The 56,157-nt window shown below is 70.1% G+C and carries 45 protein-coding genes, 4 tRNA genes, 1 pseudogene and 1 riboswitch; of the genes and pseudogenes, 23 read left to right on the plus strand and 27 right to left on the minus strand.

Features of this window, described 5'->3' with window-relative positions:
- Window positions 1-89 precede the first annotated feature (89 nt).
- Window positions 90-641 (minus strand): MarR family winged helix-turn-helix transcriptional regulator, encoded by a 552-nt coding sequence (locus NQU54_RS39480; protein WP_257635203.1) that lies wholly within the window; start codon window positions 639-641, stop codon window positions 90-92.
- Window positions 642-801: 160 nt separating this feature from the next.
- On the opposite strand from NQU54_RS39480, the gene NQU54_RS39485 reads away from it, so the two are divergent.
- Complete coding sequence (locus NQU54_RS39485; RefSeq protein WP_257635233.1) at window positions 802-2,112, plus strand: MFS transporter; 1,311 nt, start codon at window positions 802-804, stop codon at window positions 2,110-2,112.
- A gap of 148 nt (window positions 2,113-2,260) precedes the next feature.
- Here NQU54_RS39485 and NQU54_RS39490 read toward each other — a convergent pair whose 3' ends face one another.
- The gene (locus tag NQU54_RS39490) at window positions 2,261-4,207 is read right to left on the minus strand and encodes an ATP-binding SpoIIE family protein phosphatase (RefSeq protein WP_257635204.1); all 1,947 of its coding nucleotides are present in this window, start codon (window positions 4,205-4,207) and stop codon (window positions 2,261-2,263) included.
- Window positions 4,208-4,442: 235 nt separating this feature from the next.
- Window positions 4,443-5,798 carry an NAD(P)/FAD-dependent oxidoreductase gene (locus NQU54_RS39495; RefSeq protein ID WP_257635205.1) on the minus strand — a complete coding sequence of 452 codons (1,356 nt, stop codon included), beginning with the start codon at window positions 5,796-5,798 and terminating at the stop codon, window positions 4,443-4,445.
- 321 nt (window positions 5,799-6,119) lie between these two features.
- On the opposite strand from NQU54_RS39495, the gene NQU54_RS39500 reads away from it, so the two are divergent.
- Window positions 6,120-6,845, plus strand: a complete 726-nt coding sequence (locus NQU54_RS39500) for a TetR/AcrR family transcriptional regulator (RefSeq protein WP_167502600.1) — start codon at window positions 6,120-6,122, stop codon at window positions 6,843-6,845.
- A 120-nt stretch (window positions 6,846-6,965) separates the two neighbouring features.
- Here NQU54_RS39500 and NQU54_RS39505 read toward each other — a convergent pair whose 3' ends face one another.
- Together NQU54_RS39505 and NQU54_RS39510 are read right to left on the minus strand one after the other, a co-directional pair.
- Window positions 6,966-11,081, minus strand: a complete 4,116-nt coding sequence (locus NQU54_RS39505; protein WP_257635234.1) for an AfsR/SARP family transcriptional regulator — start codon at window positions 11,079-11,081, stop codon at window positions 6,966-6,968.
- 250 nt (window positions 11,082-11,331) lie between these two features.
- A complete protein-coding gene (locus tag NQU54_RS39510; protein WP_100806621.1) occupies window positions 11,332-13,419 on the minus strand; it encodes an asparagine synthase-related protein in 2,088 nt (695 codons plus the stop codon).
- A 966-nt stretch (window positions 13,420-14,385) separates the two neighbouring features.
- Here NQU54_RS39510 and NQU54_RS39515 point away from each other — a divergent pair.
- The 10 genes from NQU54_RS39515 to NQU54_RS39560 all read left to right on the plus strand — a co-directional run bounded on the left by NQU54_RS39515 (window position 14,386) and on the right by NQU54_RS39560 (window position 27,993).
- A complete protein-coding gene (locus NQU54_RS39515) occupies window positions 14,386-15,846 on the plus strand; it encodes an NsdA family TPR-like regulatory protein (RefSeq protein WP_257635206.1) in 1,461 nt (486 codons plus the stop codon).
- A 295-nt stretch (window positions 15,847-16,141) separates the two neighbouring features.
- Window positions 16,142-17,374 carry an L-2-hydroxyglutarate dehydrogenase gene (gene lhgD, locus NQU54_RS39520; protein WP_100806622.1) on the plus strand — a complete coding sequence of 411 codons (1,233 nt, stop codon included), beginning with the start codon at window positions 16,142-16,144 and terminating at the stop codon, window positions 17,372-17,374.
- Window positions 17,375-17,772: 398 nt separating this feature from the next.
- Window positions 17,773-18,513, plus strand: coding sequence for a tRNA (guanosine(46)-N7)-methyltransferase TrmB (gene trmB / locus NQU54_RS39525; RefSeq protein WP_257635235.1), 741 nt, complete (start codon window positions 17,773-17,775; stop codon window positions 18,511-18,513).
- Between the two features lie 271 nt (window positions 18,514-18,784).
- Window positions 18,785-20,572: a PrsW family intramembrane metalloprotease gene (locus tag NQU54_RS39530; protein WP_372506269.1), complete on the plus strand. Its 1,788-nt coding sequence runs from the start codon at window positions 18,785-18,787 to the stop codon at window positions 20,570-20,572.
- A gap of 65 nt (window positions 20,573-20,637) precedes the next feature.
- Window positions 20,638-21,231, plus strand: coding sequence for a SigE family RNA polymerase sigma factor (locus NQU54_RS39535; protein WP_257635207.1), 594 nt, complete (start codon window positions 20,638-20,640; stop codon window positions 21,229-21,231).
- Window positions 21,224-22,084, plus strand: a complete 861-nt coding sequence (locus NQU54_RS39540; RefSeq protein ID WP_257635208.1) for a hypothetical protein — start codon at window positions 21,224-21,226, stop codon at window positions 22,082-22,084. Before NQU54_RS39535 ends, NQU54_RS39540 begins: the two co-directional genes overlap by 8 nt.
- A 50-nt stretch (window positions 22,085-22,134) precedes the next feature.
- A complete protein-coding gene (locus NQU54_RS39545) occupies window positions 22,135-23,325 on the plus strand; it encodes a L,D-transpeptidase (RefSeq protein WP_257635209.1) in 1,191 nt (396 codons plus the stop codon).
- Window positions 23,326-23,448: 123 nt separating this feature from the next.
- Window positions 23,449-24,336: an SRA domain-containing endonuclease gene (locus NQU54_RS39550; protein WP_257635210.1), complete on the plus strand. Its 888-nt coding sequence runs from the start codon at window positions 23,449-23,451 to the stop codon at window positions 24,334-24,336.
- Between the two features lie 109 nt (window positions 24,337-24,445).
- Entirely contained in the window at window positions 24,446-27,586 is a 3,141-nt protein-coding gene (locus NQU54_RS39555) for a DEAD/DEAH box helicase (RefSeq protein ID WP_257635211.1), read from the plus strand.
- Window positions 27,587-27,693: 107 nt separating this feature from the next.
- Window positions 27,694-27,993, plus strand: a complete 300-nt coding sequence (locus NQU54_RS39560; protein WP_206332960.1) for a hypothetical protein — start codon at window positions 27,694-27,696, stop codon at window positions 27,991-27,993.
- A 125-nt stretch (window positions 27,994-28,118) separates the two neighbouring features.
- Here the strand turns inward: NQU54_RS39560 and NQU54_RS39565 are convergent, their stop codons facing one another.
- The 4 genes from NQU54_RS39565 to NQU54_RS39580 all read right to left on the minus strand — a co-directional run bounded on the left by NQU54_RS39565 (window position 28,119) and on the right by NQU54_RS39580 (window position 33,405).
- Window positions 28,119-29,081: an aldo/keto reductase gene (locus tag NQU54_RS39565; protein WP_257635212.1), complete on the minus strand. Its 963-nt coding sequence runs from the start codon at window positions 29,079-29,081 to the stop codon at window positions 28,119-28,121.
- A 130-nt stretch (window positions 29,082-29,211) separates the two neighbouring features.
- Window positions 29,212-30,417 carry a M23 family metallopeptidase gene (locus NQU54_RS39570; RefSeq protein ID WP_257635213.1) on the minus strand — a complete coding sequence of 402 codons (1,206 nt, stop codon included), beginning with the start codon at window positions 30,415-30,417 and terminating at the stop codon, window positions 29,212-29,214.
- A gap of 11 nt (window positions 30,418-30,428) precedes the next feature.
- Window positions 30,429-30,566: riboswitch (cyclic di-AMP (ydaO/yuaA leader) on the minus strand.
- Window positions 30,567-30,847: 281 nt separating this feature from the next.
- Window positions 30,848-32,104 (minus strand): PP2C family protein-serine/threonine phosphatase, encoded by a 1,257-nt coding sequence (locus NQU54_RS39575; protein ID WP_306279540.1) that lies wholly within the window; start codon window positions 32,102-32,104, stop codon window positions 30,848-30,850.
- Window positions 32,105-32,634: 530 nt separating this feature from the next.
- A complete protein-coding gene (locus NQU54_RS39580) occupies window positions 32,635-33,405 on the minus strand; it encodes a DUF6227 family protein (protein ID WP_372506272.1) in 771 nt (256 codons plus the stop codon).
- Window positions 33,406-33,938: 533 nt separating this feature from the next.
- On the opposite strand from NQU54_RS39580, the gene NQU54_RS39585 reads away from it, so the two are divergent.
- The 3 genes from NQU54_RS39585 to NQU54_RS39595 all read left to right on the plus strand — a co-directional run bounded on the left by NQU54_RS39585 (window position 33,939) and on the right by NQU54_RS39595 (window position 35,853).
- Window positions 33,939-34,286: a hypothetical protein gene (locus tag NQU54_RS39585; RefSeq protein ID WP_257635216.1), complete on the plus strand. Its 348-nt coding sequence runs from the start codon at window positions 33,939-33,941 to the stop codon at window positions 34,284-34,286.
- A gap of 168 nt (window positions 34,287-34,454) precedes the next feature.
- Window positions 34,455-35,000 carry a hypothetical protein gene (locus tag NQU54_RS39590; RefSeq protein ID WP_257635217.1) on the plus strand — a complete coding sequence of 182 codons (546 nt, stop codon included), beginning with the start codon at window positions 34,455-34,457 and terminating at the stop codon, window positions 34,998-35,000.
- 304 nt (window positions 35,001-35,304) lie between these two features.
- Window positions 35,305-35,853 carry a hypothetical protein gene (locus tag NQU54_RS39595; protein ID WP_257635218.1) on the plus strand — a complete coding sequence of 183 codons (549 nt, stop codon included), beginning with the start codon at window positions 35,305-35,307 and terminating at the stop codon, window positions 35,851-35,853.
- 136 nt (window positions 35,854-35,989) lie between these two features.
- On the opposite strand, the gene NQU54_RS39600 is transcribed toward NQU54_RS39595, so the two are convergent.
- The 5 genes from NQU54_RS39600 to NQU54_RS39620 all read right to left on the minus strand — a co-directional run bounded on the left by NQU54_RS39600 (window position 35,990) and on the right by NQU54_RS39620 (window position 41,416).
- Window positions 35,990-37,084, minus strand: coding sequence for a right-handed parallel beta-helix repeat-containing protein (locus NQU54_RS39600; RefSeq protein WP_257635219.1), 1,095 nt, complete (start codon window positions 37,082-37,084; stop codon window positions 35,990-35,992).
- A gap of 224 nt (window positions 37,085-37,308) precedes the next feature.
- Window positions 37,309-37,381 (minus strand) — tRNA-Lys (locus NQU54_RS39605).
- 110 nt (window positions 37,382-37,491) lie between these two features.
- Window positions 37,492-39,882, minus strand: coding sequence for a DEAD/DEAH box helicase (locus NQU54_RS39610; RefSeq protein WP_257635220.1), 2,391 nt, complete (start codon window positions 39,880-39,882; stop codon window positions 37,492-37,494).
- Between the two features lie 304 nt (window positions 39,883-40,186).
- Window positions 40,187-40,702, minus strand: coding sequence for a hypothetical protein (locus NQU54_RS39615; protein WP_257635221.1), 516 nt, complete (start codon window positions 40,700-40,702; stop codon window positions 40,187-40,189).
- A gap of 363 nt (window positions 40,703-41,065) precedes the next feature.
- Entirely contained in the window at window positions 41,066-41,416 is a 351-nt protein-coding gene (locus NQU54_RS39620) for a metallopeptidase family protein (protein ID WP_180990685.1), read from the minus strand.
- A 184-nt stretch (window positions 41,417-41,600) separates the two neighbouring features.
- Between NQU54_RS39620 and NQU54_RS39625 the strand changes: the two genes are divergently transcribed.
- From NQU54_RS39625 to NQU54_RS39645, 5 genes are all read left to right on the plus strand, one after another.
- Window positions 41,601-43,202 (plus strand): metallophosphoesterase family protein, encoded by a 1,602-nt coding sequence (locus NQU54_RS39625; RefSeq protein ID WP_257635222.1) that lies wholly within the window; start codon window positions 41,601-41,603, stop codon window positions 43,200-43,202.
- An 81-nt stretch (window positions 43,203-43,283) separates the two neighbouring features.
- A tRNA-Glu gene (locus tag NQU54_RS39630) sits at window positions 43,284-43,359 on the plus strand.
- A gap of 144 nt (window positions 43,360-43,503) precedes the next feature.
- The gene (locus tag NQU54_RS39635) at window positions 43,504-44,325 is read left to right on the plus strand and encodes a DUF1684 domain-containing protein (protein WP_257635223.1); all 822 of its coding nucleotides are present in this window, start codon (window positions 43,504-43,506) and stop codon (window positions 44,323-44,325) included.
- Window positions 44,326-44,538: 213 nt separating this feature from the next.
- Window positions 44,539-44,613 (plus strand) — tRNA-Asp (locus NQU54_RS39640).
- A gap of 4 nt (window positions 44,614-44,617) precedes the next feature.
- Window positions 44,618-44,691, plus strand: a tRNA-Phe gene (locus tag NQU54_RS39645).
- 106 nt (window positions 44,692-44,797) lie between these two features.
- Here the strand turns inward: NQU54_RS39645 and NQU54_RS39650 are convergent.
- The 11 genes from NQU54_RS39650 to NQU54_RS39700 all read right to left on the minus strand — a co-directional run bounded on the left by NQU54_RS39650 (window position 44,798) and on the right by NQU54_RS39700 (window position 52,162).
- On the minus strand, window positions 44,798-46,012 hold the full coding sequence (locus NQU54_RS39650; protein WP_257635224.1) for a tyrosine-type recombinase/integrase: 1,215 nt from the start codon (window positions 46,010-46,012) through the stop codon (window positions 44,798-44,800).
- Window positions 46,012-46,191, minus strand: coding sequence for a helix-turn-helix domain-containing protein (locus tag NQU54_RS39655; RefSeq protein WP_257635225.1), 180 nt, complete (start codon window positions 46,189-46,191; stop codon window positions 46,012-46,014). Before NQU54_RS39655 ends, NQU54_RS39650 begins: the two co-directional genes overlap by 1 nt.
- Window positions 46,184-47,479: a replication initiator gene (locus NQU54_RS39660; protein ID WP_257635226.1), complete on the minus strand. Its 1,296-nt coding sequence runs from the start codon at window positions 47,477-47,479 to the stop codon at window positions 46,184-46,186. The genes NQU54_RS39655 and NQU54_RS39660 overlap by 8 nt, the downstream gene beginning before the upstream one ends.
- A 166-nt stretch (window positions 47,480-47,645) precedes the next feature.
- Complete coding sequence (locus NQU54_RS39665; protein WP_210565707.1) at window positions 47,646-47,942, minus strand: hypothetical protein; 297 nt, start codon at window positions 47,940-47,942, stop codon at window positions 47,646-47,648.
- Window positions 47,943-47,966: 24 nt separating this feature from the next.
- Window positions 47,967-48,161 carry a hypothetical protein gene (locus NQU54_RS39670; protein ID WP_020869652.1) on the minus strand — a complete coding sequence of 65 codons (195 nt, stop codon included), beginning with the start codon at window positions 48,159-48,161 and terminating at the stop codon, window positions 47,967-47,969.
- Window positions 48,162-48,174: 13 nt separating this feature from the next.
- The gene (locus tag NQU54_RS39675) at window positions 48,175-48,360 is read right to left on the minus strand and encodes a mobile element transfer protein (RefSeq protein WP_100806672.1); all 186 of its coding nucleotides are present in this window, start codon (window positions 48,358-48,360) and stop codon (window positions 48,175-48,177) included.
- 11 nt (window positions 48,361-48,371) lie between these two features.
- Entirely contained in the window at window positions 48,372-49,145 is a 774-nt protein-coding gene (locus NQU54_RS39680) for a DUF2637 domain-containing protein (RefSeq protein WP_257635227.1), read from the minus strand.
- Between the two features lie 24 nt (window positions 49,146-49,169).
- Window positions 49,170-49,379: a hypothetical protein gene (locus NQU54_RS39685; protein ID WP_210565704.1), complete on the minus strand. Its 210-nt coding sequence runs from the start codon at window positions 49,377-49,379 to the stop codon at window positions 49,170-49,172.
- A gap of 81 nt (window positions 49,380-49,460) precedes the next feature.
- Window positions 49,461-50,837 (minus strand): FtsK/SpoIIIE domain-containing protein, encoded by a 1,377-nt coding sequence (locus tag NQU54_RS39690; RefSeq protein ID WP_257635228.1) that lies wholly within the window; start codon window positions 50,835-50,837, stop codon window positions 49,461-49,463.
- Between the two features lie 5 nt (window positions 50,838-50,842).
- A complete protein-coding gene (locus NQU54_RS39695; protein WP_257635229.1) occupies window positions 50,843-51,193 on the minus strand; it encodes an SCO3933 family regulatory protein in 351 nt (116 codons plus the stop codon).
- A 183-nt stretch (window positions 51,194-51,376) separates the two neighbouring features.
- On the minus strand, window positions 51,377-52,162 hold the full coding sequence (locus tag NQU54_RS39700) for a GntR family transcriptional regulator (RefSeq protein ID WP_257635230.1): 786 nt from the start codon (window positions 52,160-52,162) through the stop codon (window positions 51,377-51,379).
- Between the two features lie 87 nt (window positions 52,163-52,249).
- Between NQU54_RS39700 and NQU54_RS39705 the strand changes: the two genes are divergently transcribed.
- The 3 genes from NQU54_RS39705 (at window position 52,250) to NQU54_RS39715 (ending at window position 53,562) form a co-directional block, all read left to right on the plus strand.
- Window positions 52,250-52,681 (plus strand): NUDIX hydrolase, encoded by a 432-nt coding sequence (locus tag NQU54_RS39705; RefSeq protein ID WP_257635231.1) that lies wholly within the window; start codon window positions 52,250-52,252, stop codon window positions 52,679-52,681.
- Between the two features lie 84 nt (window positions 52,682-52,765).
- Window positions 52,766-53,155 (plus strand): ATP-binding protein, encoded by a 390-nt coding sequence (locus tag NQU54_RS39710; protein WP_306279536.1) that lies wholly within the window; start codon window positions 52,766-52,768, stop codon window positions 53,153-53,155.
- Complete coding sequence (locus NQU54_RS39715; protein ID WP_210565698.1) at window positions 53,149-53,562, plus strand: hypothetical protein; 414 nt, start codon at window positions 53,149-53,151, stop codon at window positions 53,560-53,562. Before NQU54_RS39710 ends, NQU54_RS39715 begins: the two co-directional genes overlap by 7 nt.
- A gap of 920 nt (window positions 53,563-54,482) precedes the next feature.
- On the opposite strand, the gene NQU54_RS39720 is transcribed toward NQU54_RS39715, so the two are convergent.
- Window positions 54,483-55,604: a DUF8371 domain-containing protein gene (locus NQU54_RS39720; protein ID WP_210565696.1), complete on the minus strand. Its 1,122-nt coding sequence runs from the start codon at window positions 55,602-55,604 to the stop codon at window positions 54,483-54,485.
- A gap of 386 nt (window positions 55,605-55,990) precedes the next feature.
- A pseudogene (locus NQU54_RS39725) lies at window positions 55,991-56,089 on the minus strand (IS5/IS1182 family transposase); the annotation flags it as partial.
- Between the last annotated feature and the right edge of the window lie 68 nt (window positions 56,090-56,157).

A 56,157-nucleotide genomic window follows, 5' to 3' on the forward strand; every position in this document is an offset into this window, starting at 1 on the left:
CTGACCAGTGAACCGTTACAGCTCTGTGGCAGCTCGGAGTACGTTACGGATGGCCCAGGGCGGTGTCAACCTCGCTTCGGCCAAATGCCTCAACCGAGGTCGGTCAGCCGTCCCTCGGCGTCGGGCTGGTCTTCCTCCACCCGGCGCAATACACGGCTGAGCATCTCGCCGAGGGCTCCACGCTCCTCGCTGGAGAGGTCCTGGAGAAGGTCCGCCTCGAAGAACGTGGCTTGGCGCATCGCCTCCATCCACTTCTCCCGGCCGTCGGGGGTCAGCTCGACGATGACGCGGACCCGGTTGTCGGCATCACGCTCACGGGTGACCAGACCCTCATTGACCATTCGGTCGATGCGGTGGGTCATGGCGGCGGGGGTCAGACCCAGCCGCTTGGCCAGCTCTCCGGGGCCCAGTCGGTAGGGGGCCCCGGACAGCACGAGCGCCTTGAGGACCTCCCACTCGGCGTTGCTGATCCCCAGCGTGGCCGACTGGCGGCCGTAGGCGACGTTCATACGCCGGGTGAGTCGACTGAGCGCGCTGACCACCTGCTCCACCTGAGGGTCCAGGCCCTGGAACTCACGCTGATAGGCCGCGATCTGGTCTTCGAGGCTCAGCAGGTCGTCCGGCTCGGGGGTCTCCGCCATGTGGAGAGTATGGCACGAAACTCATTGGCACTTAAGTCCTTCTCTCTGTACTCTTAACCATTGAAGTTTAGCTTCGAAGTCTTCAGACATCGATCCTCCGGGCTGACACGCAGGTCAGACCTGCTGTCCCCATGACCCTCCTTGACCTAGGTAGGTGAGTGTGACCACCGCGATGGGCGCAGCGCTGCGCCGTATCCAGCTGGGCAACGCGCTGAGCGCGTTCGGCAACGGCTTCACGGTCCCGTTTCTCTTCGTCTATGTGGCGCGGGTGCGGGATCTCGGCGCGAATACCGCGGGCGTGGTGCTCGCGACGTTCGCCGTGGCCGCGCTTGCCGTGCTGCCCTTCATCGGTCGGCTGATCGACCGGCGAGGGCCGCTGTCCGTTGCCGTCGCGGGCGCGGTCGCCGCCGCCGTCGGATCGATGGGGCTCGGGCTGGCGGCGAGCGAGCCGCTGGCCATCGCCGCGGCCGGGGTGCTGGGCGCGGGTATAGCGGCCATACAGCCCGCGCTGGCCACGCTGATCGTCTGGTGCTCGACGCCGGTCACCCGGTCGCGGGCCTTCGCCACCCAGTTCTTCCTCGGCAATCTGGGCCTCGGTGTCGGTGGGCTGCTCGGCGGACTGCTGGTGGACACCTCCGCCGCGTCGAGCTTTGTGCGGCTCTTCGCGATCGACGCGGTGATGTTTCTGGCGCTCGCCGCGGCCGTGGCGACCGTAAGGCTGGAGCGGACGCCGGTGTTCGACGACCCGGTGCCGTCCGCCGATGGGCACCTCGGTGGTGCCGGTGGCTGGCGTGCCCTGCTCGGCAACCGCGCCATGGTGCAGCTGTGCGTGCTGGGCTTCACGATGTTCTTCGCCTGCTACGGCCAGTTCGAGTCCGGGCTGTCGGCGTTCGCGGTGGATGTCGCGCGGATATCGCCTTCGATGCTGGGCGTCGCCCTTGCCGCGAACACAGCGGCGATCGTGCTGGCGCAGTTCGTTGTGCTCAAGCTGGTCGAGCGGCGGCGGCGCAGCCGGGTGATCGCGCTGGTCGGGCTGGTCTGGACGGTCGCGTGGTTCGCCGCCGGGGCCGCCGGGCTGGTGCCCGGGGGCCAGGCCGTCGGCATCACCGCGATCATCTCGGCGTATGCGCTCTTCGGGCTCGGTGAGGCCATGCTGTCGCCGACCGTCGCCCCGCTGGTCGCAGATCTGGCGCCGGCGTCGGCCCTCGGTCAGTACAACTCGGCGTTTGCCCTGGTGAAGCAGCTGGCCCTGGCGGTGGGCCCGGCGGTCGGCGGGCTGATGGCGGGCGCCGGACTGTACGGGGCGTACATCGTGGCGCTGATCATCTGCTCGCTCGGCATCACCGCGCTCGCGCTGAGGCTCGGCAAGCGGCTCACGCCCCAGCAGGACAATCCCCTGCGGGCGATCGCCGGTGCCTCGGTGCCCGCGCCCCGGGCCGCCTCGTCCGACGAGGTGACCACCGCGGCCTGAGCCGGTCGGGCATTCCGCCATCCCGCTATTCCGCCATCGCCCTGGTGCGGTCAGGAGCCAGTCGGCCCCGCCGCGCCAGGGCGATGTGCTGGTCGGGGGCGTCCTGTCCCCCTCGGGCCCGTGCTCCTGGGCCCCTTCGTAGCGCTAGCTAGTCCGCCGGCAGGGCGAACTCGCACCACACCGCCTTACCGCCGCCCGGTGTGCGGCGTGAGCCCCAGGACGAGGCGATGGTCGCGACGATCGAGATGCCGCGTCCGGCCTCGTCCACCGGTTCGGCCCGGCGGCGGCGCGGCAGATGCTCATCGCCGTCCGTCACCTCGATGATCAGGCGGCGGTCGGTGCGGCGCAGCCGCAGCCGCATGGGCGGCGTGCCGTGCTGAAGGGAGTTGGCGACCAGCTCGCTGGCGGCGAGCACGCCCAGATCGCGCAGCTCCATGGGGAAACGCCAGCTGGCGAGGACCCCCGAGGCGAAGGCCCGGGCGCGCGGCGCGGCTTCCACCCCGCCGAGGAGCTCCAGCGCGGCGTTGTGGAAGAGCTCCGCGTCATGCCCCGTACGGGCGGGGTGCTGGAGGACGAGCACCGCCACATCGTCGTCGTGCTCCGCGGTGATGCCCAGGGCCCTGATGAGGCGGTCGCACATCACCTGGGGCGAGCCGGTCGCGCCCGCGAAGACGCGCTCGAGCGCGGCCACACCGTCGTAGATGTCCTTGTCCCGCCGCTCCACCAGGCCGTCGGTGTAGAGGACCGCGCTGGCGCCGGGGCCGAGCTGGACCGAGCCGGTGGTGTGCAGCCAGCCGCCGGTGCCGAGCGGAGGGCCGGTGGGCTCGGAGGCGCGGCGCACGGTGCCGTCCGGGTCGCGGACCAGGATCGGCAGATGGCCCGCGGAGGCGTAGACGAGGCGGTTCTCATTGGGGTCGTGGACGGCGTAGACGCAGGTGGCGATCTGGTGGGGATCGATCTCGGATGCCAGGCCGTCGAGGAGCTGGAGGACCTCGTGCGGCGGGAGATCGAGCCTGGCGTAGGCGCGGACGGCGGTGCGCAGTTGGCCCATGACGGCGGCGGCCCGCACCCCGCGGCCCATGACGTCGCCGATGACCAGGGCGGTGCGGCCGGCGCCCAGGGTGATGACGTCGTACCAGTCGCCGCCCACCGCCGCCTCCGTACCGCCGGGCTGATAGGTGGCGGCGACCCGCAGATCGTCGGGCTGCTCCAGCCCCTGGGGGAGCAGGCTGCGCTGGAGGGTGACGGCGGCCTCGCGCTGGAGGCGCTCGCTGGCGCGCAGCCGCTCCGCCGACTCGACCTGGTCGGTGACGTCGGCGCCGAAGACGAGCACGCCGCGGACCGGCTCGGCGGCGACCGTGCCGGTGGTGGTGCCGGGGGCAACGGCCTCCGTGGCGATGGTCTCCATGGCGACCGCCTCCGTTGTGACGGCCTTACGGAGGGCGGCTTCCCGGATCGCTCCGTCCACCGGCGAGCCGTCCACCGCCCGCTCCCCCGCCGGCTCAGCCGGGGCGACGGCCCTCGGCGCGGCCATCTCGATCGGGGAGCAGGTGAAGGTGTAGTAGCCGTGGCGGGACCGGCCGGGGCCGGGGGCCGCGCCCTCCCGCCGCGGCCCGGGCGGGATCGCGGGGCCGCCCGCGGGCACGCGCCGGGACTTGACCGTACGAGGCTTGCCGCTGCGCAGGACCTGGTCCATCAGCGGCAGCAGCCCCAGCTCTCTCAGCTCGGGCAGGGCCTGGCGGGCGGGTGTGCCGGGGACCCGGGAGCCGAAGAGCTCGACATAGGTGTCGTTGAGGTAGGCGATGCGGTGCTCGGGGCCGTAGACCACCGCGACCAGCGCCGGCACCTGGCTGAGGAGGTCATGGACGGACAACCCGTCAAGGGTCGGCACTGCGGCGGGCGGCGCGGCGTCGGAAGGGGCGGCGGCGGGCGGCTCGCCGCGCCCCGATGGGTCGGCGTGCTCGCCCCGGGCCGCCGGGACGGAGCCGCCGCCCGCGGCGGCCGGGGGCTTGGGGCGCCGCGCACCGCGGTCTGCCCGGGCGGCGGTGCGTCGCTGGGTTCGGGGGAGCCGGGCGCTCCAGCGCGTGAAGTTCACTGCGGATTACCTCGTCGGGTGGTGGCTGAGCGGCGCGCCGGAGCGGGATCGGGGAGATGGGTGCGGGTACGGGGGACGGCCCCCAGGGGAATGCAGCAAACTTCCGAATCCTCGCGATTGTCACTCTTTGCAGATACGAGCCCACCCATGGTCACACGACCAGTGTGGCCGACCGGACTGACATCCGTGAGACGCCGATCGTGGGAGGGGAGTTCCCGGCTCCGCCCCGATCGGGTCAACTGGCCTCGGGATGGCGGCCGGTGTCCGCGGCGAGTTTGAACTCGGCGCGCGGGTTCTCCAGCGACCCCAGCGAGACGATCTCCCGTTTGAACAGCCCGGACAGGGTCCACTCGGCCAGCACGCGCGCCTTACGGTTGAACGTCGGCACCCGGCTGAGGTGGTAGACGCGGTGCATCAGCCAGGCCGGGTAGCCCTTCAACTTGCGCCCGTAGATGTGTGCGACGCCTCTGTGGAGCCCCAGGGAGGCCACGGAGCCGGCGTACTTGTGCGCGTAGTCCGTGAGCGGCCGGCCGGCGAGCGAAGCGACCACGTTCTCGGCGAGGACCTTGGACTGGCGCACGGCGTGCTGTGCGTTGGGGGCGCACTCCGCACCGGGCCGGTCGGCCGTCAGATCGGGGACCGACGCGGCGTCCCCGGCCGACCAGGCGTGCTCCACGCCGTCCACCTGGAGCGCCGCGGTGCATTTGAGCCGGCCGCGCTCGTTCAGCGGCAGATCGGAGGAGGCGAGGATCGGGTGGGGTTTGACGCCCGCGGTCCACACGAGCGTGCGGGTGGGGAAGCGCGAGCCGTCACTCAGTGCGGCGACCCGGTCGGCGCAGGAGTCCAGCCGGGTCTCCAGCCGGACGTCGATATTACGGCCGCGCAACTCCCGGACGGCGTACTTGCCCATCTCCTCGCCGACCTCCGGAAGGATCCGGTTGGTGGCCTCGACGAGGATCCACTTCAGATCCTCGGGGGAGATGTTGTGGTAGTAGCGGACGGCGTACCTGGCCATGTCCTCCAGTTCGCCGAGCGCCTCGACGCCCGCGTATCCGCCGCCGACGAAGACGAAGGTCAGCGCCGCGTCGCGGACGTCGGGGTCCCGGGTCGAGGAGGCGATGTCGAGCTGTTCGAGGACGTGGTTGCGCAGGCCGATGGCCTCTTCGACGGTCTTGAAGCCGATGCCGAACTCGGCGAGGCCGGGGACCGGGAGGGCGCGCGACACGGAGCCGGGAGCCAGCACCAGCTCGTCGTAGTGGATGTCGACCGTGCCGGTGCCTTCCTCCTCCGTGGCGAGGGTTCTCACGGTGGCGGTGCGTTTGCCGTGGTGGATCGCGGTGGCCTCACCGATGACGACCGTGCAGTCGGGCAGGACCCGCCGCAACGGCACGACGACATGGCGCGGGGAGATCGATCCGGCCGCCGCCTCCGGCAGGAAGGGCTGGTAGGTCATATACGGCTCGGGGTCGACCACGATGACCTGCACGCCGCCTTGCCTCAGTTCTCGCTTCAGCTTCCGCTGGAGGCTCAGCGCGGCGTACATCCCGACGTAGCCACCACCGACAACGAGAATGCGCGCGGGTTCCTTCACCCTCCCATGAGGCACGTGCGACCGCGGTTTGTCCACAGGCCCGGCGAATTGTGTGACCGGACGTTTTGACCCGGCCCCCGGTACGGAATCGGTTACACGTACGAAATGTCCGCAGGTCAGCCCCGAGATGAGGGGTGACGGACGGGCGGAGAGTCCGATAAAGGCGGTCCTCTGCTCTGATCGGGGGGCGTTCTGTCCCGAGCTACCCTCTTCTTTCTTGACCTGGGCTCAACTATGTTCGTACTTCGTCGGGGTTGTGACTGCCTCGACAGTCTGGGCGGGGAGTCTCCGGGGGGAGACATCATTACCGGGGGATCACTTATGCACCTTCAGGGTTCGTCATGGTCCGCAGCCGTCGCGTCGTCGGACGGAAACGGCGGACGGAACACACCGCTGCGCGTGGACGCGCAGCGCAATCTGGAGCACGTCCTGCGGGCGGCGCGCGAGGTCTTCGGTGAGCTGGGATACGGGGCTCCGATGGAAGACGTGGCACGCCGGGCGCGGGTCGGGGTGGGCACCGTCTATCGGCGGTTCCCCAGCAAGGACGTGCTGGTGCGCCGCATAGCCGAGGAGGAGACGGCAAGGCTGACCGATCAGGCGCGGGCGGCGCTGGGTCAGGAGAACGAGCCATGGTCCGCGCTGGCCCGGTTCCTGCGCACCTCGGTGGCGTCCGGCGCGGGCCGGCTGCTGCCGCCGCAGGTGCTCCGGGTCGGGGTCGAGGTCGAGGCCGAGATCCGGCTGCCGCAGCAGCGGCAGGCGGCGTTAGCCGGACCGGCTCAGCCGGAGCTGCGGCTGGTCGAGCGGACGCCCGCACCTGAGGACGAGCCGGACGACGCGGGCGCCGCGGCGCTGCTTGAGGTCGTCGGGCAGCTGGTGGAGCGGGCACGGGCCGCGGGCGAGCTGCGCCCGGATGTGACGGTCGCCGATGTGCTGCTGGTGATCGCCACGGCGGCGCCCTCGCTGCCGGACGCGGCACAGCAGGCGGCGGCATCCGCCCGGCTGCTGGACATCCTGCTGGACGGGCTGCGGTCGCGCCCCTTGGGGTGATGCCGTCGGCCCTGGAGCGGGTCATGGGCTCCGCGGTTCGTGCATCGGTTTCCGGGGCCGCGTGTCGCCTCCTCCGTATGAGTGGTCGGCCGGGGCGTTGCGCCTCCGCTTATGTCCGCGTCAGCGGGCGGGCGGCGGTGTGGCACCCCGGTCGGTGGTTTCGGTCCGGTCGGCGGTTTCGGTCCGGTCGGCCGCCTGGGCCTGGCCGACCGTTTGGGTTCGGCCGACGGTTTCGGTTTTGTCGACCGTTTGAGCTTGGCCGGCGATTTCGGTTCGCGCTTCGGAGGCGTCCAAGGCGTCGGTGGTATCGGAGACGTCGGGGGCGTCCGGGGCACCGGTGGCGTCGAGAGGGGCGTCGAGCGAGGTCAGCGCCTCGTCGAGCAGGCGGATGGCCTGCTCGGGGGTGAGGGTCGAGTTCTCGGTACGCAGCTTCTCCACCGCGTCCCGGCCCAGCGCCTCGCTCGCGCGCGCCACGGTCGAATCGACGTCCCCGGCCACCAGCGGTGAGCGGGGCAGCCGACCGCGCCAGCCGTCCGCGGCGCCCAGCAGCCGCGCGGCGAGCCGCTCCTGTCCGCGTCCCGATCCGGCCAGGAGCTCCGCCGCCGACTCCGCCTGATGGGCCAGCAGCAGCTCCATGGAGTTCATCTCCAGGCCCTCGCGCAGAGTGTTCCGCAGCTTGCGCAGCCCGCCGACCAGATCGCCCTCCAGTCCGGTGATACGCGCGTCCAGGCCATTGGCCACCACCCAGAACTGCGGCGGTGCGGTGCCACGCGCACGGTGCCGGGCGGCGTCGCAGTACGTCCGCGCCCGCGCCAGATCACCGTGCAGCAGCTCGGCCTCGCTGCGCACGATGTGGTTGAAGGCCCGCACATCCTGGGTGCCGCAGCGCTCCGACTCCTCCTCGGAGCGCTCCACCAGCTCCAGCGCCCCCTCCATGTCCTTCTCATTGAGGGCGAGATCGGCCAGGCGGGTGAAGAGGAACGGCACCTCGGTGTGGGCGCCGAGCTCCTGCGCGAGCCGCCGTGCCTTCTCATAGGCGGCCCTCGCCTCCGCGTACCGGCCGCGAAAGGTGGCGACCTCGCCGCGCGCGCCCTCCGCCTGGGCGAGCATCCAGCGGTCGCCGACGCGGGCGGCCAGCTCGCACAGCTCGGCCAGGTCGTCGTCGATGGTTTCGACGCCGCCCGGCATGTCGATGGCGAGCTGGGTGCGGTACATCAGCGTGACGCCGAGCGCCCAGTCGTCGCCGTGCCTCCGGCAGCCGGCCACGGTCTGGTCCATGAGCGGCAGCAGCTCACCGGTGAAGCCCTCGATGACGAAGGCCGTGAACGGCCACAGCAGACCGGGGAAGCACGCGGTGCGGGCCCCTGGATGGCTCGCGTAGGCGTCGCGCATGCGTCTGGCGGCGTCCCGGATCTCGGGGTCGCGCAGATCCGGACCGGTGCCCTGCTCCGCGAGCAGGAAGAAGAGCAGCAGTCGCAGGTCCATGAACTGCCAGTACCGGGTGGCCTCCCGGTCGACGCCGTCCTCGCCGTCCGGAGCCCGGGCCGGGATGCGCGGGAACTGGTCGAGGGGATCGCTCCCGTCCGGCGCCCGGTCCGCCTCGCCGTCCGTACCGCGGTCGGGGCGGTCCTCGAGGGCCAGGGCACGGCCGACCCAGGCGGCGCCCTCGTCCCGGTAGTTGCGCAGCCACCAGAACCAGGCCAGGGCGCTGATGAGCGCGAAGACCGAGTCCTCGTCCGCAGTGGTCAGGGAGCGGTGCAGCGCTGCCCGGACGTTGTCGAGGTCGGTCTCGACGAGGCGCAGCCAGGGCAGTTGTTCGGCGGAGCGCAGACGGGGCTCGGCGGTGCGGAGGAAGTCTCGGAAGTGGGCGGTGTGACGGGCGACCGTGGCCTTGTGGTCGGCGCGGGCCGCAGGGTTCTCGGTGGCGCGCTCGCCGACGTACTCGTGGATCGTCTCCAGCATCCGGTAGCGGGGCTCCCCGCCCGCCGGACCGGCGGATTCCGTCGCCGAACCGTGCGACGGGTGGTCGACGATCAGAAGCGACTTGTCGACCAGCGCCCCGAGCAGCTCCAGCACCTCGGCGGGCGCGATCCGGACGTGGGGGCGCGTACGAGAGCGCACGGGAGAGCGTGTGTGGTCGTACGCGACCGTGTCGTCCGGTTCCGGAATGCCCGCCGTCGCGTCCGTAAGGGCGCCACGAACGTCGACGCCGGCCGCTATGCCGTCCGTGACGCCTTCCTCGGCCGCTATGAGGTCTTCCGCGGCCGTGCCGTCCGTAAGGGCGCTCTTACCGGGCCGGCCGTCCGCGCACACCGCCTCCGCCCCGGACAGGGTCCACCCGCCCGCGAAGACCGAGGCGCGGCGCAGCACGGTGCGCTCGCGCTCGTCGAGCAGGTCCCAGGACCACTCGACGACGGCCCGCAGGGTCTGCTGGCGGGGCAGCGCGGTTCTGCTGCCGCTGGTCAGCAGGCGGAAGCGGTCGTCCAGCCGGGCCGCGATCTGGCGTGGGGTCAGCAGCCGCAGCCGGGCCGCGGCCAGCTCGATCGCCAGCGGCAGACCGTCCAGGCGGCGGCAGATCTCCGCGACCGCGGCCGCCGTGTCCGGGTCCGCCGCCGGGTCGAAGCCGGGCCGTACGGTGGCGGCGCGCTCGGCGAACAGTTGGTGTGCGGGGGCGGGCGGAAGCGGCTCCACCGGTCTGATGGTCTCGCCGGGCACCCCCAGCGGCTCCCGGCTGGTGGCGAGCACGGTCACCCCCGGGCAGTGCGCGAGCAGGGTCTCGGTGAGCCGGGCCGCGGCGTCGATGACGTGCTCGCAGTTGTCGAGCAGGAGCAGCAGCCTGCGGTCGGCGCAGTACTCGACGAGCCTGCTGGTCGGATCGCCGCCGTCCGCCCCCGTGGCGCGGCTCTCGAGCCCGGTGGCGAGCAGCGTGGTCTCGCGGCGGCCGACCGCGCTCAGAACGGCGCCGGGGACGGCTGAGGGCTGGTCGAGCGGGGCGAGTTCGGCAATCCAGACGCCGTCCGGGTAGCCGTCCGTCACGGTCGCGGCGGCCTCCTCGGAGAGCCGGGTCTTGCCGGAGCCGCCGGGGCCGGTGAGGGTGACCAGCCGGGCGCCGTCCAGGTCCCGGAGGATGTCGCCGATCTCCTTCTGGCGGCCTACGAAGCTGGTGAGGCGGGCTCTGAGGTTGCCGTGCGGCAGAGGCGGCACGGCGGTGCGCGAGCCCAAGCGGGCGGTGCGCGAGCCCATGCCGACGCCGCCCATACCGACGGTGTACGAACCGGCGGTGTGAGAACCCGCCTCCCGGCCGTCGGCCCGGCTTCCGGCCCCGGCGCCGGTTCCTCTCCCGCCCCTGGCCGCGTAGCCGTCCCGGCCGTCGAACGCCCCCCTGACCCCGCTGTCGGCCTCGGTCCCGCCGCTCCCCCCATGGCCGTCGGCCCTGGACGCCACGGCCTCCGCCGTATACGCGCCGCCGCGCGCGGCGTTCGGCTCCCGGCCGGCAGGCCCGGCGTCCGTCGTCAGCAGCTGTCTGTGGAGCTCCTTCAGCTCCGCCCCCGGGCCGGTGCCGAGGCGGTCGGCGAGGGTCCGGCGGACATCCTCGTACGCGGCGAGGGCGTCGGCGGAGTGACCGGCCGCCCGCAGCGCGCGGATCAGCTGGGCGTGGAACGTTTCGTCGAGTGGATGGTCCGCGACGAGTTCGCGCAACTCCGGTATGACGTCCGTGGGGCGGTCGAGCGCGAGGTCGGCGTCGATCCGGCGGTGCAGGGCGGTCAGCCGGAGCGCCTCGGGGCGAGCGGCGGCCGTCTCCCGGTCGGGCAGGTCGGCGAGGGCCGGGCCGCGCCACAGGGCGAGCGCCTTACGGAGGGTGGCGGCGGCCGTCTCGGGGTCGTCGGCGTCCAGGGCGCGTATGCCCTCATTCGTCAGCCGCTCGAAGAGCAGCAGGTCGACGTCGTCCTGCGGGGCGGCGGTCGCGAGGCGGTAGCCGCCGGGTGAGGAGATGACGGCGTCCCTGCCGATGGCCCGGCGCAGCCGGCCGACGAGCGCCTGGAGCGCGGCGGGCGCGTCATGCGGAGGGTCGGCGGCCCACACCTCGTCGATCAGGACGTCGACGGGGGCGGGGGCGGAGCGTGCGGATCTTACGGCGAGCGCGGCGAGCAGCGCGCGGATCCGGGGGCCGCCGAGAGGGAGCGGGGCGCCGTGGTCGTCGCGTGCTTCGGTGGTGCCGAGGATCAGATACCGCACAGGGGCCATTCTCCTTGGTTGCCGATTGCCGCCGGGGAGATGGTCCGGCACGGGGGCGGAGATCGCCCTTCGTTTTCGTCCGCCGTAAGGATGTCTACATCCGCCGTAAGGACATCTTCGTCCGCCGTAAGGACGTCGGCTTCGTCCGCGGTGAGCGCCCGGCTCCCTGATCGGCGGCGGCCATCCCCGGCGGGGGCGCCCGGGGCGGTGTGTCACGGGGCGGCTTCGTGTCGCCCCGGTGCGGCAGCCGTCACAGGCTCGGCCGCGGCACCACTCCGCCCGCCACCGCCCGCTGCCGCGGCGCCGCCGTGCCCGTCCAGCAGGTGCCGCGGCGGGCCAGCAGGCGCCGCAGCCAGACTTCGGTGGAGACGAGTTCGGCCAGGCCGTCCAGGGGCAGCCGCTCCCCCTGGGCGGCGGCCCGGAGCGCCTTACGGACGACACGGGCCTCGATCAGGCCCGCGTCGGCCAGCAGCGGCGCGTCGAAGAGGTTCATCAGCTCGCCGGTCCAGGTGCGCATGCCGGTCCGTACGGCGGCCGTGTGGGCGGCGTGGGAGGTGGCTCCCCAGCCGGGGGGAAGCTCCCGGATGCCCGCTCCGGCGAGGACCGTCCGCAGCACGGCGGCGCGCGCCCCCGGTTGCACCCGAAGCGCTTCGGGGAGCGCCCGGCAGGCCCGTACGACCTGGTTGTCGAGGAAGGGCGCGTGCAGACGCTGGCTGCGGATCTCGGCGGCCTGCTCGAAGACGCGGTGGTCCGCCGCGTAGCGGGCGAGGGCGGCGTCGGCGCGGCGCTCCCCGGGGCGGCGCAGCAGTACGGGGCGCAGGGCCGCCTCATCCAGCCGGACGGACACCTCGGCGAGCGTCTCCCCGGTGAGCCAGCGGGCCGCGGGCCCGGGGCGGCACCACGTCAGGGCGGCGAGGGAGGCGGATACGGCGCCGGGGCCGCGTACCGTCTGGTCGTCGGTGAAGCTGCGCTCCAGGAGGCGCGCCGCGGCCTCCTGGACGCCGTCGCGGTAGGAGGTGCGGGCCAGCCGTCGTGCGGCCCGGTAGACCGTGAACGGCACGAAGAAGGACTGCGCGGAGGGGCCGTCGGCCTTGGCCAGCGCGGTGGCGGGGCGCAGCAGGTGGCGTCTGCGGCGGTCGAGCAGCAGGTCCGCGAGGCGTGCGGGGTGGGCGTCGAGCACCTGGCGGGCGCCGTGCCCGATGAAGTGGTCCGCGCTGCCCGCGGCGAGCCGGCGCCGGTGGCGTTCCGCGATGACGAGGGAGGGGCCGGGCTCGTCGGTAAGGGCGCCGATGTCGAGGCCCGCGTACGGCAGGGCCTCCTCGCCCGCGGCGACGACCACATGGTGCAGCCGCGGGTTGGCGGCGATGGCGCCGGCCCGTTCGAGTTCGGCCTCGCGGGTGCGGGCGCCGCCCGCCGTGGCGAGGTCGTTGAAGGTGACGGCCAGGAGCCGCTCGCCCGCCTCGGTGCCGTGCCCGAAGAGGGTGCCGGGCATCCCGGGAAGACCGGCGGCGAGCAGTGCGAGGGTGGCGGAGGCGCTGCCTCCGGACAGGTCGGCGCCGATGCCGGGGGCCGGGGCGCCGCGGGCCGCCCGCCGTTCGGCGGGCCCCATGCCGGGCACCGGGCCGGGGTCGAGGTCGTCGGTCTCGGGGGCGTGGCGCGGGGCGGTGAGCCGGGCCCGTACGGCCTCCACGAGGGCGTCCCGGACCGCGTCGACGGCCGTGTCCTGGTCGAGCGGGGGCGCGGCGACGGCGAGGGACGCGGTGGGCTCGTAGCCGGTGATGTCCCGGGCGCCGTCGCGCAGGATCAGCGCATGGCCCGGGGGGACGCGTCTGACGCCCATATAGGGCGTGCTGTCGCCCATGGCCTCCGGGGAGTCGGGGCAGGCGAGCAGCGCGCCGAGGTGGGCGACGTCGAGTTGGGCCTCGATGAGGTCGGCGAGCGGGAGCGCGGCCGTGGCGTAGGCGGTGCCGCCGGCCCAGTCGGTGTGGAAGACGGGCCGGGCGCCCGCGAGGTCGCCGACGATGGTGACGCGGCGGCCGACCTGGGCGACGGCGGTGTAGCTGCCGGGCCAAGCGGTCAGATGGCGCAGGGCGCCGCCGCGGGCGGCGAACAGGCCCACCCGCAGCTCCTCGTCGGAGGCGCCGCAGCAGCCGAAGACGGCGAGGCGGGTGAAGGGGTCGGCCTGGACGACGCGTACCTCATCGGCCCGCCAGTCGCCGACCGCCCATAGCGGATCGGGGTCGGACCACAGGAGTTGGGCACCGACCGGCTGGATCGCACGGCCTTCCGGGGGGACCGGGCCGGATGCGGTACTGCTCCACCCCACCAACCACCGCATCGCCGCCTCCACAGGCTGTGGGCATCCAGGGCAACCAAGAAGTAGGTGCCATCATGCACAGCATGTTGACGGTTTCGGCATCGAACCGGACAACAACATGGATCTCCTGGATGTCCTGTGACCACAGATGACCGCAGGAATCGCAGAGTTGATCCCAGGGGTTGGCACCGCTCAAAAAGGCATCCGTAAGGAGCTCATGAGGGAACCACCGCCGGTAACGACCCACCGTTCCGCCGTGGCCCATGCTGCCACGACTGGGGCGCACAAGAGCGCAAGGGATCGATGAGTGTGCGGAGCGGCGCACAAGAGGCGCACGAAGGGGCGCACGGAAAGTCGCCAACCTGCGGACCAGGACGGGGACTTACGCCCCGCAGCGCTCCGTGTCGTGGCGCCCGCCGCGTACGACGACATCCGCGGCGTGTGCTACGCGGCGCACCGCTCCGGACGGGATCCGTGCGCGTTCTGTACGGAATCCGCGTCGAGAAGGGCTTCCCGCGTCGGGCCTCCCCCTCCCCGGCCCGACGCGGGAGCCCGGCCGTGAGGGGCGATATTCAGCCAAGTTGCCGTGGCGCTCTCGATGGCCCTGCCGACGCCCTGTATGTACTCAACTTCCGCCTCTCGCGCCTCCCGACACGACAGTCCGGGAGGCGGCATTCGCCTCCCGGACCGTTCCGCCGCCCGCGGGGAATGAGGCGGCGGCGTCCCCCAGCCCACTGGATCCAGTACAGCGGGCCGACCCACGCAGGATCCATCGAAACGTCCGCGCCGCGACTGAGACAGAGCGCACACACGGGCGCACAGCCACACACACCGGGAGCACACGTCACGCCCCGCACGCCCGTTCGTACAAGAATCTCGCCATCCGGGACACCACCTCTTAACGGTCGGGATGCGGCGAACTACGCTGGGTTTACGAATGCCCCGCGCTTATGCAGGGGCGGCCGTCGGTGCTGTCGAGGGGTGCGCATGTCCAGGGAGCCACGCGGGCCGAACGAAAAGCTCGGCACCGTTCTCGCCCTCGCTGGGATCAGCAATGCCGGGCTCGCGCGCAGAGTCAACGACCTCGGCGCCCAGCGTGGCCTGACGCTTCGCTACGACAAGACGTCCGTCGCGCGCTGGGTGTCCAAGGGCATGGTCCCCCAAGGCGCCGCGCCACACCTGATTGCGGCTGCGATCGGCAGCAAACTCGGGCGGCCCGTCCCCCTGCATGAGATCGGCCTGGCCGATGCCGATCCGGCCCCCGAGGTCGGTCTCGCCTTCCCGCGCGACATCGGCCAGGCCGTCCGCTCCGCCACCGAGCTCTACCGGCTGGATCTCGCGGGTCGGCGCGGTGGGGTGGGCATCTGGCAGAGCCTGGCCGGATCTTTCTCAGTAAGCGCGTACGCCACCCCGGCCTCGCGCTGGCTCATATCCCCCGCCGACAGTTCGGTGGCCCGCGAGCCCAAGGACGCCGAGGACGGCGCCACCACCGCGAGCGCCGCCGGCGGGGCGGCGGACGCCATACAGCCGCTGCGCGTCGGCCACAGTGATGTCACCAAGCTGCGCGAGGCCGCCGAGGACGCGCGCCGCTGGGACTCCAAGTACGGCGGCGGCGACTGGCGTTCGTCCATGGTTCCCGAATGCCTCCGGGTGGACGCGGCCCCCCTGCTGCTCGGCTCGTACAGCGACGAGGTCGGCCGCTCCCTCTTCGGCGCCACCGCCGAACTGACCCGGCTCGCCGGGTGGATGGCCTTCGACACCGGCCAACAGGAGGCCGCGCAGCGGTACTACATCCAGGCGCTGCGCCTCGCCCGCGCCGCCGCCGACGTCCCCCTGGGCGGCTATGTGCTGGCGTCGATGAGCCTCCAGGCCACCTATCGGGGGTTCGCCGACGAGGGCGTGGACCTCGCCCAGGCCGCCCTGGAGCGCAACCGCGGCCTGGCCACCGCCCGCACCATGAGCTTCTTCCGGCTCGTGGAGGCGCGTGCCCAGGCCAAGTCCGGGGACGGCCCGGCCTGCGGCGCGGCCCTGAAGTCCGCCGAGGGCTGGCTGGAGCGCTCGCGGGCGGGCGACGCCGATCCGTCCTGGCTCGACTTCTACAGCCATGAGCGGTTCGCGGCCGACGCCGCCGAGTGCTATCGCGATCTCCGGCTGCCGCGCCAGGTGCGGCGCTTCACCGAGCAGGCGCTGGCCCGGCCGACGGAGGAGTTCGTACGGTCGCACGGGCTGCGGCTCGTGGTGTCCGCCGTCGCCGAACTGGAGTCCGGCAATCTGGACGCGGCCTGTGCGGCGGGCGCCCGTGCCGTGGAGGTCGCCAACCGGATCTCGTCCGCGCGCACCACGGAGTACGTACGCGACCTGATGCGGCGCCTCGAGGCGTACCGCGACGAGCCGCGCGTCGCCGAGCTGCGCGAGCAGGCCCGGCCGCTGCTGGTGGCCCAGGCGTGAGCGGCCGGGGTGAGTGGTGAGGCGGGAGCGGTTCGGAATGAGCACGGAGGCGAGCGCCGCCCGGGACGAGCGCTTCGGACGCGAGTCGCCCGGAATCGGAATGAGCGGCTCGGTGTGAATCGATCCCTGTGCCCGGTGTGACCGACGTGACCGGTGTGACCAGTGGCGTGACCGGTGGGCCTAGCCCGGACCCTAGTCCTCGCAGGGGTTTCGGGCCGCTGTCAGCGGCGCAGGTCATGATAGGGATCGACGGTCGGGCGACTGAACGGTGTGGCGCGTGGGGAGGTGACATGGCGTGACGGCGTTGGACTGCGATGTGCTGGTGATCGGGGGCGGGATCGTCGGCATGTCGACGGCGTATGCGATCACGCGCGCCGCGCCCGGCACCCGCGTGACCGTGCTCGAGAAGGAGGCGGGCCCGGCGCGCCACCAGACCGGGCGGAACAGCGGCGTGATCCACAGCGGTATCTACTACCGGCCGGGGTCGCTCAAGGCGCGGTTCGCGGCGCGCGGTGCCGCGGAGATGGTGAAGTTCTGCGCCGAGCACGGCATTCCGCACGAGGTCACCGGCAAGCTCATCGTGGCCACGGAGCGCTCCGAGCTGCCGAGGCTCCACGGCCTCGTCCAGCGCGGCAGGGAGAACGGCATCCCGGTGCGCGAGCTGGGCCCCGCCCAGATCGCGGAGTACGAACCATGGGTGCGCGGACTCGCCGCGATCCATGTCGGCACCACGGGCGTCTGCGACTTCGGCGCGGTGGCGGCCCGGCTGGCCCGGCTGGCCCAGGACGCGGGCGCCTCGGTGCGATACGGGGCGCGGGTGCGCACCATCGGCCGGCGCCCCTCCGCGGTCGCGGTGCGTACGGCGGACGGCACCGTGCTGCGCGCACGGGCCCTGGTCAACTGCGCGGGGCTGCACTGCGACCGCGTCGCCCGGCTGGCGGGCGACGACCCGGGCATGCGGATCGTGCCCTTCCGCGGTGAGTACTACGAGCTGGTGCCCTCCCGCGCCTCACTGGTGAACGGTCTGGTGTACCCGGTGCCCGACCCGGCGTTCCCGTTCCTCGGCGTCCATCTGACCCGCGGCATCGACGGCGGCGTCCACATCGGGCCCAACGCGGTCCCGGCCCTCGCCCGCGAGGGGTACGCCTGGCATACGGTGCGCCCGCAGGAGCTGGCCGGCACGCTGGCGTATCCGGGCTCCTGGCGGATCGCCCGCCGCCACTGGCGGTACGGAGCGGGTGAGCTGCGGCGTTCCCTGTCCAAGCGGGCCTTCACCGACGCCGTGCGCCGCCTGCTGCCCGATGTGACGGCCGACGACCTGATAGCGGCCCCGGCGGGCGTGCGCGCCCAGGCGGTGCTGCCGGACGGCACGCTGGTGGACGACTTCCTGATCTCGCAGTCGCCCCGGATCGTCCATGTGCTCAACGCCCCGTCGCCCGCGGCCACGGCCTCGCTGCCGATCGGCCGGGAGGTCGCCCGCCGAGTGCTGGAGACGCTGGGGGCGGGCAGGGTGCGGGGGGCGCGGTAAGGGGGTACGGCAGGGCTGGGACGGCACCGCCTGGCGGCCCACGGTCGGGTTGCCCGTTGATCGGGCTGCTCTTACGTCCGGGCTCGGCTGCTCGTACGTCCGGACCCGACGGCCCGTCGTCCCGGCCCTACTGTCCGTACGTCCGGGCCTGGCTGCCCGTACGCCCGGCTGCCCGTCCCACCGCCGCGACCAGCCGGGCACCGATTAACCGGCCGCGCACCGCCCAACGGGGCTGGACCGCCCCGGCGCCCCAGCCCCCGGCGCCCCAGCCGCCGTATCGGCCCCGCCGTCCTCCCCGCCTCCGCCCGTAGAATCGAAGCACTGTGTCCGAGAATCCCACCGCCCCCGATTCCCACGCGAAGCGCGCTCTGGCCGCCCCCCGTGACCGCGGCGAGCCGATGTTCCCCGGCGGCCCCGTGGCCGATCCGGCGGGCTCGCACCATGAGCGCCGCATCCGCTCCTTCCGCCCCCGCCGAGGCCGGGTGACCCCGGGCCAGGGCGAGGCGCTGCGCCGCCTGTGGCCGCAGTGGGGCCTGGACATCGACGGGCTGAGCCGTATCGACCTGGGTGAGATATTCGCCACTGAGGCGGGCCCGCGCCCCGACCTTCCCGTCGTCCTGGAGATCGGCTTCGGGATGGGTGAGGCCACCGCGCAGATGGCCGCCGCCGACCCCGGCACGGGCATCCTCGCCGCCGACGTCCACACCCCCGGCCAGGGCAATCTGCTCGCGCTCGCGGAGCGGAACGGTCTGGACAACGTCCGGGTCGCCAACGGCGACGCGATCATCCTGCTCCGGGAGATGCTGGCCCCCGCCTCGCTCTCCGGGCTGCGGGTCTTCTTCCCCGACCCCTGGCCCAAGAAGCGGCATCACAAGCGCCGCCTCATCCAACCCGAGTTCATCGAGCTCGCCGCCACCCGGATGAAGCCCGGTGCGCTGCTGCACTGCGCGACCGACTGGGAGCCGTACGCGGAGCAGATGCTGGAGGTCCTCTCGGCGAGCCCGGCCTTCGAGAACACCCAGGCCGACGGCGGCTACACCCCCCGTCCGGGCTTCCGGCCGCTCACCAAATTCGAGAGCCAGGGGCTGGACAAGGGACATCTCGTCCATGACCTGGTCTTCCGCCGCAACGACACATAACGACCCCAAGGGGATGGGCATAACCCCTGAGTCCCCCCTTCCCCCTTTCGTTAGGGTCGGTTGAGTGCATCAGTCCCCGCCCCCGCAAGAGCCGCCCGAACCACCACCGGCCACGCCGCCGCACGGCGCTCCGCACGCCACGCCGCACGGAGCGCCGAACGAGGCGGCGCATGGCGTACCTCACGAGGCGAGGCAGGACGCACCACCGCAAGGCGCACCGTACGAGCCGAGGCTGGACGCACCGCACGACGGGCCGTACGAGGCGGGCCACGTGGCACCGCACGCCGCGCCGCACGAGACTCCGTACGGCACGCCTTACGGCCCCCCGTACGGAGCTCCTTACGGTGGCCAGCACCCGTGGTTCGAGGCCGGGGCCGCACCGGCGGGCTGGCCGCAGCCGCCTCGTCAGGGCCTGTGGGGCCCGGACGGCCGCCTCGCCCGCCTGTGGCACAACAGGGCGCTCCGGGCCACCGCGCTCACCGGTCTGCTCACGCTCTCCGGCCTGATCATCCTGGCGCTGGTGCGCGAGCAGACGGGCACCAAGGGCTTCCTGGTGGGGCTCGGCCTCGCCGTCCTCCCCGTACCGTTGATCATCGCGGTCTTCCGGTGGCTGGACCGCGTGGACCCCAAACCCTGGCGAAACCTTTTGTTCGCCTTCGCCTGGGGTGCGTGCGCCGCGACCTTGGTCGCGCTGATCGCGAACGGCTTCGCCACCGAGTGGCTCATGACGACCGTGGACTCCTCGTCCCCCACCGGCCAGGCCGACGCCGACACCTGGGGCGCCACCTTCATCGCGCCGTTCGTGGAGGAGAGCGCCAAGGCGGCCGCCGTCCTGCTGCTCTTCCTCTTCCGCCGCCGCGACTTCAACGGGCTGGTCGACGGGGTCGTCGTCGCCGGAATCACCGCCACCGGTTTCGCCTTCACCGAAAACATCCTCTACCTCGGCTCGGCCTTCGTCAGCGACGAGACGCTCGGCTACTCCGGCATCCGGTCCACCACGGCCGCGACGTTCTTCATCCGCGCCGTGATGTCCCCCTTCGCGCACCCCCTCTTCACCGCGATGACGGGTGTGGGCTTCGGCATAGCCGCCGCGACGGCACGGCACCAGCGCGCCCGCCGCGTCCTCATACCGATCGCGATGCTGCTGACCGCGATGGTCCTGCACGGCGTCTGGAACGGCTCGGCGTCCCTCGGCGGCTACGGCTTCCTCATCGTCTACGCCCTGTTCATGGTCCCCGTGTTCGGGCTGCTGACCTGGCTGACGCTCTGGTCCCGCGCCAAGGAACTGCGCGCCATACGGGAGCAGCTCACCACCTACCAGGCCGCCGGCTGGCTCACCCCGCCCGAGCCCATCGCGCTGTCCTCGATGCGCGCCCGCGGTATCGCCCGCGACCTCGCCCGCCGCACCCACGGCGCGGCGGCGGCCCGTGCGGTCGGCGAGTACACCGCCTTCGCGACCTCACTGGCGCTGCTGCGGCGGCGTGCGCACCGGGGTACGGCGGGGCCGGACTTCACGACGCGCGAGAAGGAGCTGCTGGACCGTCTGTGGGAGCGGCGGGAGACCGCCCAGCCCGCCCTGGCCCACGCCGCGCTGTCGGTGCCGCTCCCCCGGCCCCGCCGCGTACCCGTGCCGGCCCCGGGCACGCTGCCCGCACCGTTCTGGCCCGCGGGGCCGTACAGCGGCGGATACGGATACGGCGGCGGTGGAGGCGGACAGGGGTTCGCGTACGGCAGCGGGCACGCAGGCGGCGACGGGTACGGGTACGGGTACGGGAGCGCGCACGGGCACGGATACGGGGCCGGCGGGCACGGCGGCTACGGATACGCCGGGCCGGGGTACGGCACCCAAGCCCAAGCCCAGGCCCAGGCCCAGGCCCAGGCCCAGGTCCAGTACGACGCTCAGGCCCAGTATGGAGCCCAGCCGACGTACGCCCCGTGGGGCACCCCTCCCCCGCACGGCGCCCAGCCACCGCGGACCCCGCAGCCGCCCGCGGCCCCGTCGGCGCCCCGCACCTCCCCCGTGCCGTACGGCACCGGCGCCCCCGAAAGCCATCTGTAACCTCCCGCCCCTTTCGGACGTGTTCCTACATAGAAGCGGGGAGCACGCGGGGGCGCGGGGGATTCATGTCAGAACCATCACCTTCATTCACACCATCCGATTTCGACCAGTTCTATACGGCTACGGCGAAGCGGCTCGTGGCCGCGGTCTATGCGGCGACGGGCGACCTGGCCGAGGCCGAGGACGCTGTGCAGGAGGCGTACGCCCGGGCGTGGCAGCGCTGGGACCGTCTGACCGCCGAGGGCGATCCCACGCCCTGGGTCCGTACCGTCGCCCTGCGCCTCGCCGTCAGCTCCTGGCGCCGCGCCCGTAACCGCATGCGGGCCCACTTCCGCCATGGCCCGCCCCCCGATCTCCCCGACCTCGCCCCGGACCGGGTGGCGCTGATCCATGCCCTGCGCGGCCTGAAGCCCGAGCAGCGCACGGCCGTGGTCCTGCACCACCTTCTCGATCTACCCATTGAGCAGGTGGCACGGGAGACGGGTGTCTCCCCCGGCGCCGTACGCACCCGGCTGAGCCGTGCCCGCAAGACCCTCGGCTCCCATCTCGCCGACGCCGATACCGACCCCGACACCGATGCCGGCTCCAGCGTCGGCGCCGAGGCACCGGCACCCCATCCGCCCGCCTGCCACCCGAAGGGGGTGCCCTCCCATGGCTGATCTGGACGAGCGCCTGCGCGATATCGCCCGCGGCGTCGAGCCCTCCATACGTCTGGCGCACCCGGAAGCCGTGCGTGCGCGGGGCCGTCGGCGCCGAGCACGGCAGCGCGCCGCCATCACCGCCGCGGCCGTTCTCGCGGTGGCCGCCGTGACCGCGGGCTCCTGGCGGCTGCTGCCGGGCGACGACTCCACCCGTACGCTCCCGGCGGCCCCGCCCGCCCCGCGAACGGACCGCCTCCCGGGGGCGCCGATCCCCGCAAGCGCCCTCCTTCGTCCCTCGGCGCTGCCGTTCGACGCGATGACGCGCTGGAAGACGGTCGGCCCCACCGTCGAGTCCACCGACGCCACCGACACCACCGGCGGCGGCCGGGCACCGCTGCTCGACCTCTCCCCCGGCTGCCGTCTCGACGGTCCGCACCCCCTCGCCCAGCGCACCCGCGACTACCAGGGCCGCAAGGCGGAGCGGGCGCGTCACACCATCAACGCCTATGCGAGTGGCGGCGAAGCCGCGAAGGTCTTCGCCTCCCTGGAGCAGACGCTCAAAGACCGCTGCGCCCGCCCCAAGGCACTGGGCACCACCCCTCCGGCCAAGCCCACGGCCGACCGGCCGACCACCATCACCTACGGCTGGCGCTCGTCCCGCGCACCGCATGACGCCCAGGTCGTCCTGATGCGCTCGGGCGCCCGGGTCGCGGTGCTCCAGACCGAGGGCATCGGCAGCCCGTCCGGCGACTACACCGACGGCCCCTCCGCCTACTGCGTATCGGTCTCCCTCTGGCGCCTGGATCCCACCGCCACCGCCTCGCCAGGCCCGTACCGGAGCAACCCCGAGGAGGCGAAGAGGCGTTGCTGACCCACTCGTGCCCTCCCACCGCCCCTCATGACTCCCGCAAGAGGTCCTCTGTGCACTCCATCCGTTCCCTGCGCGCCCTCGCGGTGCCCGCCATCGCCGTCATCCTGCTCGTCGGCTGCCAGTCGGCCTCGAAAACCGCCTCGGTGGACCCGGCCGACGCCAAGCCCGCCCGGATCACCATCACCCCGGGCAGCGACACGGCGGCCATAGCCCCCGACGCCACGGTCGAGGTGACCGCCTCCCACGGCACCCTCACCAAGGTCCGCGTCGTCCCCGACGGCGCCGGTTCCCAGGCCGTCACGGTCACCGGCGCCCTCTCCCGCTCCAAGAGCAGCTGGCACTCCACCCGCACCATGACCCCGGGCACGGCCTACACCGTCGAGGCCACGGCCACCAACGCCGCCGGCAAGTCCGCCGTCCAGCACTCCACCTTCCGCACCCGCACCGCCCAGCAGATCAACGGCGTCACCGTCACCCCGTCCAAGGGCTCCACCGTCGGCGTTGGCCAGCCGGTATCCCTGGCCTTCGACCACCCGGTGCGGAACAAGGCAGCGGTGGAACGCCACCTCTCCATCTCCACCAGCCCGAAAACCGAAGGCTCCTGGGGCTGGACCAAAGACCCCCTCACCGGCCTCGAGCGCGTCGACTGGCGCCCCAAGACCTACTGGCACAAGGGCACCAAGGTCACCCTCCAAGCCCACCTCAGCGGCGTGAACACCGGCGACTCCCGCTACCTCCGCCGCGATGTCTCGACGACCTTCACCATCGGCACGCCCCGGATCTCCAAGGTCGACATCAAGAACCACACGATGACGGTCTACGAGGACGGCCAGAAGCAGAAGACCACCCCCATATCCGCCGGCCAGCCCTCCTACCCCACCTGGAACGGCACCATGGTCGTCCTCGACAAGGCCCCCATGGTCAACATGACCAGCGAGTCCGTCGGCATAGCCGACCCCTACGACAAAGACGTCCCCTGGGCCGTCCACCTCACCACCTCGGGCACCTACGCCCACGCCGCCCCCTGGAACGAGGGCCGCGGCTACTTCGGCCAGACCAACATGAGCCACGGCTGCGTCGGCATGTCCCTCGCCGACGGCAAGTGGTTCTACAACCGCGCCACCCAAGGCGACATCGTCCACATCACCGGCTCCACCCGCGCCACGGTCTCCCCCGGCAACGGCTTCGGCGACTGGAACCTCCCCTACCCCTCCTGGCAAAAACTCAGCGCCCTGCGCTGAGCAGGCCGCTTGTGATGCCAGCGCCGCCCGCAGCATGCCGTGGGCGGCGCGCTACCTGAATTAATACGCTTATAGCGCTAACCTCTGGGTCAACCATGATTCTTGGATCTTCGGGGACCCACGTTGGACATCGCGCCTGGTGAGAAGCGCAAGCGTACGGCGATACAAGACCTCTACGGTGGCAATCGGCAAGCAGGAATCGCGCACTCGCGCCAGAGCCCTAACGTGCTCTTGTTCTCCAACCCCGGCCGGGGCCATCAGGTCGGCTACTTCGACGGCTGGGGAGCCGACGGCTACTACCACTACACCGGGGAAGGTCAGAAGGGCGATCAGGAGATGACCCGGGGAAACCTGGCCATCCTTCGACACGTCCAGGAAGGGCGCGCCCTGCACCTGTTTGACTCAGTGGCGCGGGGCGTCGTGGCCTACATGGGCGAGTTCACTCTCGCCACGGATACCCCCTGGTACTACCAGGATGCGCCGGACGCGCAGGACGAGATCCGAAGCGTGATCATGTTCCGCCTCAAGCCTGTCGGTACCGTGGCAAAGCTCGGTGAGAACCTCGCCTTCACCCCACGCAGCGAGGACGTCGTTGAGGACGTCGCGGTTGAAAAGCACCAGACGGAACGAATGCTCGTCAGCTCGAAGACACAGGAGCGCGAGGCAGAGCGGCGCGAGGCACCATTGGTCACCGCCTATCGCGACTACTTGCTACAACGTGGTCACACCGTCACGCGTAAGAAGATCATCCCGGCCGGAGAGGTCAGGCCCCTTTATACCGACCTCTTTGACACCACCGACCATGTCTTGATCGAGGCCAAGGGCAGCGTGGCCCGCGAAGCGGTGCGCATGGCCATAGGGCAGCTCTATGACTACCGGCGGTACATCACGCCCGCACCGTCCCTGGCCGTGCTGCTGCCCTCGCGCCCGCGACGAGACCTAATCGACCTGTGCAACGTGTCGGGGGCGAGGGTGGCCTGGCCCGAGGGCAGAGCGTTCAAGCTCGAGTGACTCGAGCCACCAGCCCAAGGCCCGTGCGCTGTCTTCCAATCCAGGCCCAGTGTCAGAGGCGATTGGTAGAACAGGAGCATCACCTAGCCCACTTCGAGGAGAGCTGCCCATGGCCGATCACCTTGCGGACCAAGCGGCGCCGGTGCCTGGGCTGTATGAGCGGCTGATCACCTCTCGGATGGAGGAGCAGCTCAATGCCCTGGATGCCAGCGGATGGAAGACCATCCGGCAGCAGGTCGGCGAACACTCCTCGCCTCATGTGCTCGCCCGTCACATCGGCGAGACCGTCCGGCAGATCTTCGTCTCCCTGTCGACCGAAGAACAGGTCGTCGCGGCGAATCACATCCTCAAGTCGATGAACACTCTCGATGGGGCCAAGAAGTGGGTGGACCTTGTCTCCGACGGGCCCCACCAGCTGACGGCCATTGCGGAGCAGGAAGCGCCGGGCGTCTATAGTATTCGTCCGGCCACACCGCTGTCCGAAACAGCGCTCATCACCAACGCGCCCGAGGATCCAAATCTTGGCTTCGAGCTGAGGGCCGAGTTGGCCACGGCCGACCGCGTCGATCTGCTCTGCGCGTTTGTGAAGTGGCATGGTCTGCGCGTCCTGGAAGAGTCGCTCAAAGCGGCTCGCGATCGTGGAGTGCCCATCCGCGTCATCACGACCACCTATATCGGCGCTACGGAGCGACGTGCGTTGGACCGCCTCGTGACGGAGTTCAATGCCGAGGTCAAGGTCAACTACGAGTCGCGATCCACCCGCCTCCACGCGAAGGCGTGGCTGTTTCGACGCAACAGTGGCTATGACACTGCCTACGTGGGGAGTTCCAACCTCTCCAAGACCGCGCTTCTCGACGGCCTGGAATGGAACGTCCGTCTGTCATCCGTGGCGACGCCACCGGTGCTACGGAAGTTCGAGGCGACCTTCGACTCGTACTGGGCCGAGCCCGCCTTTGAGCCCTACGATCCCGAGCGCGATGCCACCCGGTTAGACGAGGCGCTCACTCTGGCCAGCGGTAAGCAGAAGACCGATACCCACGCCATCAGCCTGTCCGGCCTTGAAGTACGCCCATATCCCCATCAGCAAGACATGCTCGAACGACTCCGCATCGAGCGTGACATCCACGGTCGGCACAGGAACTTGCTCGTCGCAGCGACCGGGACCGGCAAGACGGTCATAGCCGCCCTCGACTACAAGGCGCTGAAGCGCGCCCATCAAGGGCGTCCTCTCAGCATCCTCTTTGTGGCCCATCGCCAGGAAATCCTCAAGCAATCGCTGCGCACCTACCAGGAGGTGCTCGACGATGCGAACTTTGGCGAACTGCTATTCGGAGGAGAGGTGCCGAAGGACTGGACACATGTCTTCGCCAGCGTTCAGTCCCTCAATGCCCGGGTCCTGGAAGATTTCACTCCTGACCACTTCAATGTGGTGGTCATCGACGAGTTCCATCATGGCGTTTCCCCCACCTATCGGCGCATCATCGACCACTTCGAACCCATCGAGCTTCTTGGTCTGACCGCCACACCTGAGCGGATGGACGGTAGGAACGTCCAGGATGAGTTCTTCGATGGCCACATCGCAGCCGAGATGCGGCTATGGGAAGCGTTGGAGAACGATCTCCTCAGCCCGTTCCACTATTTCGGTATCGCGGACAACACTGATCTCGAAGGGCTCACCTGGAAGCAAGGCTCCTACGTCGCAAGTGAGCTCAGCCAGCTCTACACCGGCAACCACGCGCGAGCTCGGCTTATCGTCAAGGCCGTCCAGGAGAAGGTCACCGACCCGGGCACTATGCGAGCGCTGGGATTCTGCGTCAGCGTGGCACACGCGCACTTCATGGCTGACTTCTTCCGTCGGACGGGTGTCAATGCCAAGGCCCTTGACGGCTCTACCCCCACCCCTGAACGCGCCCAGGCCCTGAGAGACTTGCGTGAAGGCAAGGTACAGATCCTCTTCTCGGTCGACCTGTTCAACGAGGGGCTGGACGTCCCGGATGTAGACACCCTTCTCTTGCTCCGCCCCACCTGTAGCGCCACGGTCTTCCTCCAGCAGCTTGGCCGAGGGCTTCGGCGTACACCAGACAAGCCAGTTCTCACCGTGCTCGACTTCATCGGTCAGCACCGTAAAGAGTTCCGATTTGAAGAGCAGTTCCGTGCGCTGACGAACTTCACGCGTCATCGGCTGACCGAGCACATGGAGCGAGACTTTCCCCAGCTCCCTTCCGGCTGTCAGATCATCTTGGACCGCAAGTCCAAGGAACGGATCCTGAACAACATCAAAAGCCAGATCAACGTCAACGTACGGCAGTTGGCGCAAGAGGTTGCGGCGTACGCCGAGCCACGACTCGACGCCTACCTTCGGGAGAGCCGCCGCGAGCTCAAGGAGCTCTACCGGGCAAACAACTCATGGACGGGTCTGCTAAGGCGAGCCAAACTCCTCACCGGCGAGCCGCCTGAAGGAGAGGCTGCACTTCTCAAACGCGTCTCTGCATTTCTCCATGTCGGTGACCCACAGCGGGTGAATGCCTACCGTCGCATGCTGGCCGATGACGCCCCCGGATACGACTCGCTCGACGCACCACAGCAGGCGTACTCACGGATGCTCTTCTTCTCCTTGTGGCCGCTGGGCGGTGGGTTCAGCAGCTACGCCGATGGCTTCGAGTCGTTGCGCCAGCAGAGCGCCTTCCGCAACGAACTGAGCCAAGTGCTGGCGTACAACCTGGAGCACACCGACCACTACCCCATCCCGCTATTGGGCGAGCACAGTGGTGTACCCCTGGCGATCCACGCCTCGTACAGCCGGGAGGAGATTCTCCCGGCCCTCGGCCAGGCAGAGGTGGGGGGCTTCATGCCGGGGAATTTCCGCGAGGGTGTGAAGTGGTGCGAAGGGATCCAGACGGACGCGCTCCTGATTACCCTCGAGAAGGATGATAAGGACTTCTCACCGCAGACCCGGTACAAGGACTTCGCGATGAGCCCAGACTGCTTCCACTGGGAATCACAGAACCAAACCTCTGATTCCTCACCCACGGGCCAGCGGTATCAGCATCACAGGGAGCGGGGATCCCATGTGCTGCTCTTCGTACGGCGCTACAAGAAGACAGACATCGGGGGACCTCAGCCCTGGATGCTGCTCGGCCCTGCCGAGTACGAATCTCATGAGGGCAGCAAGCCCATGGGCATTGTCTGGCGACTCCGCCATGAGCTGCCCGCCGACGTCTGGACCTACTCGGCCATTGCAGCCGGGTAGCGGGTTCTCACCCTCGCCCATGTCCGTTTTTGGGTCGAGCGCCGGTTCGGGAGGCCAGCTGCGTAGGGTCAGGAGTAAGGAGATCCTTCGGAGTGGGAGGTATCGGGATGGCTGGAGTGCCGGCGGGGGTTGTGGCTGCGGGTGGGTTGGTCGGGGGGTATGGGGTGGCTCGGTGGACCAGGAGGCGGCCCTTGGGTGGGGTTGCTCTCGCGGCTGCGGGGGCGGTGGCCGCTCGGGGGTGGCGGGAGAAGGCCGGGAGCGGGACGGCGGCCGCGCTCAGTGCGGCCTATGTGGCCGCCTTCGCCGGGTCCCACCCGCTCGCCAAGAAGATCGGGGCCTGGCCGTCCGTTTTCGCCGTCGCCGGTGGCGTGGCCCTCGCGTCCTGGGCCCTTGCCGATCGGCGGTAGGGGTCGGTCGTAGGGCGGATGCCGGCGTAGGCGTCAACCGGGCGGGGGAGTCGTCTGTGCTTGGTGCCCGCCCGGTGTCCATTGGCCCTATTGGCTGTCGTTCGGCCCGCCCGGCCAGTCGCGGCTCAGTCCGACGCCGACGTCAGCAGGTCCAGTTCCGGCTGGGTGAGCTTGAGGTTCACCGAGGCCAGCAGGGGTGGGAGCTGGTCCACGGTGCGGGCGCTGGCGATGGGGGCCACGACTGTGGGGCGGGCGAGGAGCCAGGCCAGGGCGACCGTGGCGGGCTCGGCGCCGTGGTTGGCGGCGACGTCGTCCAGGGCGGCGAGGACCTTTTGGCCGCGCTCGGTCTCCAGGTGCTTGGCCGCGCCCGTGGAGCGGGGGCTGTCGACCGCCGTGCCCGGGCGGTACTTGCCGGTGAGGAAGCCGGAGGCCAGGGCGTAGTACGGGGCGGTCGCCAGGCCGTGGCGGGTGGCGACATCGGCCAAGTCGCCCTCGAAGGTGTCGCGCGAGACCAGGTTGTAGTGCGGCTGGAGGGCGACGTAGCGGGCCAGGTTCTCCCGGGTGGAGAAGGTCAGCAGGGCCTCCAGGCGGTCCGCGGCCACGTTGGACGCGGCGATCTCGCGGACCTTGCCCTCCCTGACCAGTTCGTCCAGGGTGGTGATGATCTCCTCCACCGGCACCGACGGATCGTCGTAGTGGGTGTAGTAGAGATCGATGTAGTCGGTGCGCAGCCGCTGGAGGGATTCCTCCACGCCCGATTTGATGGCGGACGAGGTCAGGCCGCGCGGCTCCGGGGAGCCACCGCCCACCTTGGTGGCGAGGACGATGTCGGAGCGGTTGCCGCGGGAGGCGAACCAGTTGCCGAGGATGGTCTCGGACTCGCCGCCCTGGTTGCCCGGCACCCAGGCGGAGTAGACATCGGCGGTGTCGATGAAATTGCCGCCCGCCGCCGCGTAGGCGTCGAGGACCCTGAAGGACTCGGCTTCGTTCGCGGTCCAGCCGAAGACGTTCCCACCGAGGGAGAGCGGGAAGACGGACAGGCCGCCGATCTTCCTCGTGATGTCAGCGGTGTCAGTGTTGTCAGCCATACGTTTCTACAACCGCTGGCGTACGTGTGTTGTTCCGGCCCGCCGTTCCCGGGGAGCGGCGCCGTTGGTCCGTAAAAAAACCGGCGGCCCTGGCGTCAAGGGGGGAGAGAGCGCCAGAGCCGCCGGAGTATCAGGGGGTCATCCCGTGCTGGCGCAGCCAGGGCATCGGGTCGATCGGCGAGCCGCCGCCGGGCCGGACCTCGAGGTGGAGGTGCGGGCCGGTCACATTGCCGGTGGCGCCGACGCGGGCGATGACGTCGCCCGTCGACACCTTGCCCGAGGTGACGACCATCGAGGACAGGTGGCAGAACCAGAGCTCGGTGCCGTCGTCGAGGGTCAGCACGATGCGGTAACCGTACGAACCGGCCCAGCCCGCCTGGGTGATGGTGCCGCCGTGCACCGCCTTGACCGGGGTGCCGGTCGGGGCGGCGAAGTCCTGGCCGGTGTGGTCGGCCGACCATATGTCGCCCGCCTGGCCGAAGCTGGCGGTCAGGGTGTACGAGCCGACGGGGAGGGTGTACGCGGCGGCGAGTCTGGCCTGGCGCTCGGCCGCGGCCTTCTTCTCGGCCGCCTCCTTGGCCCGCTGCTCGGCGGCCCGCTTCGCCGCGGCGGCGGCCTCGGCCTTGGCCTTCCGCTTGGCGGCCGCCTCCGCGGCCTGGTCGGCGGCCTTGTCCGCGGCGGCCTTGGCGGCGGCCTGCGCCGCGGCGGTGCGGCTGTCCTCGTCCGCCGCGTTCTGCTGGTTCTCGGCCTGCTGGAGGATGCGGGCGCGGAGCGCCTCGCCCGCGTCGGTGGTGCCGCGCTGCTCGTCCTCGTTGGTCAGACCGGCCTGGGAGAGGGGCGCGGCGGCGGTCTGCGAGCCGCCGCTGTCGTCCGACGCCCAGGAGCCGATGCCGGGCAGGTCCTTGGCGGCGGGCAGGCTGGCCTTGACCTGATCGGCGACATGTCCGAGGTCCGGCATGGATATGGGCAGTGCGGGACGGTCCTTGGCGCTGGCCATACCGCCCGCGCCGACCGCCGCGATCACGCCGACCCCGAGGACGGCGCCGCTGCGCGCCATGGTCCCGCCGCGCTGCTTGGCCACGCGGTGCCGGCCGCGTACGGGAGCGATGGACTCCTCGGTGGGGTTCCACTCCTCCCAGGTCTCGGTGTCGAATCCGGCACCCGGGCCCTCGGCGGCGCCCTCGTCCGCGTAGAAATCGTCGGGGGCGAAGCGGCCGTCCCCGGAACTCATCCCGCCGCCGGCGTCGAAGCCGGGGCCGTAGGCGGTGGCGGTCCCCGAACCGCCGCCCCGTGTGCGATACGGGGCTTCGTCCAGGACAGACCTGTTGGACGCCACGGAGGCGCACTCCTTTCCTTCCCTCTCGCCTACCGGGTTAGCTGACGGGTTCGGAGCAGGAAGGTCTCCTACGGGTCAGGTTCGACCCGATTCACCCCAAGGTGTTGGTTCCCCGGTTCCCTTGGTGCTGCTGTTGGTGCGGTACTGCCGCTGTGCGTACGGGATTCGGCGACGGCGCACGGTGCCGTCCTTGCGACGGTTGTGACGACCGCGCTGCGTTATCGAACGTTAATAGAGAGCACGATGTGATTCCAAGCTGTTCCGAGGAATCCGCGCACCTTTGGCATGAACTTAGCGCTCAAGAGCGGACAGATGGGGGCGAGTCGGTGAGCGGTGTGAGGGGTCGCATAACCGCAGGCCGGGCGATCGTGCATCAATTGTTATGCGGAGGGGTCTCAGTCGGTTACGGACGGTGTACGGCCCAGATCGGCTACGGGCGGGGGTCGGGGGCGTTGTCTCTCGTACGGTCGCCGTTCTGCCCGTTCCTGCTGCCGTTGTCGCGCTCGTTGTCGCGCCGGTTGCCACGTCCGTTCTCGCGCCCGTTCTCGTGTCTGTTCTCACGCCTGTTCCCGCATCCGTTCTCGTGTCCGTTCCCGCGGGCCCGGGTTCGGCGGACCGCCAGCAGCGCCATGTCGTCCGGTGTCCCGCCGCCCGTATGGTGCTCGACATCGGCCACCAACGCGTCCAGCAGCTCCTGCGGACCGGAGAAGCGGCGGCCGCGCAGCAGCTTCTCCGGGTCGTAGAAGACGCCGCCGCGGTCCCGGGCCTCCGTCACCCCGTCCGTGAACAACAGCAGCGTCTCCCCCTCCTCGAACCCCAGCTCCATCACCCGGTCCGGCCAGCCGCCCAACTCCCCCATCCCCACCGGCAGCGCCGACACCTCCGGCTCCAGGGCGCGCACCGCACCGTCCTCCTCCAGGAGCAGCGGTGGCGGATGACCGCGGTTGATCAGCCGCAGGGTGGAGTCGCCACGCGGAATCTCGGCCACCACTGCCGTCGTGAACCCCTCGAACACCTCCAGGTCGGCCCGCCGGGCGCCCTCGCGTTGTAGCGCCCGCTCCAGCCGGCCCACGAGCGCCTCCAGGGTCGTCTCCTGCTCCGCCGCCTCCCGGAAGCAGCCGAGGAGGATCGCGACGACCTCCACGGCTTGCAGTCCCTTGCCTCGTACGTCCCCGACGGTCAGCCGTACACCGTGCGGGGTGTCCTGGACCGCGTACAGATCACCACCGATCGCCGCGTACTTCTCCGCCGGTACGTAACGCGCGGCGATCTCCAGCCCGGCGAGACGGGCGGGTGGCGCGGGCAGAACGGCGCGCTGGGCCGCCTCCGCGACACCGCGCGCCGAGGCGAGCCGGTGGTAGCTGCGGCGTACAACACGGTTGATCACCAACGCCAGCACGGTCACGGTCGCGACCGTGCCGATCTCGGTGGCCGCCTGGGTCGGGTCCCCCACACCGTGCAACTCCGCCAGCAGACAGGTGGCGAACATGCCGACGACGGCCGTGACGATGGTCTGGCGCAACGGTAAGAGCGCCGCGGCGACCAAGGGGGCGGCGGCGAAGAAGGGCGAGGCGGTGTAGCCGGGCGGGGCGGCCAGGTCGAAGCCGATGCCACAGAGGATGAGGAGTGACGGGGCCCAGCGGGCCAACCGGCGACCCGGCAGCCCCTTGCCGCCCTCATCGGCCATCGGAGACCGCACCGCGGTGGGCCCGGTGAACGCGTCGGCGGCGGCACCGGACGCGGCGGCGGTGTCGATGAGCGTACGAAGGCGGGTCGGGCGGCGGGCGCGCGGGCGGCTCAGTCGGGGCCAGGCCGTACGCCATTGCGTACGCGACTCCGTACGGGCGCCCGTACGAGCCCTGCTCCCACGCACCCGCACCGGCTTCTCTCGCTTCCCTGGTCCGCGTCCTGCCGCCGTCGCTGCCGCCACTGCCGTCGCCGCTGCCACTGCCATCGCTGCCGCCACTGCCGTCACTGCCGCCGCTGCCGTCACCGTCGTCACCAGGCTTCCGGCTGACGGGCCGCCAGGCGAGTCGGTGTCGGCCAAGCGGGTGTGCTGCGGACGGGCGCTGTGGACAGGCGCTGCGGACGGGTGGCGTGAACGGTCCCGGCGATGCTGGGGATGGGATGGGGATACGTGCTGCCGTAACGGAGGCGTTCCTGGGCCTCGCGCCTTGATGGCCCCCTTACGGGCGCGGCGAACGCGCTAAGGGTGCGTCAGAGGTCGACGCCGAGCGCGCGGGCGCGGCGGTCCGCCGCCAGCTCCGCCGAGACCTCGTCGAGGTACACCTCGCACACCAGCCGTCCGTCCCGGGTGAGGTTGTGCTCCAGCTCCCACAGCACGATCTCGTCCCCTCCGGCGAGCAGGAAGGCATGCTCGTAGAAGCGGCACCAGGTGGCGTCGGGACCGCCGGAGCGGCGACGGGGCTTGGGCGCGAGGGCGATGTCATGGGCGAACGCGGTCGCCAGCAGCCGCTCGGTCTCCTCGCCTGGGCGGTCGGAATTCTCCGCGCGGCGCAGGACGCGGCGGGCATGGTCGGCCGAATTGTCGGCCACATAGGCACGGGAGCTCTCCACGGGCTCGGCCGTGTGCAGCAGCTGGTCCGGGAGCCAGAGCGGTAACCCGTCGAGCTCCTCCCAGCGGGCGCCGCCGAGGCGCTCATGGACGCGGCGCTCGGCCAGCGTCAGGGCGTCCTCGTCCGCGTAGAGCTCGTACAGCGGGCGATTGCCCTCGCCCGTGTTGTGCTCCAGTTCCCACAGCATCAGGCTGCTGCCGTCGGGGAGCAGGAAGACATGCCGATAGGTGCTGTACCCCAGCTGGCCGCACCGCTCGTTGCACTGCCGGCAGGACCGCAACTCGGACTGGTGCATCAGGGCGCTCCGCGCCTGGGCCAGCACCGACTCGCTGATATCGAAGCCGTTCTGAGCACGGGCCAGCAGCCCGTCCATCAGCTCGGACGGCATTGCGTCCCCTCGTGAGTGCCCCATGTCTCTCCTCCCGCCTCCCGGCTTTGATTCGCCGCGCCCCCCGGGCGACCACTTCGCGTACTTAGCGTAGCGGCGCGAACACGCGCCGCGCTGGCGGTTCGGCAAAGCTGTCGGTGTGACTGTGCCTCACTCACTCCTGCGTCGTAGAGCCTGGATGTATCACTCGTCCGACCGGTCGAACAAGTCCGGTGGTTGAAGGCGGGACGACCGTCACCACCCCGCCACCGTACGGCCGTCGGACACCCGCGGGCCCACTCCCGTGCCTCCGCGCCGTCGCCACCCCACCTCCGCACCGCTTCCCGCCCGTCCCCGGCACCCACTTCTCCGCATTCCCATAAAAGGGATTCCGGTGTCTGCTGGGCCAAATGGTCCTTGCATTGGTCCCCCTTAGCGGGATTCTCGGAGAACACGCGCCGGAAGAGCCACACTATGCCGGACGGGTGAAGCTGACTGGCGGCCCGAAGCCTTAACTGATGAGCTTCGTTGTGTCATGCGTCCGTGAATTCGCGGAGCAACCCAGACGGAGGAATTAAGTGAACATCGGCAAGAAGGCAGTTCTCCTTACCGCGGCCGCCGGCGCTCTGGTCATCGGTGGCGCGGGTGGTGCCCTGGCCAACAACAACGACGACTTCATCGCGCAGCTCAACCACTGTGACACGTCCACCGGTGCCATCACCCAGGTCGGCGGCGCCGCCCCCACGGGCACCGTCGAGGTCGGGGCCGACTGCGTCAACTTCACCAACAAGGAGGGGTCGGTCGTCCAGGCCAACAAGTGCGACACCAGCACCGGGCCCATCATCCAGACGGGTGGAGCCTCCCCGACGCGCGACGTCAATGCCGGCGCCAATTGCACCAACATCGCCGTCGACGACACCCCGTGAGTCGCTGACCCTCTCACGGTGTTCCCGCCCGCGGCGGGGACACCGTGAGGCATCCCCCCGTTGGGAATCGCGGCCCTGGAAGCCTCCCTTCCAGGGCCGCTGCCACGAAAAAGACTTTCGGTGACAGTGCTGAGCGCACCGCACGGAAAGTCCATTTGGAGGCTCTTTATGCACATGCGCAAAAGGACGGCGCTTCTTGTGGCGGCCGTGGGCGCGCTGCTCATCAGCGGCACGGGCGGGGCCGACGCCGCCGGCCCCGGCCCCGCGGTCGGCGCCAACGGCGGGAGCCAGAGCAATCGCTGCGACACCAGTTCCGCCATCGGTCCCGTCACGGTGGCCGCCAGTTCGACCGAGATCAGTAATGAGACCAACTGTGTCAATTACGCCGAGTCGGGCGTGGCGGAGCAGGAGAACCGCTGCCGCACCCACTCCGTCATCGGTCCGATCACCGTCGCACTGGCCCCCGGATCCGAAATCAATAACCGCACCAACTGCGTCAACGTCAGCAAGTCGGGCGGCGTGAGTAAGCAGACGAACGACTGTCAGACGACCTCGGTGCTAGGCCCGATCACCATCGGCCCCGGCGAGGTCAACAACGAGACCAACTGCGCCAATGTGGCGGACTCCGACCCGGAGAACGGAAAGCAGAAGAAGAGCGCGGACGGTGCGAAGAGCGGGAAGAGCGGTGGTCAGGGCGGTCGCCAGAAGCCCTGAATCGCCGAGTGCTTCCGAAACTCACCCCGAGCTCCGGGAGCGCCCGCTCATCATGAACGCGGCCTTGGGGGAATTACCCCGGGGCCACGTTCATGTCGTGATGATTCGCGGCCCGCCCATCATGGACCGGCCCTTCTAAGCTGGAAACCCAGGTAATCCCACCGACTTCACCACCGGCTGAATATACCTTTACTGTGGCGGACGGGTGATGCTCCCGATAATTCCGGATCCCGGTCTCGGATATCTCGTTGATGAGGTGTCTGCGGATCATTCGCGGAGAACCTGATATGGAGGCACCAGCATAATGCAGATCGGCAAGAAGGTAGCTCTCATGGCCGCGGCGGCCGCGGGCACAATGGTCGTCGGCGGCGCCGGTAGCGCGAGCGCCAGCGGTCTCTTTCCGCACACCGGCGGGGCCGCTCAGCTCAACTCCTGCGACCTGGACCAGAGCGCCATCACCCAGGTCGGTGGAGCCGCCCCCACCAGGGACGTCACCACCGGCGCGGACTGCGTCAACTTCACCAACAGCGGTGCGGTCCTCCAGGCCAACGACTGCGACACGACCACCGGCGCCATCGCCCAGATGGGTGGAGCCTCCCCGTCGGGCGACATCAACGTCGGCTCCGACTGCACGAACATCGCCCTCGATGAGCCGGACCCGGTCGTCGTCGTGCACAAGGACCCGCCGAAGAAGCAGCAGAAGGCCAAGGAACAGCACAAGGCCAAGCAGCACTCGCACAAGGCCAAGCCGAAGGCCAAGGACCCGCACAAGGCCAAGCAGCACCACAAGGCCAAGGCGAAGCCGCACCACAAGGCCAAGGTCAAGGCCAAGAAGAAGGACTGCAAGCACTGACGGTCGACCTCGCGGTCGAGCATGCGGCGCCCCCGGAATCACGTTCTCCGGGGGCGCCCCGGCGTTCAGCCGGATCAGCCGGACCTGCCCGATGAACCGGACCTGCCCGATCAGCCCGATCGTTCAGCGGCGCGGTTCAGCATCCCGCGAGGGCTGGCACGCACTGGTTCGGGTTGTTCCCGGAAACCGTGGTCGCGGTGAGCGAGATCGAGCCGCCGTCGGTGAAGATCCCGCCGCCCTGACCGCCATTGGCCGTATTGCCGGTGACGGTGTCACCGATCATTTGTGTGGTGCCCGCGTGCTGGAACACACCACCGCCGTTCAGCGTGGCGGTATTCCCCGACACGGTGGTGGACTGCACCCGCAGTGTGCTGCCCATATTGGCGATACCGCCACCGAAACTCCCCGCGGTGTTCTCGCCCACCCGGCTGCCGTTGATCGTGAAATCTCCGATCGCGGTGGCGATGCCGCCGCCCTCGAAGTTGTTGGTCCTGTTCCGCAATACCGAGACGGCGCTCAGCAGCGTCGTTCCGAAGTTGCTGACGCCGCCGCCCGAGCTGTCCGCGGTGTTGTCGGAAATATTGCCGCCCGAGGCACTGAGGGTGGCCGACGTATCGATGTGAATGCCGCCGCCGTCGCCCGCGGAATTGTGCGTCACATCCGTGCCGGCAAGCACCGCCGAGCCGCCTGAGGCGACCTCGATGCCACCGCCGACGTTGCTCGCGGTGTTGCCCGTGACCGTGGACTGGATCAGCCTCAGGCTGCCCCGGTCGAGGATGCCGCCGCCGTCGGTGCCGGACCCCGAGGTCGCCCGGCCGCCTGAGAAGGTCACGCCGTTGAGGGTGAGGCTTCCGCCGGGCGCGACCTCCGCGATCCGGAAGTCCGCCGCGGACGCACTGCGCCTGATGGTCGCTTGGGTCCCGGTGATATTCACGTCACGGGTGATGAGCGGCAGTCCGTCGGCGCCGTTGGGACCGGTGAACGCCGCGGCGCCCAGCGTGTACACACACCCCGTGGTCAGGGCGACGGACCCGCCCGTGGGTGAGCTGTTGGCCTCACTCACCGCGGCGATCAGCGCCGCTGTGTCCCCACAGGGCACCGGGGCCGCCTTCTCGCCTTTCCCTCCGGCGCCCCCTTTTCCTTCGGCGGACGCCGGAGCGGAGACCGCCCATGCCGATACCGCCAGCGCCATGACGGGGATCAACCCCCGGATCGTTGTAGCGAGTCGCACGAGGAGTCTCCTTACGCGTTTCCGAGCAGCGGGTCAGACGCAGCAGGTTCAGACTCTGCGGTCGAGTACCGTTCGGCATCCGCTCAAGCGCCGGTCGAGTGAGACTCGATCTTCTGTACGACGGGGGTGTGAAGACCCCGGTCCGGGGGCGCGGAAGGCGGTGCGGCGGGCCCCTCAGAAACGAGGAAACCGCAGGTCACCGATGGTGCCTGCGGTTTCCGTTGTGGGTCATCAGGGGCTCGAACCCTGAACCAATGGATTAAAAGTCCACTGCTCTGCCAATTGAGCTAATGACCCGCACCCCCGCAGCATAGCTCGGCCAGGGGCCAACACCCGAGCCAATACCCTCCGGGAGCGAAAGGCCGTGCAACAACGCGGTGTTGCACGGCCCTCGTCACACGGCCCGATCAGCCGTTGCGCTTCCAGCGCGGCTTGTCGGCGCGGCGGTCGAAGGACCGGTCGTGCGAGCCGTGGGAGCGCTCGTACGGACGGCCGCCGGTGGCGCCGCCCCGGTGGTCGTCACGGCGGGCGGGACGGTCGTCGCGACGGTCCCGGTTGACCGGGCGGTCCCCGCCACGGTGGTTGTGGTCGCGGCGCTCGAAGGAACGGCCGCCACGGTCGTTGTCCCGGCGGTCACGGTTGAAGCCACGGTCGTCACGGCGCTCGTACGGACGGCCGCCACGGTCGTCCCGCCGGCCGAAGCCACCACGGTCGTCCTTGCGGTCGCGGTTGAACGGGCGGTCGTCGCGGCGGTCGTCACGGCGGTCCCGGTTGAAGCCGCGGTCGCGGTCACCGTCCCGGCGGTCGCGGTTGAAGCCACGGTCGTCGCGGCGGTCATCGCGCCGGTCGCGGTTGAAGCCGCGGTCGCGGTCACCGTCCCGGCGGTCGAAGGACCGGCCACCCCGGTCGTTGTCCCGACGGTCACGGTTGAACGGGCGGTCGTCACGGCGGTCGTCACGGCGGTCCCGGTTGAAACCGCGGTCGTCGCGACGCTCGTACGGACGGCCGCCACGGTCGTTGTCCCGGCGGTCGTACGAGGAGCGGCGCGGCCCCTCGTCGTTCAGCGCGCCCTCGGCGGCCTCCGCGGCCTTCACCGCGGGCACGGTCTCGGGCTCCGCCGTGCGCTGCGCCGGCAGCGTCACACCGGCGGCGGCCTCGGCCACCGCCTCGGTCCCGGCCGCGGCAGCGGGCTCCGCCGGAGCCACGGTCTCGCCGCGCTCGCGCGCCGCCCGCGCGGTCAGCCGGTCGGCCTCCTCGCGGAGCTCGACCGCGCGCCGCTGCGCCCGCTCCAGCTGCCGGGTGAGCTCCTGCGCCTCGCGCTCGGCCTGCTTGGCGGCGTTCGAGGCCGCCTCCGCCTGCACCTCGGTGAGCGAACGCGCGCCCGTGATCTGGGCCACGTCCTCGTCGAAGGCTCCGCCGCCACCGACGATGTGGCGGGAGGCGTCGACGCCCGCGTCCTCCATCAGCCGGAAGATCTGGCGGCGCTGGTGCGGCAGGGCCAGCGAGACGACGGTGCCGCTCTGGCCCGCCCGCGCCGTACGGCCGGAGCGGTGCAGATAGTCCTTGTGGTCGCCGGCCGGGTCCACGTTCAGCACCAGGTCGATGCCGTCGACGTGGATACCGCGGGCGGCGACGTCCGTGGCGACGAGCACATTGACGTACCCGTCCTTGAAGTCGGCCAGGGTGCGGGTGCGGGCGCCCTGCGTCATGCCGCCGTGCAGCGCGTCGGCGCGTACGCCCGCGTCGCACAGCTGCTCGGCGACGCGGTCGGCGCCCAGCTGGGTCCGTACGAAGATGATGGTGCGGCCCTTGCGCGCCGCGATGGCGGCGGTGACCGGCGCCTTGTCCTTCGGCTTCACGACGAGCACATGGTGGGTCATGGTCGAGACGGCGCCCGCGGACGGGTCCACCTCGTGGGTGACCGGCTTGACCAGATACCGCTTGACCAGGGTGTCGATCTCGTTCTCGAGCGTCGCGGAGAACAGCAGCCGCTGCCCGCCCTGCGGCACCAGGTCGAGAATCTCGGTGACCTCGGGCAGGAAGCCCATGTCGGCCATCTGGTCGGCCTCGTCGAGGACCGCGATCTGCACCTTGTCCAGGGACGCGGCACCGCGCTCGATGATGTCGCGCAGCCGGCCCGGAGTGGCGACGAGGATGTCGACACCGCGCTCCAGCGCGTAGATCTGATTACCCATCGAGGTGCCGCCGCAGACGACCTTGAGCTTGAGGCCGAGGACATCGCCGTACGGCTGGAGCGCGTCGCTCACCTGCATCGCGAGCTCGCGGGTCGGGGTGAGGATCAGCCCGCGGGGGCGCTTCTTCTCGGTGTGGCCGTCGGCCAGCGTGGTCAGCAGCGGAAGGCCGAACGAGAGGGTCTTGCCGGAGCCGGTGCGGCCACGGCCGAGGATGTCGCGCCCGGCGAGGGCGTCGGGGATGGTCGCGGCCTGGATCGGGAACGGCGTGGTGACGCCGTTCTGCGCCAGCTTGCGGACGATCTGCTCGGGGAGGCCGAGGTCGGCGAATGTGATGTCGGGCGCCTTAGGGGTCTCGGGGGTTTCCGTGGCGGCCTGCTCGGATGACGGCGCGGCCTGCGCAGGCTGCTCGGCCTGCTCGTTCTGCTCGGGCTGCGTGGCCTGCTGATGCTGCTCGGCCTGCGCGGTCTGCTCGGCCTGCTCGGGCTGTGCGGCCTGCTCGTCGCGCTCGCCCGGCTCGGCCGGGGCGGCGGTGGCGGCCGGGGCAGTCGGCTCGCTCGGCTCGTCGAGGGCGGGCATGACGGCGTGGTCAGTGGAAACGGACATGCGAAATGCGAAACCTTCCGGAGTCTCGGCACGCGCCCAAACTCCGTGTGGTGTCGCAATCGACCGCCTCTATGCGGTCAGCCACGGGATGGCAAGGAACGCGCCTCGCGGCGCACTTCTACGAGGCGCCGGGCAAATGGGATCAAACGATCTACCACCATACGCACCCTCACCCCTCAAGAGCAAATTCACTCCGTCCGCGCTGGACGGCGGCACTAGGGCCTTGGGCCCCGTCCGCTGGACCCGCCGGGTTCCGCGGGCCCTATGGGCCTCCTGAACCGTATGGGCCGTATGGGTACGGGGCCTAGCCCGCCGGCTGGTCCGACGGGGAGGCGGGCGCGCTCGGGGGCGGGGCGTCGGTCGGCTTCGGGTCCGGCGCGCTCGGCGGCGGGCTCGACGGCCGGGGCACGGGTGGCGGGTCGGACGGGGCGTCGCCGCCCGATTGCGGCGGGGCGGAGGGGTCCGGGCGATGGTGCGGGTCCCCGTGCTTACCGGGCGGGTCCGAGGGCTCGGCCTCGGGGTCGGTCGCGGAGGCCGAGGCCGACCGCTCCTCGCCGTCCCCCTTCTTCCCCTTCTTCCCCTTCTCGCCCTTCTTCTCCTTCCCGTCCTTCTCGTCCCGGTCGGAGTCCGTGTACGCACGCCCCCGGCCGTCCGACCGCACCACGGCGCCGTCCGCGTCCGCCGCCCCGCCCTTCTGGTGGGAGCCGCGGTGTTTGTCCGGCCGTTCGGGGTCGTCGGAGATGCTCATGCAGCCGCCCAGCGCCATCGCGGCGGCCACCAGCGCCGCGACCGCCACGCCTCGCGCCGCGGCACGGGGCACACGCCGGGAGATCCGGGAGATCCGAGAGGAAAGGGGGGAACGGGAGGAACGGGCGGCGGTGCGAGAAGCGGGGGATCCGGGCACGGGGGATCCGGGCATGCGCGGGACACCTCCAGACAGCGGGGATGTGACGCCCTGCCCAACTGGCACCGCCCCGCCCAGGACACGCCTATGGCACGGACCCGGCCCCTCGCGTAGACCGCGCATCCGGCGTCGGTCGTAGACGGGACGGCCGGAGGGCGGTGTCGGCGGCGGCCGAAGGCCGGGTATCAGCAGCGCGCCGGAGTCGGCCGCAACCCCCGATCAACACCGATCAGCGCCCCGGCCCAGCACCCCGTCCAGCGCCCCAACCCAACGCCCTGATCAGCCGTAGCCGAGCGCGTGCAGCCGGGCGTCGTCGATCCCGAAGTGGTGCGCGATCTCATGGACCACCGTCACCTCGGTCTCCTGGACGACGTCCTCCCGCGTCTCGCTCATCCGCAGCGTCGGACCCCGGTAGACCGTGATCCGGTCCGGCAGGACGCCCGCGTACCACTCACCCCGGTCGGTGAGCGGCGTCCCCTCGTACAGCCCGAGCAGCTCGGGATCGTCCGCCGGCGGCTCGTCCTCCACGAACACGGCGACGTTGTCCATGAGCCGTGTCAGCTCCGGCGGGATCCGGTCCAGCGCCTCGGCGACCAGTTCCTCGAACTCCTCGCGCGTCATCTCCAGCACGAGGCCATTGTCAGGCAGCCGGGCCCGGAAAGGAGCGGTCCGCGCCAACGTATCCGCGCCAAACGCCGACAAGGCACCAGACCGGGCACCAGACGCACCACAGCCCAGCACGGCCAACCCCACCCCCGACCCCACCCCACCTGGCCCAGACATACGCCCCCGCGCGGACGGGCATACGCGACCAATGGCCCGCGAACCGCTCCGGCTGCTCCGTGCCACCGCTCAGCGCGCACGTACCGCGGTCGTCTCCCCCCTTCGCCGCATCCAACGCTTCCGCCGCCCCTCGCGGAAGCCCTCTCCCCGCCCCTCCCCCAAACCGCCGGCGTTCGATCCCACGGCGCTCGATCCCGCCACGCGCGCCCGTCCCCTCGTCCGCGCCTCCGAGCTGGCCGCCGTGACCGTCCTCGGTGCCTGGATCGGACTGCTGGTGGTCGGCAGCGTCCATATCTCCGTAGGTCCCATGGACACCCGGATGGCACTGCGGCCCTCCCTCACCGGCGGCACCAAGATCAACGTGGCGCCGCTGGGCGCGCTCGAGCTGAACAGCCACCACGCCCCGCTCCGCCTGGACGTGGATGTGGACCGGCTCGACCCCATACGGTCCCAGGCCCTCGTCGACCATCCCGAGCGGCTCTCCGGGCTCCAGGAGGAGGTCGCGAGCGATGTCACCCGCGGCACCCTCGGCCTCGCGGTCCGCTCCTGCGTCGCCGTCGTCTTCGGCGCCACCGCGCTGGGCCTGGCGGTCTACCGCCGCCCGCGCCGGGCGCTGACCGCCGGGGGGCTCGCGCTCACGCTGCTGGCCGCCTCCGGGAGCGCCGTCTACGCGACCTGGAACCCGAAGTCCGTCCTGGAGCCGCGCTACTCCGGGCTGCTCTCCAGCGCCCCCTCGGTGGTCGGCAACGCGCGCAGCATCGTGACCGACTTCGACGTCTATCAGCGGGAGTTGGCCCGGCTGGTGACCAATGTCACCCAGCTCTACGAGGCGACCTCGACGCTCCCCGCGTACCAGCCCGATCCGACCACCATGCGGGTGCTGCACATCTCGGACGTCCATCTCAATCCGGCCGCATGGCACATCGTGGAGTCGCTGGTACGGCAGTACAAGGTCAACGTGATCATCGACACGGGCGACACGATGGACCACGGCACCTCCGCCGAGAACGGCTTCCTCGACCCCATCTCCGACCTCGGCGCCCCCTATGTCTGGGTGCGCGGCAACCACGACTCGGCCTCGACCCAGCGCTACCTCGCCAAACGCAAGGGGGCGCATGTGGTGGACAACGGCGAGGTGATCAATGTCGCCGGGCTGCGGATCGCGGGCATCGGCGATCCGCAGTTCACCCCCGACCGCTCCGCCGCGGCCGCCGGTGACGCGGCCGAGCACAGCGCCGGACGGCTGCTGGCCGAGGCGATCCGGGACGGCGAGGCCGCCGGCACCCCGGTCGACATCGCCCTCGCCCACAACCCGATCGCCGCCCGGGAGACCGACGGCACCGTGCCGCTCGCCCTCACCGGCCATGTCCACCACCGCCGTACGGAGGTGCTCCCCGGCGGCACCCGGCTGATGACGGAGGGGTCGACGGGCGGCAGCGGACTGCGCGCGGTGGACGACGGCACACCGGACACGGTGCAGGCGTCGATCCTCTACCTGGACCGGGACACGCGACGGCTCCAGGCGTGGGACGAGATCGATCTGGGCGGTCTGGGCCTGGCGAAGGCCGAGGTCAGCCGTCATCTGCCGGCCGAGAACCGCCCGGGGGCGACGCCGACACCCACCACTCCGTAAACCGTTTTGGCGAACGTCACCGGCATCCCATATGCTTCTCGCGTCCCCGAAAGCGCCGCAAGGCGCCCAGGTGGGCCATCGGCCCTCATCGTCTAGTGGCCCAGGACGCCGCCCTTTCAAGGCGGTAGCACGGGTTCGAATCCCGTTGGGGGCACCACCTTTTCAGTCACCGCAGGTCAAAACGCACCTGCCGGTGACTTTTTTTGCGCGCACAACCTCCTCGCATCTGCGGAATGACTCCCTCCTCGGCGCGGTTGTAGATGAACGGCAGACCCGCCGCAGCCCACACGAGGGAGCGCAGATGACCGTCCAGGACGTCGATCGGGTGAGCTTCGCCGAGGAGTGGGAGCGGTGGCACCGCACACATGAGCAGGCACTCGCCGACCCCCACGGCTTTCTCGCGATCACCAGCCTGCGCTGGCTGAGCCCCGAGCCGACCCGCTTCGAGGACGCCCCCGGCGCCTGGTCCAGCGGCCCGGAGGGGGTGGTGGTCGAGCTGGCCGACGGCGAGGAGCTGACGGTCGACGGCACGGCGGTGCACGGCCGGTACGTCTTCGGGACCATCGCCGAACGGGACAGCGTGTACGCGGGGTACGGCGACGCGGTGATCGAGATCGCGAAGCGCGGCGGCCATGACATCGTCCGCCCCCGCCACCCCGGCAACCCCCTCCGCACCGCCTTCACCCACACCCCCGCCTACGCCCCCGACCCCCGCTGGGTGCGCGCCGGCCGCTACCTCCCGTTCGACGAGCCGCGCGCGATCACCGTGGGCGCCGCGGTGGAGGGACTGGAGCATGTCTACGACGCGCCCGGCCAGGTCGAGTTCGAACTGGCCGGCGAGACGTACCGGCTCACCGCCTTCAACGGCAAGCGGCCCGGCAGCCTGATGGTCCTCCTCACCGACGCGACCTCGGGCGTGACCACGTACGCCGCCAACCGCTCCGTCCAGATCGACGCCCCCGACGACGCCGGCCGGGTCACCCTCGACTTCAACCGCGCCACCAACCTCCCCTGCGCCTACACCGACCTCGCGACGTGCCCCCTGCCACCCACCGAGAACCGCCTCCCGGTGGCGATCGAGGCGGGCGAACGGATCCCCCTGGAACGCGGCGGCCGCCCCTGACCCCGGCGAAAACCAGCACACCTCCGACCGGGGCGACCCCACCCGCTGAGCGGTCAGAACCCGGTCAGAGGTCTGATACGCTGATCCAGCGACAACGACGCGGCGGAGAAAAATCAAGGCCCCGGTTCGAAGGTCGCGAGGAGTGCGAATCCACGAGGGAAATCCCGTTGGGAGCGCACCCCACATGTGCGAGACTCGTGCTCGTACACGCAAGGTCCTGTGGAGCAGTTTGGAGTGCTCGCCACCCTGTCAAGGTGGAGGCCGCGGGTTCAAATCCCGTCAGGACCGCTGCGGCTGGGTAGCTCAGTTGGTACGAGCGTCCGCCTGAAAAGCGGAAGGTCGCCGGTTCGACCCCGGCCCCAGCCACTGCAGCCCTCACCAGGGCAAAGCCCCCTCCCGGTCCGTCCGGCAGGGGGCTTCTTCATTGCCTGTGACGCCTACGGCTGACGCCAACGGCGCCGGATCACCGGATCTACGCCAACCGGTCCTCCAGGCGGCCGAGCGCCTTCCGCTGCTCATCGAGCGAGGCATGGGCGTAGACCTGCATGGTGACGCCATGATCGCTGTGCCCGGCGATCTGCTGGACGACGTGCACCGGCACGCCAAGATCCAGCAGCAGCGTGATGCAGGTGTGGCGGAGATCATGGAAGCGCAGATCCAGGCCGAGCCGCTTCCGCACCGGGTCCCAGCTCCGGCGCAGGTTGTCCGGCTCATACGGAGTCCCGATCCGGGACGGGAAGACCAGCCCATTTTCCTGCCAGCCCATGCCGGCCGCCACCCGCTCCTGCGCCTGACGCTCCTGGTGGGCACGGAGCGCGGAGACCGCGAGGGGCGGGAGCGGGATGGTCCGCTCGGAAGACCGCGTCTTGGGGAGGACAAGCCGCAGCTCTCCCCCGACGCGCTGGAGGTTGGTCAGCACGGTGAGGGTGCCCCGCTCCAGGTCCACAGCCGACCAGCGCAGGCCCAGCAGCTCGCCGCGCCGCATGCCGAGAAGCAGCGCCAGGACGTAGAGGGCGTGCAGGCGGTGATCCCGGAGTTCCTTGAGCACCAGCTTGGCCTGGGCGGGTGAGAGCCCCTTGCCGGTCCGGTAGGAGGGCGCCGGGCTCTTCACGAGCTTGGCGACGTTCCGCATGATCAGCTCCTCGCGTACGGCGTGCTCCAGGGCGTTCCGCAGCACGGCGTGAATCGACTGGATCATGCGGGCCGACAGCTTGCGCTCACAGCAGCGGCGAGCGGCGCAGCACTGCGGCTTTGCCCGTTCCTTGTCCCAGCCGTGCTTGCAGCACTGGCACTCTTCGCGCACCCGGTTGAGCCAGACCCGGACCTCTTGGGCGCGCAGGTCGCGGAGCTTCCTGCTACCCAGGCCGGGGACCAGGTGGACGCGCACGACGCTTTCGTAGCCCTGGTACGTCTTGGGCCGCCGGTTGGGGGCGACCTCCTCAGCCAGCCAGTAGGCCAGGTACTCACCGAGGGTCGAATCTGTGTCGGGCAGGGGCACCCCCTTGTGATCTTGGGATTGGAGATCGATCAGCTTCCGGTGCACCTCCTCCCACGTCTCGCCGTACACGGACTTGCGCTTGCGGATGCCGGACGCCGTGATCACATACGCCCGGCCCTCGTAGCGGCCGTCCTTGCGCTTGATGATCGTTCCGGCCCCGTTGGGGTTGCGCTTGCGCTGGGATGGCATCAGGCGGCCTCGGCAATCTGGTGGTCGATGAAGTCGCGGAGTGCGGCGGCCGGGACGCGCCGGGCGCGGCCGATCGTGATGGAGCGCAGGCGCCGAGACCGGATCAGGTCGTAGACCGTGGAACGGCCGATCTTGAGCCGGGCCATCACCTCCGGCACGGTGAGCAGTTCATCAGCCATGGGTGGGTTCTCCTTCCGTTCCGGGAGCGGGGGTGATGGTGGCGGTCAGCCATTCCTCGGCGGGGGTAAGGCCGGTTCCGGCGTAGACCCAGTGGGCGAGGACCAGCGTGGTCTCGGCCGGGCTGGAGTCGGCGGCCGCAGCCTGAGCACGACGCCAGGCGGCGCGGGCGTCACGGAGGGCACCGAAGGTGGTGGAGTAGCGGCGGGATTTGGTGGAGAAGTGGCCCCGGAAGCCGAGCATGTGAGCCCAGGCGCGGAGCCGGAGGTGTTCCAGGTCTTTGCGGGCGCCGAGGGCCCAAGCGGTGCGGACGAGACGGCGGGCGTGCTCGCTGATGTCGAGCTGGGCGACTTCGGCGATGAGCCGTATCGGCCGGTCCAGGGCCCCCGTCGCGGTCTCGGCACCCTTGGTCGCGTACTTGGCGATGTACGCGGCCACGGCCCGGTCGGTCAGCTCCTGGCCGCCGCTGAAGTCGGCGCCCCGGATGGGCCGTACGTCGAGTTCGTCACCGAAGACAAAGGTGTACGCCCGGCCGTCGATGACCGGCCCGGCAACCTGTGCCTTGGGTGTAGCCGCCTCGATAGCGTCGGCCAGCAGCTCGACCGTGGCCCAGGCCGGAGGCGGGGTGTCGCCGCCATCGGGGCCGTCGATGCGGATCACGGCATGGAAGTGGACGGCGCCGCGCTTCTGGTACTCGGCGACCTTGGCAAAGGACAACCGGGCGTGCTCGCGGAAGGCCCGCTGAGTGAGCCCGGCCCGCCTGGCGACTTCCCGCCGCAGGTAGATCGAGAAGCGCCGCCACAGCAGGCCCGCGTGAGCGTTCCAGAGCACCGCGGATTCGTAGTCGTACCTGTCCGGGTTGAGCGGGGTACCAAGGGCGTCGTCCTCCTGGTCGTGGCGGATGCCGCACCGGCAGCGGCGGACCGTGCCAGCCGGACCGGTAGGCCGGTTGTGGACGGGGCCGAAGCTGGGCGCGGTGAAGGTGGCGAAGACGCGCGGGTGCGTGGCCACGTCTTCCGGAGTGCCCTTCCCGCCGCGCAGTCCGGCGGTGATCAGGTGGAAGGTGTCACGGCGGTAGGTCTCGGCACAGGCCGCACAACGGGTGACGCGGCGGTTGTTGCAGCGGACCAGGAGATGCCCGGCGGGCAGTTCGGTGGAGTCCAGGTGATGAAGGATGCGGCCGATCTCGCCGGTGTCGCGGTCGAGGTGGTGTTCGGTGCGGTGGCCGTCGAGGCGGATGGGGTTGGTGCAGCCGCCAAGGCCGGAGAGCTGGCGGAGCAGTGCGGGCATGGTGCCCAGTGCTGCCAGGGTGCGGAGTTGGGGCAGCGGTGGCGGGGTGGTGCGGGTGATGATGGGGTCTCCTCTTTCGGCTCTTGGGTCGGGGAGGGGTTGGGCTGCCGGGGCGGCGGATGCTTGGCGGTATCGAGGCCGCCCCGGCAGTCGTGTTCGAGCGGGATCAGCGGCGGCGCTGGCTGGCCAGCAGCGAGCGCATGACCACGGCGGCCACGGCGACGGAGACGGCCGTGACAGCGACAGCGGCCAGGAGCGCGGTCAGGACGATGCCGACCGTGACCACGGCGCCGACCGTTCCGGCGTTGAGACCGCTCAAGACCCCGGCCGGGCGAGCCGGAGCGGGCGCGGTGGTGTGCTGGCAGGAGCAGGCCGTCGCGTGACCGTGCTGGGCCGCCGGGACGGCGGTGGGCACGTGGACGATCGACGGCTTGGGGGCTTCGGGGTACTTCGGTCGGAACACTGCGATCTCCTCTCAGCTACTCGTCTAGTCGTGTTGCTCGTTGACGGAGTCGACGCCGGAGCGCGTACCGGACTCCACGGAGGGCGCAAGCCCGGTGTGGGCGAGCCAGAAGCCGAACAGCGCGATCACGACGGCGACCCACAGGCGGACGCCCATGAACTTGATCGCGATCCAGGCGACGGCGCCCAGGACGAGAACCAAGGGCAGGCTGACGGTCACTGGCGATCTCCTTTCAGCGGATGGGGCAGCGGTGTGTACGGGCGGCCAGCTCGGCGGCGGCGCGGGTGTCGTAGTCGGCGGAGAAGTCACACCGGGGAGCGGTGCACACGGCGGTGTGCTTCACCCGACCCCGCTGGTCGTTGGCGGTGCCGACGCGGACCGGCCCGATACGGGCGACGTTGCGGAAGCGGCGGAGCATCGTGGACTCCTTCAGAGACGGGAGGCGATGGCGTCGGCCAACGGCGCCGGGACGCCGAGGCGGGCGCGCAGGGTCTCGGGGTCGATGGGCGAGCCGGTACGGGCGTGGTGATCGTCGGCGAGCTTGCGCGCGTGGGCGACAAGGGCGGGTGGCAACTTGACCGTTGCCGACGGTGGTACGGCCAAGTCGTCTATGGGGTCAGCTTGTTCATCGACAGCGGGTTGCGTGGCAGGAACTTCGCCACTGCGGCTATCGTTGGCTTCGCTTCGTGCACTCGGCTGGGTACCTGGCTGAGTGGTGCGGGTTTCGAGTGGATCGGCGACCGCGCCAGCCTGCCGCCTCGTGTGGGGGGTCCGCCTTATGGCGGGCGGTCGCCGGTCGCGTTCCTGCGGTGTCGTGCTGCCGTCTCTGTTGCTGAGCGGAGCACTCGTGTGGGCGAGGAGCGTGCCGCCGAGGAAGGCGACAGCGGGCCATCCGGCGACGAGGATGCGCAGCCAGTCCGGTACGTCGGCCAGGTCGAGCAGCCCGGCGGTGGCGACGTTCGCCCCGAGCGACGCGGCCAAAGCCACGACGAACCAGCACCAGCCCGCCGCCTTGGACGCCCCCGACCGGAGCCGCTTCCAGGCCGCGACGAGCAGCAGGTCGACGGAGACCGGGTATGCCCACGCCTTCCACCCGTCCTGCCCGGCCGCCGAGGCCAGGTCATGCAGGTGGGCGAAAGACAGCGCGGCAGCGATGACCGCTTGCACCAACACCGCGTCAACCCGCGCCAGGTAAGCGCGCATGGGTGGCAACTCCTTCCGGTCCAGTCAGCCGTCTGCGGTGAGTTCATCGGCATGGGCGCGAGCAGCGGCGGCGACCTCAGCGGCCTGGGCGTCATCGGGCTGGGCAGCGGCGATGCGCTCCAAGAGGTCCGCTTTGCGGTTCATCAGCTCGGCGTTGCTTCCGACCCCGCGTGTGCGGAAGTCGGCCAGGTCGGCCAGGAGCGCGGAGACCTCGGAGATGGTGGGACGGGACACAGGGGCTCCCTTTCGCTTTCAGGCATGGCGGGGGTAGGGACACGGCACGATGCGGTCGCACCAGCCGTCAGACGGGGTGGGTTACTCGGCAGCCGGAAGCGGCTTGAGCAGGGACGGCGGAGCGCTCACCGGAACGGCCGGCGCGTCCGGCCGGAACGGCTCCAGCGCGGGCATGTCCGGGACGAGATGGGCATGGTCGCGGCAGACGGCCGCAGCGTCAGCGAGTGAAAGATGGGGCGGACGGATGCGTGACCAGCCGCCGGACGTATCACCCGCGACCGCGAGACCGGGCCATTCGGGGGCGATGGCGCAGGCCGCGCCGACCGCTTCGGGGGCGATGTCGCCGAGCGCCATTTTGGCGGAGGCTTCATCGTTCACGCGGTGGCAGACCCGCCCGGTCAACTGCGCCCGCAGCATCGTCGCCCCCTTGCCCAACTCGGCGCCGAAGCGCTGCCCGCACACCTCGAGGTAGATGCCTGCCGCGCGGCCGAGTTGGGCGAGCCGGATGAGCTGGGTGACCATCTCATCCCGCCGTTCCTCATCCTTCCGCGTGGCGACCAGGAACAGCTCGGCCACCTCGTCCACAACCAGCACCACCGGCACCGGCCGCTCCTCCTCCGGCAGCCCCCAGATGTCAGAAGTGATCTCCTCGTCCGGAGTGCTGGGCGCGATGCCCTGCCGAGCCTTGATCAGGTCGTACCGGTCCTCCATCAGCCCAACCAGCACAGGCAACAGCTCCGCCGCCTGCACAGGATCAGTAGCCAAGGCTGAGAGCCGTGGAGCGAACGGCGCCAGCTCGACACCCCGCTTGCAGTCGATCCCCACCAGCGCGACCGGTTGCCGAGCAAGCCCGGCGATGAGGTGCCGCAGGAACATCGACTTCCCCGACAACGTGGCACCCAGGGTGAGCTGATGCGGGATGGCCCGGTAGTCCCGGACGAACGGCGTCGCGTCCTCCCGCAGCGCCACCGGCACCTTCAGGAAGCCGCCGCCGGTCTTGCGCGGCATCCGGACCTTCCGGAGCACGTCGAAGCCGATCAGCCGCAGTTCGACCACGCCCGGTTTGATCTCCTCCACGTAGGCGCCGTGAACGCCCCAGGCATGCCGCAGCCGCTCGCACGAGGCGGCCACGTCGGCGGGTTCCTGCCCCGGTGCCAGCCGCAGCCGGACCCGCAGCCCGGTCGACGTCGGACGGATCAGCCCCCGACGCGGAGGCACCGGCCGGACCTCCCGATGCGTGAACGCCTGCACCGCCCAGGCCCGCAGCCGCGACGGCGGAACGGTCAGCCCACACGCATCCATCACGGACCCATACGACCCCAGCAACCGGGCCGTCGAAATAGGCATCCCAACCGTCGACCAGTAGGCGGCCGGGTGCCGGGCCCGGAGGTAGGCGGCCCCGCCGACCGTAGCGGCGACCGGACCACCCACCTCCATCAGCGTCATCACGTCAGCCATCAGGCTCAGGCCCCCGCACCAACCGATATGGCGGCCGGGGCGATGGCCTCGGCCCGGAAGGCGATCCCGTGACGCTGCTGCCCGTTGAACACGGACTCCCAGGGCCGGGCAATCAGACCGATCAGCGTGACCGGCGCCCCGAGCGCCAGCCCCTCCGTCACGCCGCTCTCCGGCAGAGTCACCTGAAGCAACGAGGGCTCCCCGCCGTCGATGTAGACGACGCCGAGCCGCATAAGCACCTCACCGCTCTGCGCGTCCTTGGCGATCTCGCCAGTCTGCCGGTCCTTCACCTTCGGCTCCGGCGCCTCAGTCAGCAGAACCGTGGCACCAGAGGTCTCAACTCGAATGGAACGCAACTACTTCTCCTTCTCTCACGAACAACGCACCTAGTTGTGTAGATGAGTTGCGGTCTTCGAACCCGAACGAGCGGGAACGGGGACCACCATGCCACACAGCTTGCCCACTCGTCTATACGAGTAGTGCCTTCGTGTGTACGAGTCAGAAGAAGCAGCCCGGGGCCACCACGCCCCGGCCGTGCGTCAGTTGGCAGGAAGCTGGTAGGCGAGGACGTACGCGTCGGCGGCCATCACGGTGTCACACACCTCCACCGCCCGCCCCTCAACGTCGTAGGCAGTCCGGACCAGATGGATCACCGGTACACCGGAGGCGAGCTGGAGCGTGCGCACCTCGGCAGGGGAGGGCATCCGGGCCCGGATCTCCTCGTCGAAGTGGTCCAGCCGGTGGCCCATCTCCTCCAGCCGGGCGTAGATCCCACCGGGGCCGGGGTTCGGCTGGGCAATCGGAGTGTTGCGCGCGAGGTCGAGCGGCAGATACGAGGTGGCGAACTCCACCGGCCGCCCATCCAGCAGGTAGCGCCGCCGCCGGGCCAGCACCTTACGAGGCGAACCCAGCCGGGCCGAGATGTCCTGCGACGGCCGCTCCTCCTTCACCTCGAGGTTGTCGACCTCCGGGCGACTGCCCGCCGCCTCGGCCTCCACGGTGAAGGCGGCCTTCCCCTGATCCCGATGGCGCCGCGCGAACCGGTTCGAGGCCAGCCGCCGCACGGGTGGCCGGGGCCGCACGAAAACCCCCTTGCCGTGCTCGGACACGGCCAGCCCCTCTTGCTGGAGCAGCGACAGAGCGTTGCGGACGGTCATGCGCGAGACGCCGAAGTGGTCGACCAGCTCAGTCTCGGAGGGCAGCTTGTCCCCCTCCCGGAAACGTCCCTTGTCGATCGCTTCCCGCAGCGCGTCAGCGATCTGCCGGAACACCGCCCGGTCGCTCGTCGGATCCAATACACCCAGAACGGAAGTCAGAGAAGGCATGTGCACATACTCCTTTAGGTATCTAGACGAGCGGCTAACTGGAATTGCTACGGTGGAGAGCCTAGCCAGCCGAGAGGGCCGAGGAACGTGAGCACTGAGCGCCCGCACTCCGTAAGCGTCGCCGGAGTCATCGTCGACGACGCTGGCCGTGCGCTGCTGATCAAGCGACGCGATAACGGTAAGTGGGAACCGCCCGGCGGCGTGCTCGAACGCGAGGAAACCATCCCCGACGCCTTGCAACGGGAAGTCCTCGAAGAGACCGGCATCAAGATCGCGCTTCCCGCGACCCTCACCGGCGTCTACAAGAACATGACCGGCCTGATCGTCTCCATGGTCTTCCGCTGCGAGGCCATCGACGGCACCCCGACCACCGGAGCGGAAACCCGCGCCCTGCGCTGGGCCACCCGCGACGAGGTCACCGAGCTCGCCGACGAGGCATACGCCATCCGCGTCCTGGACGCGCTCGACAACACCAGCCCGCCGGCCATCCGCGCCCACGACGGCGTACGACTCATCTAGCACGCACCCACGACCCATAGCCCCTACCAGCACGAAGGAACTTGTATGGACGAGTATATGAGTGCTCCGCGAGTTTGGGGCCTAATGTGCCCAGGATCCCGAGAAGAAGTCACCCGCGCCCGCCGCTGGACCCGCGACATCCTCAACGGCCACCCCTGCGCGCACGACGCCGAGCTGATCGTCAGCGAACTCGGCAGCAACGCCCTCACCCACACCGCAAGCGGCACCCCCTACGGCACCTTCCAGCTCACGCTGTCCCTCTCACCCCGCACCGTCGCGATCTCCGTCACCGACGAGGGAGGCCACCCCGAAGAACCCCGCCACACGGAAGCCGACCCGGACGACACCCACGGCCGCGGATTAACCATCGTCATGGCACTCGCCCGCCGCCTGGACATCACCGGCAGCCAGCACGGCCGCACCGTCACCGCCCAGCTCGTAGCACCCGAGCAGGCAGGAGCCACGACATGCTGAGGCCCCTGCTACGACCCGGCTACTGGTGCGAATGCTGGACGCGCTCACCAGCCACAGGACCCCGCTCCGTCCTGCTCGCCTCCATCGAAACCAACAGCCCGAGCGAGGCCACCCGATGGATCCGCGTCACCGTGCGAACCATCGCCTCAGCACTCGACCGGGAAGCAGCCCACCAGGCATGGGACTGGGTCACCTACGGCCACAAAGAGGCCGAAGACGCCCTGGCCAACGGGCAAGCAGCCACTTTCGCCCTCACCCAGCACGACACCCACATCGAATGGATCCTCCGGCCGGTCATCTTCCTACCCCTCGCCCACCGCGAGTCCCGACGCCTTCCGGCATGCGCCGAACAGTTCACCTGCCCCACCACACACAAGATCGCCCGACACCAGGCCAACGGCTACTGAGTTACAACCTTCTCTACAGGTTCAAGGCGGCTCGCTCCGCTCCCCGCGCGCGGCCCGGCCCCCGGCCGGGCCTGCGCTCCTGTCTCCGCCCCGCTCCACCCCGGCCGCCGCCCGTGCCGCGCACACAGCAATCAGCCGCTTGACCTTAGAGATTGATGCCTCCGGCGGGGGCGCTCAGGCTCCGGGATGGACGGGGCTCCGTTCGCGAGTGCGGGCCAACGGTGGCGTGCGCGGGGAGCTCCCATCCCGTCTGCCGTCGACCCAGGCAGAGCCGAGCAGACGCGGCCCCTGGCGTCCAGGTCGTTCGTACAGTGGCGCGCTCCACCTGGACGCCAGGGGCCGCGCCCGCTCCACGGTGTGTGGGTCGACGGCAGACGGGATGGGAGCTGGGGAGAGTGGTGGGCTGGTGCAGGAGTGCAAATGCCGCATGGCCCCGGACTCAGTAAGGTCCGGGGCCATGCGGTTCGCCAGCTCAGGCAGGAAGCAGCAGCCCAGCTGCGGAGCCTTCTACGACCGCCACGGCCACCTTCAAGACGACCTTAATTGACTTTCGAATTTTGCCCATAACGCTCTCCTTCCGCCCGGCGGAGGCTGCCTGGTTCCCTGACGTGGTGTTTCCTAGGACAGGAATAATGAACCTGATTGCCAAAGCGGCCGAAACGAGTACGAGGAAGGACGCAAGAGGAATCGAACCCCAAGCCCCTGCCCCTAGTCTCAACTGGCGACCACAAGATGATATCAGATCGAGCCGCCAAATTCAGGGATGGATTTTGACAGCGACCCACTACTTGACTACAGACAAGTGCCCGTGCAGAGCAGACCCCCTCTGGCAACCAGCGCACGGCCCCTGACCATGCCCGACCCCAAACCGGGCAGGCCACCGACCAAACCCGCTCCACCGACAGCTGCAATCCGTCACCTCATTCGCGCGGGTACCGCGATCTCGCCTTGGAGGCCGACGTTTTGGGTCGACAATCGATTACACAGCAGTCAATATCTGGCAGAGTCGGATCGGAGTCTATTACTTCCGCCAGCAACCTATAGACGTCTTCCTTTTCTCGACTATGACACATGACCACATAAGTACCCCGGCCCGCTCCAGCCGACTCCATGTAATTTGGAAGTTGAACCGCTAGCCCGTGCCTTATTTCTTCCTTCTTGTCATCTTTCTTGAATTCGATGATATTTACCGAATCGTTCAATCTGAGCGTAAAATCAGTAGGCCCGGATCCGTGGTCCGCATTCGGCTCAACATGTATACCGAGCGCCCCGAATGGAAGCTGCGAGAAAAGCCTGAACATGCCTTGATGATGCGACTCATGCAAGGGGCGACCATCCCGCCCATAGAGGAGCTTCCAGGCTCCCTGCCTACCCACCGCAGCTGCGAAGCTCTCCATGACGTCACCGATGACTTCAGCAAGCGCTTCTGCGTCAGGCATGTCGAGACGCATCTTGAAGCGTGACGCCCATGGTTTGTTGTAAACCATCTGCGACAGGTCTCCGCCTTGAGTCACGTCAAAGATCCTAGGAACGTCAAGCCCCCGCGAGAAGAACGCAAACGGATCGCGGTACCCAGCGACCACTAGGTCGAATTTTTCACTCGTCAGCAGTCGCCCTACAACAAATGAGACGTCGTCGTCTCCTGACATATTAACGGAAGCAGAATTAGTAATCCGGCAGTCATGCCGCACCACACCCACGACCGTTTTCCCACTAGCGAGTTTGATCTCTGCTCTGCCAGAGTGGGCATCCCGAGGATGATATCTAGTAACTCCGGAATGAACAAACCAGTCGCCCGGACCGAGAGACGACTCCGAGATTTCCACAAGCCCGAGTCCGCGAATCAGGTCGGCAACCACATCGCCTACAAAATCCGCTTTCCGAAGCCCCCCACTATCCATGGCGCCGACTGCATTCCAAATGTTTTGGAAAATGGCTCGACTTACCGGCTTGAGCATGCTCTGTAGTACGTTTGGCCTTACGTAATAGGCTTGCAAGGAAAGATTCGGGTCATCTTTCGCAGGTGTCTCATTCCAGGCCATTTATCCCCCTCTACGCTCTCCCCTTGATGCGGGAAAAGGATACTCGAAGGTGAGACCGACCACAGGGCGTCGGGCTTTGACTACTGCCAAATAGGCCCAGCCCAACCTGAGGCCGGCCTGGCCTGTGATCGAACTTGCAAGGCGTTGATCACCGTTAGACGGCCGTGCCAGATGCGTGCCAGAACGAGCGGCAAACCATAGTCAACGCGGGCTACCAGGAGCCCAAATCCAAGATCGCATCCAGCGCCATTCACGCAGGTCAGCGCAACGATCGGCCGCAAGCAACCCGTGATTCCCAAGCTCAGAGCGCGAGTTCGATTCCCGTCACCCGCTCCACAAAGAACCCCCAGGCTCCCTTGCAGCGCCTTGCGGTCGTCGATCCGCTACCAGCCCGGATGCCGGTAGCGGCGTTCGTGCCTGGGCAGGAGCGGTTCGATCACCGCTCACAGCTCGTCACTGATCTCCCACGGCTTCGGCCGAGCCATCCTCACCCCGAGGAACGAGGTCACCGGCCCTCCACCGTGCCACATGAAGATCATTCTGCAAGGGCTCG

Origin of the sequence: Streptomyces malaysiensis subsp. samsunensis (assembly GCF_024519315.1) — a bacterium.
GTDB lineage: Bacteria > Actinomycetota > Actinomycetes > Streptomycetales > Streptomycetaceae > Streptomyces > Streptomyces malaysiensis.

What these genes read in the sequence shown, in the direction of transcription:
- NQU54_RS39480 (WP_257635203.1), bottom strand. Translation starts at nt 641, where the DNA reads ATGGCGGAGACCCCCGAGCCGGACGACCTGCTGAGCCTCGAAGACCAG.
- NQU54_RS39500 (WP_167502600.1), top strand. Translation starts at nt 6,120, where the DNA reads ATGCACCTTCAGGGTTCGTCATGGTCCGCAGCCGTCGCGTCGTCGGAC.
- NQU54_RS39510 (WP_100806621.1), bottom strand. Translation starts at nt 13,419, where the DNA reads ATGCGGTGGTTGGTGGGGTGGAGCAGTACCGCATCCGGCCCGGTCCCC.
- NQU54_RS39515 (WP_257635206.1), top strand. Translation starts at nt 14,386, where the DNA reads ATGTCCAGGGAGCCACGCGGGCCGAACGAAAAGCTCGGCACCGTTCTC.
- trmB (WP_257635235.1), top strand. Translation starts at nt 17,773, where the DNA reads ATGTTCCCCGGCGGCCCCGTGGCCGATCCGGCGGGCTCGCACCATGAG.
- NQU54_RS39535 (WP_257635207.1), top strand. Translation starts at nt 20,638, where the DNA reads ATGTCAGAACCATCACCTTCATTCACACCATCCGATTTCGACCAGTTC.
- NQU54_RS39540 (WP_257635208.1), top strand. Translation starts at nt 21,224, where the DNA reads ATGGCTGATCTGGACGAGCGCCTGCGCGATATCGCCCGCGGCGTCGAG.
- NQU54_RS39555 (WP_257635211.1), top strand. Translation starts at nt 24,446, where the DNA reads ATGGCCGATCACCTTGCGGACCAAGCGGCGCCGGTGCCTGGGCTGTAT.
- NQU54_RS39560 (WP_206332960.1), top strand. Translation starts at nt 27,694, where the DNA reads ATGGCTGGAGTGCCGGCGGGGGTTGTGGCTGCGGGTGGGTTGGTCGGG.
- NQU54_RS39565 (WP_257635212.1), bottom strand. Translation starts at nt 29,081, where the DNA reads ATGGCTGACAACACTGACACCGCTGACATCACGAGGAAGATCGGCGGC.
- NQU54_RS39575 (WP_306279540.1), bottom strand. Translation starts at nt 32,104, where the DNA reads ATGGCCGATGAGGGCGGCAAGGGGCTGCCGGGTCGCCGGTTGGCCCGC.
- NQU54_RS39580 (WP_372506272.1), bottom strand. Translation starts at nt 33,405, where the DNA reads ATGGGGCACTCACGAGGGGACGCAATGCCGTCCGAGCTGATGGACGGG.
- NQU54_RS39590 (WP_257635217.1), top strand. Translation starts at nt 34,455, where the DNA reads ATGCACATGCGCAAAAGGACGGCGCTTCTTGTGGCGGCCGTGGGCGCG.
- NQU54_RS39595 (WP_257635218.1), top strand. Translation starts at nt 35,305, where the DNA reads ATGCAGATCGGCAAGAAGGTAGCTCTCATGGCCGCGGCGGCCGCGGGC.
- NQU54_RS39610 (WP_257635220.1), bottom strand. Translation starts at nt 39,882, where the DNA reads ATGTCCGTTTCCACTGACCACGCCGTCATGCCCGCCCTCGACGAGCCG.
- NQU54_RS39625 (WP_257635222.1), top strand. Translation starts at nt 41,601, where the DNA reads ATGGCCCGCGAACCGCTCCGGCTGCTCCGTGCCACCGCTCAGCGCGCA.
- NQU54_RS39635 (WP_257635223.1), top strand. Translation starts at nt 43,504, where the DNA reads ATGACCGTCCAGGACGTCGATCGGGTGAGCTTCGCCGAGGAGTGGGAG.
- NQU54_RS39650 (WP_257635224.1), bottom strand. Translation starts at nt 46,012, where the DNA reads ATGCCATCCCAGCGCAAGCGCAACCCCAACGGGGCCGGAACGATCATC.
- NQU54_RS39655 (WP_257635225.1), bottom strand. Translation starts at nt 46,191, where the DNA reads ATGGCTGATGAACTGCTCACCGTGCCGGAGGTGATGGCCCGGCTCAAG.
- NQU54_RS39660 (WP_257635226.1), bottom strand. Translation starts at nt 47,479, where the DNA reads ATGCCCGCACTGCTCCGCCAGCTCTCCGGCCTTGGCGGCTGCACCAAC.
- NQU54_RS39675 (WP_100806672.1), bottom strand. Translation starts at nt 48,360, where the DNA reads ATGCTCCGCCGCTTCCGCAACGTCGCCCGTATCGGGCCGGTCCGCGTC.
- NQU54_RS39680 (WP_257635227.1), bottom strand. Translation starts at nt 49,145, where the DNA reads ATGCGCGCTTACCTGGCGCGGGTTGACGCGGTGTTGGTGCAAGCGGTC.
- NQU54_RS39690 (WP_257635228.1), bottom strand. Translation starts at nt 50,837, where the DNA reads ATGGCTGACGTGATGACGCTGATGGAGGTGGGTGGTCCGGTCGCCGCT.
- NQU54_RS39700 (WP_257635230.1), bottom strand. Translation starts at nt 52,162, where the DNA reads ATGCCTTCTCTGACTTCCGTTCTGGGTGTATTGGATCCGACGAGCGAC.
- NQU54_RS39710 (WP_306279536.1), top strand. Translation starts at nt 52,766, where the DNA reads ATGTGCCCAGGATCCCGAGAAGAAGTCACCCGCGCCCGCCGCTGGACC.
- NQU54_RS39715 (WP_210565698.1), top strand. Translation starts at nt 53,149, where the DNA reads ATGCTGAGGCCCCTGCTACGACCCGGCTACTGGTGCGAATGCTGGACG.
- NQU54_RS39720 (WP_210565696.1), bottom strand. Translation starts at nt 55,604, where the DNA reads ATGGCCTGGAATGAGACACCTGCGAAAGATGACCCGAATCTTTCCTTG.